The sequence below is a fragment of the Plantactinospora sp. GCM10030261 genome (assembly GCF_042666615.1).
Lineage (GTDB): Bacteria > Actinomycetota > Actinomycetes > Mycobacteriales > Micromonosporaceae > KBS50.
In genome coordinates this window covers 1-57671 of sequence record NZ_JBHTDD010000026.1, presented here as the reverse complement: position 1 = coordinate 57671, position 57671 = coordinate 1, and the positions used below count along the sequence as shown (strand labels likewise).

Sequence of the window (57671 nt, the reverse complement as noted above, 5' to 3'; positions counted from 1 at the left end):
CACGGTGGAGGCGGCGCAATCGGCCGGGTCCGCCCCAACCGCCGCCAGCACCATCCCGTCCGAGTCGAGCACCCACACTCGTCCATCGAGCACCCCACCGATCACCGCGGCCACATCAGCGACTCGCCCACCCTCCAACAACACCTGTGCCAGCCGGTCGTGGGCGCTTGCGGCCAGCTCCAGCGATTGCGAATGCGCCCGCACCTCGGCGTTGGCGTCATTGAGCTCCTGCAACGCCATGCTCGTTTCCTCGAAGAGACGAGCGTTCTCCAGCGCGACCACCGCGTGCGCTCCAAGCGACTCCAACAGCGCCACCTCGTCATGCGAGAATCGGCGAGGAGTCCGCTGCGCCGCCAGCAACGCCCCGATCACCGCACCGTTGAGCACCAGCGGTACCCCCAGCACCGCCCGAATCCCCTCCTCACCCGCCGATCTGTCCACATGATCAAGGTGGATAAGATCTTGGTCGCCCAGGTAGTCGTCGGTGGAGTATGGGGTAGCTGTACGGATCACCATCCCCAGCACTCCCGAACCCAGCGGCAGGCGCAGCGTCGGAAACGTCGGCGTCTGTGAACCCTCCGTGATCTTGATGTAGCAGTCACCGCGCTCAGGATCAACCAGGCTCAGATAGCCAAGATCCGAGGACAAAAGCTGGCGGGCACGCCGCACAATCGCCGACAGCACTGCATCCACATCCCGGATGGCGGTTAGGTCATTCGCGGATTCGAACAGTGCGCGGAGTTCCGACTGGCGCTGCCGCTGCCTGGCCATGTTCGACCGCACCCGCATCGCCACCGCGAGTTCCTCACGCAACCGCTCAAGCTCATCCGCCTGTCCGCCGTCACGCTCCGCGATACGCAGCTGCTCGTAGAATGCATCCGGTGGTGCCTCCGCTTCCAGCAGCTCCAGAAATGATTGCCTGACCATAGGACAGTTATCCACCAGCTCGAATGTCGGCACAAGAACCCGGCCTTGGACTCGTAGCACACAAAACCGCTCGTCCTGTGGATGCAGCCGACATGGCACGCCCTGCCCCCGTACCTCACTCTGCGGGCGTGGGCGTTGCGCCAGTACAGGTAGGCTGCTCGCCACCGGTCGAGCCCGCCTCACGCTGGTTCTCACCACCGACGGCGCACACGCGCTGACAGCAATCGGCTGGACCAGCCCACTCAACGACAACGACATCGCCCGCTTCGCCGCCGTTGTCCGCGACTGGCGCGCCGATTCGGCGCCGCCGTCCTCGGGCTGGGCTTCGACACCCTGCACCTGAGCATCGCCGCGCCACCGACCATCCTCGATCTGGCGCTGCGAGTGGCCGCCGAACACGTCGCGTTCTGTCTGGACATCACCCGGCAGAGCAACACCAACCCCTTCCCCAAGTACGCCCCAATCATGGATCGAACTGCTGGTCTGGTGGGACTGATCTCGGGGACGACTGCCGGCGACGTTCCGACATCCGTCCAGCGGACGGTCGGATGACCGAGTATGGGCAACCGAGACGCCGAGATCACAGCGCTGCGGCTGTCGGGCCGGCCGGCATCTCCTTCCCGCGCAGCACCCCCCTCCAGGCAGATGCCACCGGTCCGGCGATGGCGATGCCGGTCGCTCCAGCGAAGTGGGCCAGGCCCTCGATGGCCTGTCGCAGATCGTGCCGGCACGCGTCGTCGGCCGGAGCGCCGGGCTCGGCATACAAGCCCTCGACAGTGAGCGCCCGGCTGCGGCGGTCGACTCGGGCCGCGATCCGACCGACCAGGCATTCGCCGCGCAGTAGCGGCATCACGTAATAGCCAAACTCGCGCTTCGCTCTGGGCTGGTACATCTCGTTGCGGAAGCGGAAACGCCACAGCCGCTGCGTGCGATCCCTGTCGCAGACCAAGTTGTCGAACGGGGAAAGGACCACCGTACGAGGCTGCCACACGGTGTTACCGAGTTCGTCTGCATGGGCGTACATCGGCTCGGCGATCGTCTCGACCGTGACCCGCACGATCCGCCCGGCGTTCTCCAGTTCGCGCAGCGCGGACTCCAGACCAGGATAGCGATCCCGGGTGAAATGACGTCTGATCTCCGCTTTCGACGCCACACCCAGCGCTCGCAGGGCGTGTTCCGCCGCCCGCACCACGATCACCCGGTCGGGCAGAGACGGGCCGCGCTGCTCCTCGCTCAGGCACTGCTCCGCGAGATGCCACAGCCGGCCTCGGCCGGTCCGGCCCGCGACCATCACGCGGCCCTGCAACAGCAGGTGCTCCAACATGCGCTCGACGTTGCGGCCGCCGGTCCAGCCGGTCGACTCCCACGGCACCTCGGCGAGATCGTCGAAGCCGCCACTGGGCAGCGGCCCCGCCTGCGCCAGGCGTCGCAGGACATGGGCGCGCAGCTTGCTGTTCGCCTCCAGCCACTGCCGCACCCTCGTCCCGTACGCCGAAGGCCCCGGATAGCGGCGCATGGTGCCCGCATGCAACGGATAGTCCTCGGTCAACACGATCGAGGCGGCATGCGCCCAGTACTCGAACAGCCATCGGTCGACCCACAGGAGGCGATCGAGGTGCGCTCGGTCGAAGTTGCCGAGGCGACTCCACAGCACGAGTAGGTGGCTGGGCACCACCGCGTTGATCGGATCGAGTTGCAGGCAGCGCACAGCCCGCAGCACCTGTTTGACGCCGTCGGTCGTAACCGTCGGCGCCGGACCGCTGAGCAGTTGGGCCCGCACTGCGAGCCGCCGTGCGGTGGCCAGATCGAGGTGGGTCGTCCTGGCGCTCATCACAGCGCATCGATCGCGATCGGGCAGCCAGCCGCCCAGAGCCGGCCGCACGCTGTCAGCAACACCACCAGGTCCGGGCGCTTCTCCAGGGGTCCCGGCAGCGTGATGGCCGTGGTCCCGCAGCCGAGGGGACGCGCCGGATGCTGCGCGGCGAGCCGGGTCAGCGCCGCGCCCGGACCCAGCTCCACGAGGATCGGATCGTCCAGCGACCACATCTGCGCCACGTTGTCGGCGAACCGCACCGGGTTGCGCAGGTGTCCCGCCCAATAGCCGGGATCGATGGCCTCGGCACCCATCCATCCTCCGGTGCCATTGCACAGCAGGGGAATCTGCGGCTCCCGCAGCGGGATCGTGGCGATCAGGTTGCGCAGCGGTTCGACGACCGGGTCCATCATCGGCGAGTGAAAGGCATGCGACGTGGACAGCCGCTGGCTGGCGATGCCCCGCGTGGCGAGCGTCGCCGCGACCGCCGCGAGCGCCTCGACCGGCCCGGACAGCACGGTCAGGGCAGGCCCGTTGAGCGCCGCCACTGCCACGCCGTCGCGCAGAGGGGCGGTCGACCCGAAACCGACCTCGAACGCACCACGCCCATCCACCGCCGCCCAATCATCCGCGACCGCCACCAAGCCGGGATCGATCGCGGCCGCGATCGCCCCGGGCGCGGCCGCGACCGCGAGCATGCCGCCTCCGGGCAGGTCGGCGACGAGGCAGGCCCGCCGGGCGACCAGTCGCAGCGCATCGTCAAGCGGCAGCACCCCCGCGATGCAGGCGGCTACGTACTCGCCGATGCTGTAGCCGCACAGCGCGGCTGGGCGCACGCCGAACGCCTGCAGCGTGACGGCCATCGCGTACTGAGTGGCGAACAGCAGCGGCTGGGCTGCGATGGTGCGGTGGATGTCCGCGACCGGGCCGTCGTCATGGGACAGCATCTGGGCGAGGCTGCGTTCCCGGCTGGTCGCCCCGCCGGCCGGATAGAGGACCTCGGCCAGTGCGATACCGGTCTCCTCGGTCATCGCCCGCAGGCAGCGGGTGAGCTCGTGACGGAATCTCGGAACGACGCGGGCCAGCCCGGCGCCGAGCCCGACATAATGGTCGCCGACGCCTGAAAACAGGAACACGACCGGACGTTCCGGGCGGGCGTGTTCGGTCGCCGTGTGTCGTGGGTCGCGGCGCTGGAGATGCTGCGCCGCCCGGGCCGGATTCACCGCGACGACCATACGACGGTACGGCAGCTCAGGCATGGTGCGCAGGTGCGCGGCGACGTCTGCGAGGTCCGCGCCGCCGGTCAGCTTAGCGGCCAGCTCATCGGTGACAGCGTCCAGCTCCCCCGGCGTGTCCGCGGACAGGACGAGCAGGTGCGGCTGACGGTATGAACCATTCACGACACCACCGCCTGGCGCACGTCAGCCGGCCAACGCTTCGGATCGAGCCCGTGCCGGCAGAGGAACGCATACGCGAAGCGCTCTAGCCCAAAACCCGCGCATCCAGTGTGGACTTCGCCGTCTGCGGCGATGCCGAACGATCGTGCGAAGAACTGCTCGTGGTAGTTGAATGAGGCGACCGCGACGTCACGCTCCTCATCGAGCGGCATCCGCAGTTCGTACTTGAGCTCGAGCAGCCGCTGCGACCACTTCCGGTCCGGGGTATCGGAGCTGACGAAAAACGGGTCGTGGGCCACCTCGCATCGTCCCCCCAGACCGAGTTCCCCGACGAGTGCGAACGTGAGCTCCATGAGCCGCCGCCGCTGCCGCAGCACCTGCTCCTGCGAGCCGAGAAAGACGATTTCCCGAATTGTAAAGTCCCAGAGCCGTTCCAGTGTGCGGTGATAGCGGGCCTCGTGCCGGAACGCCTTGCCACGCGCGATGTGGACCGCCGGTCCGGCGAGGCGAGCATCGGCGAGCTGGGCGAACGTATGAAAGCACATGGTCGGTGGGAGGCAGTGGTCCACGTCGGCGGCCCGCTCGCGCAGCAGCGCTGCGAGGTCGGCGTCCCTGGCCGTCAGCTCGGTGACAAAGTCCCGGTAGGCGTCGACGTCGGTGTGCAGCCGGGACACGAACATCATGAGCTGCGGGAAGGACCCGAAGTAGCCGCAGCGGCGCATGACCTCAGTGGCGATAAGCGTCGGGTAACGATACTCGGTCGCGGCGAACTCGCGGACCACAAGGTCACGGATCCGGACGTCGAGGTAGTCGGTGAGCGCCAGCACCGGCTCGCCGAAGGCGACCTGCCCCTTGCCCACCTCGATGGCGATGCCGCGCTCGACCAGTTCGGCGAAGACGTCGGTGGCCGGCGGGTGGTCGGCCTTCCACACCGTCTGGGAGCGCAATGGCGCCTGGGCGAGCACGTCGCGGGTTACCACGGCACCCAGTTTGCGGGCGAGCTCGGCGACGTCAATGTCTGCGGGAACGGTCACGTCGAGCGCGGTGACGTCGTCATGCCCAACGAGGTCGAAGTCGACGATCGCGTCGGAGACGAAGAAGATCCGGCGGCCCAGCTCGTCGGCGTGTGCGCGCGGCACCACTGGGTCGAGAGGGATCCGATGGCGGGCGTGTCCGTGCCACACTGTCGTCATCTCGCTCCGCCGTTCCCGTGGTTGCCGCCCGAGAGGCTCCCGGTGAGCCCGAGCAGTTCGGCGAGGATGCCGCGGTGGACCTCTGACGTGCCCGCGTAGATCGGGCCGCCGAGGGCGTCGCGCAGCTCCCGCTCGACACCGAACTCGGTGAGGTAGCCTCGGGCACCGTGCATCTGCACCACGGTCATCGCATCCTTGACCAGGCTCTCGCTAATGAAGACCTTCGCGATCGTGGACTCCAGCAATGCGCTCTGTCCCTGCGTTTTGAGCCAGGCGGTCTTGTAGAGAATGAGCTGGGCCAGCTCGAGCCGGATGCGCATGTCGGCGACCTGGTGGGCGACGCCCTGGAACGTGCCGATCGGCCGGCCAAACTGCCGCCGCGTCGCGGCCCGTTCGGTCGCGCCCTCGAGCAGCCGGCGCATCGCGCCGACGTGCGCGGCAAACATGAAAGACCGCTCCCAGTCGATCGTCGAGGTGAAGATGGCGTAGCCGTCGCCCTCGCCACCAAGCCGGTTCTCCACTGGCACCTGGGTGCTGTCGAACGCGACAACGCCCATCGGCGCGGTGCGCAGCCCGAGCTTGTCGAAGTCGCGCACCCGACGCACACCGGGCAGGTCTGCGGTGACCAGGAACGCGGACAGCTGCTCCTGTGCGGAGCGGGCTCCGCCGGTACGGGCTAAGACCACGAAGACGTCGGCGACGGGCGCGTTGCTCACGAACCATTTCTCGCCGTCGAGGACGTAGTGGTCGCCGTCGCGTCGCGCGGTGGTGATCATGGCGAGAATGTCGGAGCCGGCGGCCGGCTCGGTAAGCGCATGCGCGCCGATCAGCTCGCCCGCCGCCAGCGGCTTAAGCAACCGCCGGCGCTGCTCCTCGGTGCCGTGCTCCAGTAGGTAGACCACACAACCCCAGAGGTGGTTGTTGATCGCGAAGACCAGCCCGTTGTCGCGGCAGCCGTAGCCCAGCGCCTCCAAGGCGACCACGGTGGTCAGCGGGTCGAACCCGCTGCCGCCGTGCTCCTGCGGCACCGGCCAGCCGAGCACGCCGTACTCGGCGCAGCGCCGCCAGTCCTCGCGGGGAAAGACGGCCGCGCGGTCGAGTTCGGCGGCGTGTTCGCCGAGTTGCTCCCGCGCGAATCGGGTCACGGCTCGGCGCAGCCGCCGCTGGTCGCGGGTCAGACCGAAGTCCATGTCTCTTCCCCGGCCGGGCTGGTCTCGATCACGCCGGCGATCGCGGTGATCGTGCGCAGGTCGTCGAGGACCAACTCGTTGAGCGCCAGGCGCACGTCGTACTCGCGCTCGATCCAGGCGACCAACTGCACCACGAACAGGGAGTTGACGTAGCCGCCGTCGAACAGATCCTCGTCGTCGCCGACCGGGACGCCGTCGTTGTGCCGGAGGACGACCTCACGGACTTTCTCGCGTACGGACTCAGGCATCGGTGCGCTCTCCTCCCATGGATTCGTAGGTGTGGAAGCCGCGGCCGGTCTTCCGGCCGTGCAGGCCGGCGTCGACCATCCGGCGCAGCAGCGGGCACGGCCGGTACTTGGGGTCCTGGAACTCGTCGTACAGCACCTCGAGCGAGTACAGGACCGTGTCCAGGCCGATCAGGTCGGCGGTGGCGAGCGGACCCATAGGGTGCCCGAAGCACTCCTTGAACAGGCGGTCGATCGCCGTCACGTCGGCCACCCTCTCGTGCAGCAGGAAGATCGCCTCGTTGACGGTGAGCATCGCGACCCGGTTGGTGACGAAGCCGGCCGAGTCGTTGACCACGATGTGCTTACGTCCGGCCGCCGCGAGCAGCGCCGCCGTGCGCCGTACGGTGTCGTCGGACGTGTGGAAGCCGCGGATCACCTCGACCGTGGGCTTGAGCGGGGCCGGGTTCATGAAGTGCGTCCCGATCACCCTGTCCGGGCGTCGGGTAACGGCGGCGACCCGGGAGATCGGGATGGCCGAGGTGTTCACACCGAACGGCACATCCGGTGGGCAGACGTCGTCGAGCTCCGCGTACAGGCGCCGTTTGGCCGGCCAGTCCTCGGTGATGTTCTCCACCACGAAGTCCGCGTCGCGCAGCTGCTTCAGGTCCGTGGTGAACCGGATCCGGCCGAGCACCTCGTCGGCCGGGCGCGGCGCGGTGGCCCGCCGCACCAGGTGAGCCATGCGCAGGCCGGTGGCGACCTGGTCGCGAGACCGGTCGAGCGCCTCCTGGGCCGTGTCCACCAGCACCACGTCGGCGCCCGTATCGGCGAAGAGCTGGGACACACCGGTGCCCATGGTTCCGGCGCCCACCACTCCTATCTGGGTCATTTTGTCTCCTCGGTGATCTCAGGATGCCGGCGGCAGCCCGAACGCCTCGAGGAGCAGCCCATGGGTGAGCACCACCATCAGGACGTCATCCTCGAAGAGCACGTTGAGGTCGTGCTCGCGGTCGGCGTAGCGCCGGGTCAACGCCTGCACGGCGTCGGGGTCGAAGTAGCCCTCGCGCCGGATCCGCGCCGGGCTCAAGTAGCTCGCCAGCGGCGACTCCGCCAGCCGGATCAGATCGGCGCTGGTGTTGGCGTGGAACGCGAACTTCTCCCGGTTGATGATCTGCTCCGGGATGTACCGGTCCGCCAGGCGTTTGAGCAGGTACTTCTCCTCGAAGCCACGCAGCGACAGGTCAGGCGGGGTGCGGCGGGCGACGTCGATGACGCCGATGTCGAGGTAGGGGTATCGCGTCTCCACCGAGTTGGCCATCGCGACCCGGTCGCCGTGATCGCCGAGCAGGTGGTCGGCGAGCCGCAGCTTGAAGTCGAGGTAGGAGCGCTGGTGCAGGATGTGCCGACCGGCCAGCATGCGCTGGTCGACCAGTGGCCCGCGCAGACAGTCGAAGGTGTCGAGGCGTGCCGCCACGTCCCGCGAGTAGAGCTGTGCGCGCTGCCCGGCGCGGTGTGCGAGGCCCTGCCCGTACGTGAGCCGGGGGTTGCCCCAGAGCCGGCGGTTGAGCATGCGCTCGTCGGGGGCGACCCGGCGGCGCTTGTCGAACTTGTAGCCGAGGTAGCCGGCGAACAACTCGTCGGCCCCCTCGCCCGTGAGCACCACCTTGGCGCCGTCGGCGCGGACAGCCGCGGACAGCCGCATGGAGGCGACGTTGTAGCTCTCCTTGAGCGGGCACTCGCTGTGCCGCACCGCATCGGACAGGCCGGCGGCCAGATCCTGCGGGGTGACCATGACCTCGGTGTGCCGCGCGTCCAGAGTGCGGGCCACCAGTTGCTGGAAAGGGCGCTCGGTCAGGTCGGCGTCGGGGAAGGTCACCGAGTAGGTGTTCAGCCGATCCGATGCAAGCTTGCCGGCGACCGCGGCGATCAGCGACGAGTCGAGTCCGCCGCTGAGGTAGTAGGCGTGCGGGACGTCCGCGCGCATCCGCAGGTCGACGGCCTGCAGCAGGGCATGCTCCAGGCGCGCGACGTGGTCGGCCACGTCGAGGGTGACCGTCTCGGTGAGCGTTTCGGCGGGTGGATAGACAAGGTCCCAGTACTGCTCGACCCGGACGCGGCCGTCCTCGGCGACTATCAGGTGCCCGGGCGGGAGGCTCCTGATCCCTGCGAACATGGTGCGCGGGCTGACCAGTCCCGGCAGCATCAGCACCTGGTCCAGGCCGCCGAGGTCGACCTCGCGCCGCACCCGGGGATGCGCCAGCAAGGCCTTGATCTCGGAGCCGAAGACCAGCTCGCCGCCGGTGACGCTGTAGTGCAGCGGCGTGATGCCGACCTGGTCGCGGGCGAGCAGCAGGCGGTCCCGCCGCCGGTCGTAGAGGGCGAAGCTGAACTGGCCGTTCAGCCGGTCGACCAACCGGTCGCCGTGCTCCTCGTACAGGTGGACCAGAACCTCGACGTCGCCGGCGGTACGGAAGACGTGTCCGGCCGCGCGCAGCTCGCGGCGCAGCTGCTGGTGGTTGAAGATCTCGCCGTTGCAGCAGACGGTCACCGTGCCGTCCTCGTTGCTGATCGGCTGGTCACCGGTGTGCAGGTCGACGATGCTGAGCCTGCGGGCGGCCATGCCGACGTGCCCGTCGATCAGGTAGCCGTCCGAGTCGGGTCCGCGGTGCAGCAGGGCGCCGGCCATCCGTTCGAGGACCCGCCGCTCCGGCAACTGTCGCCGGTGGAGGTCGGCATAGCCGACGATCCCGCACACTGGTTCAGCCCTCCAGCTCGGCGAGGATCTTCGCGACCTGGTCGCCGCCGACCTGCTGGGCCTGCGCCTCGAGGATCAGCACGGCGAGCAGGGCCACGGTCGGCGCCTCGAACAGCCGCCGCAACGGCAGCTCCACCCGAAACTCCTGCTGCACACGCGAGATCACCTGGTTGGCCAGCAGCGAGTGCCCGCCGATGTCGAAGAAGTCGTCGTTGATCCCAACCCGCTCGACCGGGAGGTACTGCTCCCAGATCGCCACGAGCTTCTCCTCCAGCGGGGTGCGCGGTGGCGCGTACTCGGTCTCCCAGTCCTCCAGGTCGAGGTCGTCGAGGTCGGGCAGGCCGATCTCGGGCTCATCGAGCATGGGCGGCGGTGCCGCGGGAATCGCCGCGGACCGCTCCGGCAGGAAGGCGTCAATCCGCTGGCCGGCATCGGCGACGGCGCCACGCAGAATCGCCACGTAGTCGTCGTGCATGCGCCGGATCGTCGCCACGTCGAACACGTCGGCGTTGTACTCCGTCAGCATGGTGATTTCGGTGTTGAGCTGCGCCTCAGCGTCGCCGGTACGCTGTTCGGCCCGCGGCACCACGACGATGTTCAGGTCGAACTTGGCGGTGCGGTTGTGTGCGTCGACCACCTCGAAGGTGAGGCCCGGAATCTCCAGGGCCGGCATCGGGGTGTCCAGGAAGCTGAACATCACCTGGCAGAGCGGCATCCGGCCGAGGCTGCGCCGCGGATTGAGGTCTTCGACCAGCTTCTCGAACGGCATGTCCTGGTGCGCGTACATGCGTAGGCTCCGCTCGCGGACCTGATCGAGCAGCCGGTCGAAGGTGATCTCCGGATGGAAGCCGACCCGGAGCAGCAGCGTGTTGATAAGCATGCCGAGCAGGTGCTCCGTCTCGGCCCGCTGCCGATTCGCCATGCCGACGCCGATCAGCATGTCGTTCTGGCTGCTGTAGCGGTGCACCAGCGTCGCGAACCCCGCCGCCATCGTCATGAACAACGTGGCACCGTGCTCACGGCCGAACCGGCGCAGCGCCGCGCCCAGTTCCGCGTCGATGATTAGCGTCTCCAGCCGGCCGGCGAAGGTCAGCTGGTCGGGATGGGGACGATCGGTCGGCAGCTTCAGCACCCGTGGCGCACCGTCCACCTCGCTGCGCCAGAAGTCGAGGAGCCGCTCCAACTCGGCGCCGCGGAGGTTCTCGCGCTGCCAGACCGCGTAGTCGGCGTACTGGACGGGCAGCTCGGGCAGCCGTGGCGAACGGCCCACCATCCGCGCCTCGTACAGCTCCAAAAAGTCGCGGAGGAAGACGCCCTGCGCCCAGCCGTCGTGGATGAGGTGGTGCTCGATGACGATCAGCACGTGCTCGTCGGGCCGGATCCGCACCAGCGTCAGCCGGATCAGTGGGCCGTTGACCAGGTCGAACGGCTGCCGGCCGTACTCCAGGATCATCTCTCGAATGCGCTGCTCGCGCTCGTGCTCCGCGAGGTCGCCCACGTCGACCAGGCGCACCGGGAGGCCCTGCGGCGGATGCGTCACCTGCACGGGTGTGCCGTCGACCTCCGGGTAGGTCGTACGCAGGATCTCGTGCCGCACCTCCAGTTCGCCGAGGACCTGTTCGACGATGCCGTGGTCGAAGACGCCACGGATGCGCAGCGCCCGGGGGACGTTGTAGACCGTGGTCTCCGGGTTCATCCGCTGGATGAGCCAGATGCGTTCCTGCACGAAGGTCAACGGCAGCGGACCGGTGCGCGGCACGGGCCGCACCGGGGGCAGTCCGGGCGCGGCGTCGGGTCCGATCGCCGCGTCGATGACCGTGGCCAGACCTGCCGGCGTGGGGTGCTCGAAGACCGCGCGCAACGGCATGTCCACGCCGAAGTGCTCCCGCAGTTGGGCGATCATCTTGGTGGCCAGCAGCGAGTGCCCGCCGTGGTGGAAGAAGTCGTCGTGCACGCCGATGTCGGAGCGGGCCAGCACGTCCGCGAAGCTCCGGCACACCACGTCCTCGACCGGGTTGCGCGGCGCCGCCGGGGCGACCGATATCTTCTCCGGCTGTTCCGCAGGCTCGGGCAGCGCCGCCGTGTCGATCTTGCCGCTGGCGCTGCGGGGCAGGGCTCCGATCTCCACGAACACGGCGGGGACCAGATAGCCGGGAAGTCTTTCGCCGAGCAGGGTGCGCAGCCGCATCGAGTCCACCCGATGGCCGGCGGCGGCCACCAGGTAGCAGGCGAGCCGGCCACTCCGGTAGGGCACCACAAGCGCGTCGGCCACCTCGGACAGCGTGCACAGCACTGCCTCGATCTCACCCGGCTCGACCCGGTAGCCGTTGACCTTGACCTGCCGGTCGGCCCGACCCAGGAAGGCCAGCGTGCCGTCCGGCAGCCACCGGGCCAGGTCGCCCGTGCGGTACATGCGGCCGCCGCCGAAAGGGTCGGGGAGAAACCGCTGCCGGGTCAACTCGTCGTGGTTGAGGTAGCCCCGCGCGACACCGGCCCCGCTCAGGTGTAGCTCGCCGACCGCGCCCGCCGGCACCGGCTGCTGCTCCCGGTCGAGCACATAGGCACGGACGTTCGCCACCGGGGTGCCGATCGGGATCTCGCCGTGCGGATCGACGTGCGTCAGGTCCTGCATGGTCGCGACGATCGTGGTCTCGGTCGGCCCGTAGGTGTTGACCAGGCGGGCCCGGTCGCCCACGTGCCGCTGCCAGGCAGCCAGCCGGTCGGCGCGCACCGCCTCGCCTCCGATGATCACCAGGCGGACGGAGGCGGGCAGCGACGCCTCCCCCGCCGCGATGCCGGCGGCGAGGTCGTGCCAGTACGCCGTCGGGAGGTCGAGCACCGTGATGCCCCAGGTGCCGCACTGCTCCAGGAACGCCCGGGGCGAGCTGAGCATCCAGTCGTTGCGCAGCACCAGGGTGGCCCCGCAGGTAAGCGTTGCGAAGATTTCCTCGGCGCTGGCGTCGAACGCGGGCGAGGCGAACTGCAGCACGCGGTCGGCCGGGCCGAGTCCGAAGTGCCGCACCGCATGGCCCACGTAGTTCGCCAGCGACGCCGGATCGATCTCCACGCCCTTCGGCGTGCCGGTCGAGCCCGAGGTGTAGATGACAAACGGTGCGGCATCGGGCGACGGCTCGCCGACCGGCCCGTCCTCATCGGCCGGCAGGTGGTCGACGAGGAGGGCATCGACGGCGCTGGGCAGCTTGTCGGCGAGCTTGCGCTCGCAGACGGCTACCGTCACCCCGGCGTCAGCGAAGACGTCGGCGACCCGGCCGCGCGGGTGGGCCGAGTCGACCGGCAGGTAGGTCGCGCCGGCCTTGAGCGCGGCGAGCAGTGTGACGATCAGCCGCGGGGACCGGTCGAGGTAGACCCCGACCCGGGCGCCGCCGAGTCCCCGAGCGCGCAGCAATCGGGCGAGGCGGTTTGCCTCCTCGTCGAGCCGGCGATAGCTGTATCGCTCGGCCCCGCTCTCCACCGCGATCGCGTCGGGGGTGGCGGCGGCCTGCGCGGCGAAGCGGCGCGCGGGTCCGTCGGCCACGGAGAACGGCTCGACGGCGCCGTTGCCCAGCTCCAGGACTGCCTGCCGCTCCGTGTCGTCCATCAGCACAACACCGTCGACGGTCTGCCCGGTGTGGTCGGCCAGTTCGGCGAGAGCCCGGCGCCACTGCCGCATCATCGCCGCGCCGGCCCGGTCGTCGAGGACCGAGCCGCGGTAGCGGAGCTCCGCGTAGAGCTCAGGACCGGCGTCGACGACCGTCAACTCGAGGTCACAGGCGAGATCGCGGGTGGGCAGCGGCACCGCCTCGGCCTGCAGCGGGCCGAACGGGCGCCGCAGACCGGGGTGCCCGGTCATCAGCAGAGCCGCGTCGCCGGAGCCGGGCACCGGTGGGCGGTTGAAGACGAACATGGCGCGGAACGGCTCCCGCTCGCCGCGATCGCCGGCCAGCAGGTGCAGCGGGTAGTCCTGGTGCTCGAGGGCACCGACCACCCGGGAGCGGATCGCGGAGAGTAGCTCCCGGACGGTGCTGCCGGGCTCGATCCGGCTGCGGATCACCACCGGGTTCGTGCAGTAACCGACCAGGCGCTCGAACTTGGCCCGGCCACGCCCGGCCACCGGCATGCCGACCAGCAGGTCGTCCTGCCCGGTGTACCGGTGTAGCAGCAAGTGGTAGGCGCCGAGCAGCAGCATTGACAGGGTGACGCCCTCGGCGCGGGCGCGCTCGCGCAGCCGGCCGGCGAGTTCCGGCCCGAGCCGCAGCCGGGTGCTGCCCGCCGGCCGTGCCGGGGCGCTGGCCGCGGGCAGGCGGAGCTGCGGTGTGGCGCCGCGGAGTTGCTCCTGCCAGTAGCCGCGCAGTCGGTTGCCGCCGGCTCCGGCCAGGGCGCCGTGTTGTGCGGCGACGAAGTCCGTGTAGGTGGCCGCGACCGGGCTCAGCGCGGCCGGGGCGCCGGTGACCCGGGCCGCGTAGAGCGTCTCCAGCTCGCCGACGAGCAGGCTCATCGACAAGAAGTCGGTGATGATGTGGTGCGCGGCCACCAGGACCACGGTCTCTTCGTTGTCGCTGTGGAAGACGTGCATACGCAGCAGCGGGCCGGTGGCCAGGTCGAACGGTTCGCGGTGGGCGCGCTCCAGGTGCCCGACGAGATCCGGACCGGCCGGGTGTTCGTGGACCGCCGCGGCCCCGGTGGCAGCGATGCGCCGCACCGGGTCGCCTTCCGGCGCGGGAAAGGTGGTGCGCAGCGCGTCGTGCCGCTCGATCAGCACCTCTACGCTGTGCCGGAACGCGCTGATGTCGAACTCGCCGTGCAGCCGCAGCGCCACGGCGATGCTGTGCGCCGTGCTGTCGGGAGCCATCTGCTGCAGGAACCACAGGGCGGTCTGCCCGTGCGAGACCGGGGCTGTCGCGTCGCCGGTGTCGAACCGGCGGGACAACCGCGCGGCCACGTCGGCCAGATCTGTGGCGTCGGCGAGCTCACTCACGCCGACGTTCACGCCCAGGTCCTTCTCGATGCCCTGTTGCAGGCCGAGCAGAGCCAGCGAGTCGAGGCCGAGGGCGAGCAGCGGGGCATCGGTCCGAGCGGCCACGCCCGCAGCGGCGACCCGCTCCTGCACGTACCGAAGTACAAGCCCTGTGCGCTCCGCGGACGCGGCGTGGCGCAACCGGTCGATATCCACTTCGGTCGGTGCGGCCGAGACCGCCCGGGACAGCGCGCTGCGTGCCACCTCGGGCAGTTCGCCGGCGCGCACCTGGGCGGCGCACAGCGCACGCTGGATCTTGCCGCTGGAGGTCTTGGGCAGGGCGCCGGGCGGCAGCACGACCACCAAGTCGACACTCACCTCGTGGTCGCGAGCGACGGCCGCCCGGATCCGGCCGGCGACGTCCTCGACGTCGAGCGTGGCGGGATCGGCTGCGCGCGTCAGTTCGTAGGCGATGGTGAGCCCGGCGCCGTCGTCGTCGAGGGTGAAGGCGGCACCGCAGCCGGGTCGCAGTAGCGGGCTGCTGCCCTCGGCCGTGAGTTCCAGATCCTGCGGATAGTGGTTGCGCCCGCGAATGATGATGATGTCCTTGCGGCGGCCGCTGACGAAGAGCTCGCCGGCGTGCACGAAACCGAGGTCGCCAGTGCGCAGGAAGGGACCCTCACCGGAGGTGAGCCGGGCCCGGAAGACGTCGTGGGTCTCCGTCGGCCGCCGCCAGTAGCCGGCCGCGACGTCCGGCCCGGACACCCAGATCTCACCGACGCGGCCCGGTGGCAGCGGGGTGCGGAGCTCCGGGTCCACGATCGTCACGGTACGGCCGGGACCGGTCTCGCCGCTGGACACCAGGGGCCGGCCCGACCCTGCCCCGGCCGGCACCGCGGTGCCCTCGGCCAACGCCGACGGGTCGAAGGACGTGCTGCGCGAGCTGGTCCACGGCACCGCTCCGGTCACCATGAGCGTCGCTTCGGCGAGCCCGTAGCAGGGCTGGAACGCCTCCGGCCGGAAGCCGGCGGGTGCGAACGCCTCGGCGAAGCGACGCAGGGTGGCGGGGCGGATCGGCTCGGCGCCGTTGAACGCCACCTCCCACGAGCTGAGGTCCAACGTCGCGCGCTGCTCCGGGGTGGTTCTGCGTACGCACAGGTCGTACGCGAAGTTGGGTCCGCCGCTGACCGTACCGCGGATCTCGGACATCGCGCGCAGCCAGCTCATCGGGTCTTTCAGAAAGGCCGCGGGCGACATGAGGCTCACCGGGAAGCCGCCGTGCAGTGGTTGCAGGATGCCGCCGATCAGTCCCATGTCGTGGTAGGGCGGCAGCCACACCACCGCCCGGCTGAGCGGCGTGGTGCCGAAGGCGCCGTGGATCAGGGCGGAGTTGTGCATGAGGTTGGCGTGCGTAAGCATCACGCCGCGCGGGTCGCGGGTCGAGCCGGACGTGTACTGCAGCACGGCGACCGTCTCCGGGTCGGCCTCGGCGTCCGGATCGAACGCGTCCGGGTCGTCCGGATCGCCGGCGGTCAGGCAGCGGACGTGGGCCAGCTCGGACACCGAGGCGAGCAGTGCCGGCACCGCCTCGGCGATCTCCGTCGTGGTCAGGACCACGAGCGGCCGGCAGTCGCGGGCCTGCGCGACGAGCCGGGGCAGGCTGCGGTCGAGGCGGGCCGGATCGGGCGGATAGGCGGGCACGGCCACCGCCGAGGCATAGAGGCAACCGTAGAAGGCCGTGATGTAGTCGAGCCCGGGCGGATAGAGCAGCATCACGCGCTCGCCGCGAGCGCCGGCGGCGACGAGCTGGGCGGCGACCTGCCGGGCCCGGCGATCGATCTCCGCGTAGGTGGCCGTTCCCGGGGTGCTGCCGCCACCGGCGAGGAAGGTGTACGCGGTCTGCCCGGGCCGCTGCCTGGCACGGGCTCGCAGCAGCGTCACGACGGTCTGGGAACTGGAATCGTTCACGCGAGATCCTGCCAATCCATTCAGCTCAGGAGGCAATTCATCGGGCGCGGACACCCAGGGCGGCGCGCATTTAAACAATACCTAGTTCGAGATTTCGATATACTGATTAATCGGAGCTCGCACGACAGCGTCCGCTGTGGTGATCGACCATTTTTGTCGGTGGCGACACGCTCATGTAGCCACTCTTCGGAACGGACCGGAAAGGACGCCGCGTGGCGCTCCGGGGAACAGCTAAGCACAGTTAGCCGAGGCGCGCCAGAGTCCAATTTGACGCAATCAGGGCGGGTGATAGCTTCGTACATGTGTCCTAAAATCATACTCAGCCGGGTCGAACCGTCACGGTTGGTCAGGCATTTTCTAAGTGATCAGGGCCTCGATGAAGTCCCCGAGCGACCCGCTTGGCCATCATTGCCAAATTTTTGGAAACAAGCGCTCTGGTGTGGCCGCACAAGGTGTGCTTTCCTGTCTCCGAGGCGGATGCGAAACGGGGAGTGTCACGAATGCCGCGCACCGCGACCCGCTGTGCGCATCCGCACCGAGGGTCATTAACGAGACACCTCCGGATCCGGCCGTATACCGAGTCCGACCCTGCACATCCGACTGGTTGCACCTGCCGCGACGACGCTATGTGACAACTCCGATCGAGGTGCCCGTGTATTTTGAGGAAGCCCGGCTCGAAAGCTGGATGCGTGACTTCTACTTCGACACCGACCTCGACATCGGCAGCAGCGGGGTGCACCCGTACTCCTTCGCCGACGTCCGCCGGCTCACCGGGCTGAACGGCACGGACCTCGACGCAGTGACCTTCGGGGACAGCTGGACGCTCGGCGGGCCGGGCATCCGGCACGAGCTCGCGGACCGCTTCACCAGCGGCCGGGCCGAGCGGGTGATGGTGACCCACGGCTCCAGCGAGGCGATCTTCCTGAGCATGACCGCGTTGCTGCGCCCGGGCGACGAGGTGGTGGTGCTCGACCCGGTCTACCAGCAGCTCGCCGGGGTCGCTGCCGCGGTCGGCTGCACGCTGCGCCGATGGCGGCTGAGCTTCGCCGACGAGTTCCGCCCTGACCTGGCCGCGCTGCGCGCACTAGTGACCGTGCGGACGGCGATGATCGTCGTCAACTTCCCGCACAACCCAACCGGCGTCTCGCTCAGCCCCGAGCAGCAACGGGAGCTGGTGACGATCGCCGAGGGCGCAGGCGCGTATCTGGTGTGGGACGCGGCGTTCGCCGAGATTACCTACGGCCGGGAGCCATTGCCCGACCCGGGCGGCTGGTATGCACGGGCCCTGACCTTCGGCACCTTCTCCAAGGTGTACGGCCTCCCCGGCCTGCGGGTGGGTTGGTGCCTGGCCCGGCCGGAGACCCTGGAACGCCTCGCCGGCGTCCGCGACTACGTCTCGTTGCACCTGTCTCCGCTGATCGAACTGATCGCGGAGCGGGTGGTCCGCAACGGCGACCGATTCGTGGCGCCGCGCCGCGACCTTGCCACGCGGAACCGGGCGCTGCTGGCGCAGTGGATGGCCGAGCACGCCGCCGACGTGCAGTGGGTGCCACCGGACGGCGGGGTGACCGCGTTCGTCCGGTTCCCGCACGTCGGCGACGGCGCCGAGTTCTGCCGGCGGCTTGCCACCAAACACCGGGTGCTGCTCGTGCCCGGCGAATGCTTCGGACATCCCGGTTTCGCCCGGCTCGGCTTCGGCGGGCCACGGGCCAATCTCGTGGAAGCGCTCGATCACCTCGCCGGTCACCTGGGCGAAGCACACAGCTGACAATCCGGAGGAATCGAGATGGACGAGCGTCGAGACCTGGACTGCGTTCTCATCGGCCCGCACGAGCTCGACTTCGACGAGTACGAGGCGAGCCTGCGCGAGATGGGCACCGACTCGATCGCCTACCGCGTGCTCAAGGCGAACTCGACGGTGCACCGCGGCCGGCGGATGACCTACTACGACCTGCTCAACCGGATGCTCGCTGAGGACACCGGCGCGAACCCGGGCCTGCACGTCTGCAAACTGCCCGGGCTGGCGGTCGCCCACCTGAAGACCGCCGTGCACCGCACCGGAATGGTGGCCGAGGAGGTCAACTTCTTTACCTGGGAAAAGGACCGCCTGGTCGACCTGCTCGCGCAGCGGCCCCGGGCGGTCGCGATCACCAGCACGTTCTACGTCGACAACACTGCGCTCACCGAGATCGTGGCGTTCGTCCGCAAGCACGACGACGAGGTTCCGATCATCGTCGGCGGACCGCACATCCTCAACGTGCACAACGCCTACGACGTCGATGCGCGCGAGTTCATCTACCGCACCATCGGTGCGGACATCTACATCAACGACTCCCAGGGCGAGCACACGTTCACCCAGGTGCTGCGGGCGCTGCGTACCGGCCGGTCCGGCCTGACCCTCGTACCCAACCTCTCGTACACCACCGACGGGCACAGCTTCACCCACACCCGCCGGTCGATCGAGGAGAACCCGATCGCCGAGGCGGTCGTGGACTGGTCGCTGTTCGACCCCGGCTTCTACTCGCCTACCGTCCAGATGCGCACCGCGCGCAGCTGCGCCTACTCCTGCGCCTTCTGCCAGTATCCCCAGCTGGGCGGGCCGCTGAGCCTGAACGCCATCGAGGACGTCGAGGCGCAGCTGCGCACCTTCGCCGAGGCCGGCGTGCAGAACGTCGTCTTCATCGACGACACGTTCAACGTGCCGTTCCCGCGGTTCAAGAAGCTGCTCCGGATGATGATCAAGAATCGGTTCCCGTTCAACTGGTTCTCGTTCTTCCGCTGCGCAAACTCCGACGACGAGGCCTTCGACCTGATGGCCGAGAGCGGCTGCGCCGGCGTCTTCCTCGGCCTGGAGTCCGGCGACAACCGGATCCTCAAGAACATGAACAAGTCGGCCAGCGCCGAGAAGTACCGGCGCGGCATCGGTCAGCTCAACGACCGCGGCATCCTCAGCTTCGCCTCGCTGATCGTGGGCTTCCCTGGGGAGACCGACGAGTCGGTGCGCACCACCATGGAGTTCATCGCCGAGACGCGGCCCACCTTCTACCGCGCCGAGATGTATTACCACTATCCCGCGGTGCCGATCGCGAAGCAGGCCGACGCCTACGGGATCAGGGGCACCGGCTACCACTGGCGGCACGACACGATGACCGCCGAGGAGGCCTGCGCCGCCGTCGAGACCATGTACCGCACCGTCGACGGCTCGCTGGTCATGCCCGGATACATGTTCGACTTCTGGTCGATCCCCTACCTGATGGGCCAGGGCATGGGTCGCGAGCATCTGACCGCCTTCGTCCGCCGCGCCGGTGAAGGGCTGGTGAAGTCGCTGTGACCACGCTGAACGAGCGCATCCAGGGTTTGCCCCTGGACAAGCGTGCCGAGCTGGAGCGACGGCTGCGGGCCGGCGCCGAGACCACCGTCACGGACCGGATCGCGCGCCGTGACGACCCGGCGGCTCCTGCCGAGCTGTCCTTCGCCCAGCGCCAGATCTGGTTCCTGCATCAGGTACGCCCACCGTTCACCCCGCCCAGCGTCGTGGAACTCACCGGCGACCTCGATGTCGGCGCCTTGCGGTCGGCGTTCAGCGGCGTCGTCGAGCGGCACGAGGCACTGCGCACCGTGATCGAGGTGTACGACGGTACGCCGAAGCAGCGGGTGCTGCCGCCCGCCGAGGTGCCCCTGCCCGTACAGGACCTGCGCCACTCGACCCCGGCCGACCAGGACGTCGCGGTCGCGCTGGCCGTGCGGGAGGAGACCTACCACCCGTTCGACCTGACCCGCGACCTGATGCTGCGGGTCCGGCTGATCCTGCTCGCCGACCGGCGTCACCTGCTGCTGCTCACCACCGACCACATGGCCATGGACGCGTGGTCGTTCGGCGTGCTCGTCCGGGAACTGGGCGCGCTCTACGCCGCCGCAACCACCGGCGCGCCCTCACCGCTCGCCCCGCTGCCGATCCAGTACGCCGACTTCGCCGCGTGGCAGCACAAGCGGCTCCGGGGCGAACGGCTCGCGGAGCAGCTCGCCTACTGGCGCGACCACCTTGGCGAGCAGCCGCCGCGACTGGAGCTGCCGGCCGACCGGATCCGGCCGGAGGGGCAGGCACGGTCCGGCGCCTCCCACGACCGGCCGGTGCCGGCCGACCTGGTGCGCCGGGTCAAGCAGCTGGCCGTCCGGGAGAACGCCACGGTGTTCATGGTGATGGTCGCCGCAGTTGCCGCGGTGCTGCACCGCAGCACCGGCCAATCCGACCTGGTGCTCGGCTCGACCACTGCCAACCGGAACCGGGCCGAGACCGAGGCACTGATCGGCAACTTCGTCAACACACTCGCGCTGCGTGTCGACGCCTCCGGCGACCCGACCTTCCGCGAGCTGCTGGGCCGGGTGCGGCGCGCGGCGCTCGGCGCGTACGAGCACCAGGAGCTCCCGTTCGCCAAGCTCGTCCAGGAGTTGCAGCCGGACCGTGACATCAGCCAGGCACCCCTCGTCCAGATGGTGGTCAACTACGACAACACACCGCACGCCGACATGGAGCACGGCGGCCTCCGGCTGCGGCTGCGGCCGGTGCACATGGACGTCGTCCACTTCGACCTCACGCTGAGCGTGACCGCCGCGCCGGACCGCGCGGGGGCCACCTGGGAGTACAACACCGACGTCTTCGACGCCGAGACTATCCGCCGGCTCGCCGAACGCTGGGAGAACGTCCTGGTCCAGGCGGTCGTCGAGCCCGAGGTCCGGATCGGCGACCTGGAGATGCTCACCGACGCCGACCGCCGCGACCTGGCGGCGTGGAACGACACGGCAACCGAGCTGCCGGCCACCACGATCCACGAGCTGATCGCACAGCAGGCGGCCCGCACGCCGGACGCCCTGGCCGTGGCCCTGGCCGGCGCTACGCTGAGCTACGCCGAGCTGGACGAGCGCGCCAACCGCCTGGCCCACCACCTGCACGGGCTCGGCGTGAGGCCCGGGACGCTGGTCGGCATCTGCGTGGACCGCTCGCTGGAACTGGCGGTCGCCATCCTCGGTGTGCTCAAGGCCGGTGGCGCCTACGTGCCGCTGGACCCCGACTACCCTGTCCAGCGGCTGGCGGGCCTGCTCGCCGACGCAGCCGCGCCGGTGATTCTGACCCGGCGACATCTCGCCGATCGACTGCCTCCGCACGAGGCGCGGGTGGTGGCGCTCGACTCCGGCTGGGCCGAGATCGCCGAGCAACCGGGCACCGCGCCGGCGCCGCTGGCCGGGCCGCGTGACCTCGCCTACGTCATCTACACCTCGGGATCCACCGGGCAGCCCAAGGGGGTGCAGGTCGAGCACCAGTCGCTGGTGGGCTACGCGCTCGCCGCGGTCGAGGCGTTCGACCTGGTGCCGGTGGACCGGTTCCTCCAGTTCGCCTCGCTCGGGTTCGACGTGCTGGTCGAGGAACTCTTCCCGACGTGGCTGGCTGGGGCGGCCGTGGTGATGGTGCCGCAGCGGGTGCTCAGCGGCGGCGAACCGTTTCTGCGCCTGATCCGCGAGGAACGGCTGACCCTGTTCGAGCTGCCGACCTCGTTCTGGCACGAGTGGGTGCAGACGCTCGTCGAGACCGGCACGACGCTCCCCGGGCATCTCCGGCTGGTGATCGTCGGCGGCGAACGGGTGCTGCCCGACCGTCTGGAGCGATGGTTGCGCACCGGCGTGCCGATGACGCACGTGTTCGGGCTCACCGAGACCACGGTCACCACGACCACGTTCCGGGTGCCGGCCGACGCCGGACCCGAGGTACGGCAGAACCTGCCGGTCGGGCGGCCTTGGCGCAACATGCGGATCTATGTGCTCGACGACCGGATGCGGCCGGTGCCGGTCGGCGTGCGCGGCGAGCTCTACATCGGCGGGGTCGGCGTCGCCCGGGGCTATCTCAACCGGCCCCAGCTGACCCGGCAGCGGTTCGTGCCGGACCCGTTCGCCACCGACCCGGCGACCCGCCTCTACCGCACCGGCGACCTGGTGCGCCTGCGGCACGGCGGTGACCTCGAGTTCATCGGACGGATCGACACCCAGGTCAAGATCCGTGGGCACCGGATCGAGCCCGCCGAGGTGGAAGCCGCGCTGGCGGGTCATCCGTACCTGCGCGAGCTGGTCGTCGTGGCCCGCGAGGACACACCGGGTGACCGGCGGTTGGTCGCCTACGTGGTGCCGATTGTCGGGCACGAGCCCGACGCCGGGGAACTGCGCCGCTTCCTCGAGCCGCTGCTGCCCGCTCCGTTGATCCCGTCGATCTTCGTGACGCTCGACGCGCTGCCCGTGACAACCCACGGCAAACTCGACCGGGCGGCGCTGCCCGCCCCGGACGGTAACCGCCCCCGGTTGGCCGAAAGGTTCGTCGCGCCGGAAGGCGAGGCGGAGTCGGTGCTGGCCCGGATCTGGGCCGAGGTGATCGGCGTGGACCGGGTCGGCGTGCACGACAACTTCTTTGAGATCGGCGGCGACTCGATCCTCAGCATCCAGATCGTCAGCCGGGCACAGGCCGCCGGCCTGCAGCTGACCGCGATGGACATCTTCCAGTACCCGACCATCGCCCAGCTGGCCCCGCGCACCGTGGCCGGCTCCGGCGAGGCCGCCGACCGTGGCCCGCGAACGGGCCCGTTCCCGCTGTTGCCGCTGCAGCGATGGTTCTTCGACCAGCGCCGCCCGGCACCGCAGCACTGGACCATGCCGGTCACGCTGCAGGTCCGTGCCAGCTACCCGCCTGAGCTGCTGCAAGAGGCGCTTGACCGGCTGCTGCACCACCACGACGGACTGCGGCAGCGGTTCCTCCAGGAGCCCGACGGCACGGTCGCCGGCCGGGTGGTCGAGTCCGGCGAACGGTTCCCGTTCGAGGTATTCGACCTGTCCGACGTTCCCGCCGGGCAGCGCGCGGCCCGGTTCGCCGAGGTGGCCGCCGCCCTGCAGACCCGCCTGGATCTGCGTGACGGCCCGCTCGCCCGCGCCGTGCTGGTGCGCCTCGGCGGCGCGGAACCCGACCGCCTGCTGGTCACCGCCCACCACCTGGTCGTCGACGCGTTGTCCTGGCGGATCCTGCTGGCCGACTTCGTAGCCATCTGCGCGGCGCTCGAGCGCGGTGAGCCCGCGTCGCTGTCGCCTGGAACGACCTCTTTCATCGGCTGGGCACAGTGGCTGGAGCGGTACGCCGCGTCGCCGGAGCTGGCCGCGCAGGCCGACCACTGGAAAGCGGTACACGAGTCCGCGGCATCCCCGCTGCCGCTCGACCTGCCGCACGGCCGGGCCCGTAACACGGCCGGCACGGCCAAGGTGGTCACCGCCGAGCTGGGCGCCGAACTCACCGACGACCTGCTGCACCGGGCCTCGGCGGCCTACCACACCCGGATCAACGATCTACTGCTCACCGCGCTCGGGCGGGCCCTGGCCCGGTGGACCGGCGACGCCGGGCACCTCGTCGAGCTCGAGAGCCACGGCCGGCAGCACGCAGACGGTGTCGACCTGTCCCGCACCGTCGGCTGGTTCACCGCGGTCCACCCGGTGTTCCTGGACACGCCCGCGGACGAAGACCAGGCCAGCGCCGTCAAGCGCGCCAAGGAGCACCTGCGCTCGGTGCCCGCGGGCGGCATCGGCTACCTGGCACTGCGGCAGTCCGGCGCGCTTCCCCCACCCGCGGTGGAGCCGGACGTCGCGTTCAGCTACTTCGGTCAGATGGACCAGGCGTACGCGCCCGACGCGCCGTTCGCCCCCGCCGACGAGCCGCCCGGCCCTGTCGAGGATCCCCGGGCCCGGCGCACGCACCTGCTCGAGATCTCCGGAGAGGTGCGGGACGGCCAGCTGCGGCTCGGCTGCCGCTACGGCGGCCGCACCCACCGCCGGGAGCGGGTGCAGCGGCTGCTGGACGACTACATCGCCGAACTCACCGCGCTGGTCGAGCACACCCGGGCCGGCACGCCGGCCGCGCTCACCCCCTCGGACTTCCCCCAGGCGCGGCTCAGCCAGTCCGCGCTGGACAGCTTCCTTACCCGGCTGACCGGCGATCAGGGAGACGACCGATGACCGCGAACGCTATCGAGGACATCTACGAGCTGTCGCCGCTCCAGCAGGGCATGCTCTTTCACTGCCTGTCCGCGCCCGACGACCGGGAGATGTACGTCGCGCAGCGCGGCTACGATCTGCACGGCCGGCTGGACGCGGAAGCGCTGGCGAAGGCGTGGCGCGACGTGGTCGCCCGGCAATCCGCGCTGCGCACCACCTATCACTGGCAGGGGTTGGACAAGCCGCTCCAGGTGGTGCACCGCGACGCCACCGTCGACCTCGACGTGCTCGACTGGCGCGACGTGCCGGGGCCGGAGCAGCGCGAGCGGCTGGAACGGGCGATGGCCGACGACCGGGCCGCCGGCTTCGACCTGGCACAGGCGCCGCTCATGCGTCTCACCCTGGTGCGGCTGGCCGAGGAGCGGTTCCACTTCGTCTGGACCCACCACATGATCCTGCTGGACGGATGGTCGGTGCCGCTGGTCGTCCGCGAGATCATGCTTCGCTACGCCGAACTCACCGCCGGGGGCGTCGCGTCCGGGCCGGCGCTGCGACCAGCCCCGCCGTACCGGGACTATATTGCCTGGCTACAGACCCAGGACCAGGCAGCGGCCGAACGCTTCTGGCGCACGGCGCTAGGGGAGGTGCCGACCGCGAACCTCCTTGCCGGCGGGAACGCCGCGGGCGCGGCGGCCACGGGCGCGACGGTCGCGGTCGAGGAGATCACGATATCCACGGCCGACACCGCCGCGCTGAAGGACCTCGCCGCCCGGCACCGGGTCACGCTCAACACTGTCGTGCAGGCGTGCTGGGCGCTCGTACTCGCTCGGCACACCGGCGGCGAGGAGGCCGTGTTCGGGATGACCACCTCGGGCCGCCCTCCGGCCCTGCCGGGCGTGGAGGGCATGATCGGCCTGTTCATCAACACGCTGCCGCTGCGGGTAACGGTGCCCGGCGACGGCGTACGGGTGGGCGCCTGGCTAGCGCAGACGCAGCAGCGTCAGTCCGCAACCCGGCAGTACGAGTACAGTTCGCTGCCGCAGATCCGGTGCTGGAGCGGGGCGCCGCAGGGGCGGCCCCTGTTCGACAGCATCGTGGTGTTCGAAAGCTATCCGGTGCCGGCCGAGGTCCGCCAGGCGGTCGGCGACCTGCGGATCAGCACCAGCATCTCGGTCGAGCGGACCAGTGAGCCGCTGACCGTGGTGGCCTCCGCCGAGCCCGACCTCACGATCCGCCTGCTGTACCACACCGACCGCTTCCACCGTGGGCTAATCCCCGCCATTGCCCGCCAGGTGCACACTGCGCTGCAACATCTCATCCAGCACCCCGACGGCACGGTCGACGACATCGCCCTGGTCACTCCGGATGACTACGCCCGTGACTCCGCGAGATGGAACGACACCCGGCGCGAGTATTCGGGAGCGGCGACCCTGCACGGGCTCATCACCGACCAGGTGGACCGTACCCCCGGCGCGGTCGCGGTGTGGTCCGACGGCGAGGAGGAGACCTACGCGGGCCTGGACGCGCGCGCCGAACGCCGGGCGGCGGCGCTGCGGGCCCACGGCGCCGGGCCCGGGAGCATTGTCGCCGTGAGCGCGGAGCGCTCGCTGGACCTCGTGGTCAGCCTCCTCGCCGTGCTCAAGGCCGGGGCCGCCTACCTGCCGCTGGACCCCCGGCTGCCCGCGGAACGGATGCGGCTGATGCTGGACGACAGCGGCGCCGCCCTGGTGCTCGCTGATCGTGACCTGCCGGTGAGGCACCCTGTCCTGCTGATGCAGGACGCCGATACGCCGATTGCCGGTGCACCGCCGGCGGTGTCCGGCAACGACCTGGCGTACGTTATATACACCTCCGGCTCGACCGGCACGCCCAAGGGCGTACCGATTGCGCACCGGCAGATCCGTAACCGGCTGCTCTGGATGCAGGAGACGTTCGGTCTGGGTGCGAACGACCGCGTGCTGCAGAAGACGCCTTACGACTTCGACGTCTCGCTGTGGGAGTTCTTCTGGCCGCTGATCACGGGTGCCCGGCTGGTGCTCGCGGCACCGGACGGGCACCGCGATCCCGCCTATCTCGTGCGGACGATCGCCGAACAGGCGATCACCACCGTCCATTTCGTGCCGTCGATGTTGCGCCACTTCCTCGACGAGCCGGGCGCCGGCGGGTCCGACACGCTGCGGCGGGTATTCAGCAGCGGCGAGGCGCTCCCCGCCGACCTGCGCGACCGGGTGCGCCGCGACCTGCCCGCCGCCGCTCTGCACAACCTGTACGGCCCGACCGAGGCGACCGTCGACGTCACCTGGTGGGACTGCTCCCGCCCAGCTCCCGACGGGGTGGTGCCGATCGGCTTCCCGGTGGGGAACACCGAGATCCACGTGTTGGACCATAAGTCCCGCCCGGTGCCGGTGGGCGTCCCCGGCGAGCTGTGCATCGGCGGCGTGCAGGTGACCGCCGGCTACCTCCACCGCCCTGAGCTGAACCGGGCCGCGTTCGTCGACGGGCCTCGACGGCTCTACCGCAGCGGCGACCTGGCCCGGCGGCTGCCGGATGGCGCGCTGGATTACCTCGGCCGCCTGGACCATCAGGTGAAGATCCGTGGGCTGCGGATCGAGCCGGGTGAGATCGAGGACGCGCTGCGCCAGCATCCGCAGGTCGAGGCGGCCGCGGTGGTGGCCTACGCTGCGGACGGCGGCGACCCACGGCTGGCCGGCTACGTCGTGCTGGCCGATCCCCGGCCGGGCGCCGGCGACCTGCGCACTCACCTCGCCGCGCGGTTGCCGGCCCACCTCGTGCCGGCGGTGTTCGTGCCGCTCGACGCGCTGCCGCTGACCGCCAACGGCAAGCTGGACCGTGCGGCGCTGCCGGAGCCGGCGGCGACGATCACCGCCCCGGCCCGCGACGGCCGCCCGCTCAGCCCGGCGGAGGCGCGGATCGCCGCGGTCTTCGCCGACGTGCTCGGCAGCGGCCCGGTCGACGCCGAGGACAAGTTCTTCGACCTTGGCGGCGACTCGTTCCAGGCGATCCGTGCGGTGCGCGATATACCGGGCGCCAGCGTGGCGATGCTGTTGCAGCACCCCAGCCCTCGCACCCTTGCTGCGGCGCTCGACGATCCTGCTCGCGGGCCCGAGGACCTGCTCGTGCCGCTCACCCCGCAGCGCGGCGCCGCGCTACGCACGCTGATCTGCGTCCCGTACGGCGGTGGGCACCCGATCGCCTTCCGCGCGCTGGCCGAACGGCTGCCGGAGACGACCGCGGTGCGCGCCGTCCGGCTGCCCGGCCGCGACGCCGGTGACGAGGAACTGCAGCCGCTCGAGACCGTGGCCCGGGGCGTCGTCCGGGAGATCCTCGACGGCGTCGACGGGCCGCTCGCCCTATACGGGCACTGCATCGGCGTGGCGCTGACCACCCGGACAGCCCAGCTGCTGCAGGAGGCCGGCCGCCCGGTGGACCGCGTCTTCCTCGGCGGCTCGTTCCCGTTCCCCACCCGCAAGGTGCTCGGCTTCGAGCTCATCCGGCTGGTGCCGTTTCGCCGCCGGGAAAGTGACGAGCAGCTCATGCGCTACCTGCAGTCCCTCGGCGGCTTCGAGGACGTCGTCGACGCCGGTGAGCTGACCCGGCTGATGGCCGCCTTCCGGCACGACGGGCAGGGCGCCGGCCGCTGGTTCACCGCGCAGTACGACCAGGGCCCTGTCCGCCTGGACGCCCCCATCACCTTCGTCGCCGGGGACGCCGACCCGGAGACCCGGCACTTCCGGCGCCGTTTCCGGGAGTGGGAACGGTTCAGCCGCTCGGTCGATCTCGCGGTCGTCCGCGGTGGCGGCCACTACTTCGTCAAGCACCACGCCGCCGAACTCGCGGCCATCGTCGAGCACGCATGGTGACGCCATCCGCACCGCATGAGGAGTTGAGAATGCACACGAAGGCCCTGACGGAGCAGGAGAACGCCGAGATCGCGGCCGTCATCGACGAGGTGACGGCGCGCTACCACAGCGTCGAGGATCCCGAGCTGGTCCGCGCGGCGAATCTCTACGCGCACGAGCTGCCCCGGACGTTACGCGAGTTCATGGCCACGTTCCGGCTCGACGAACCGTCCGGCATCTGCCTGGTCTCGGGCTTCCCGGTCGACGACGAGCAGATCGGCGACACCCCGTCGCACTGGGAGCACAAGCGCGCCGACGCGCTCTCGCCCACCTTCCGGCAGGAGGCCTTCTTCCTGCTCTGCGCCTCTCTGCTGGGCGACGTGTTCGGCTGGTCCACCCAGCAGAACGGCTTTCTCATGCACGACGTCATGCCGATCAAGGGGCACGAGAAGCAGCAGGTCGGCACCGGCAGCGAACAGGTGCTGTGGTGGCACACCGAGGACGCGTTCCACCCGTTCAAGGGCGACTACGTCTCGCTGATGTGCCTGCGCAACCCGGACGGGGTGGCGACCACGGTGGCCGAGGTGGACGACATCCCGTGGGCGGAGCTCGACCTGGAGGCGCTCTTCGCGGCCCACTACACGATCCGCCCGGACGAGTCGCACCTGCCGAAGAACCGCACCGCGGACGCCGGCGGGGATCCGGCCCGGGCCGCGCTGCTCGACAACGCCTACGCCCGGATCACCCGGCTGGAGGAGAACCCGCCGCGGCGACCGGTGCTCACCGGCGACCGCACGCTGCCGTACATGTGCCTTGACCCTTACTTCATGTCGACAGACCACCTCGACGAGCGCAGCCGCGCGGCGTTCCAGCAGCTGACCGCCGCGATCGACAAGGTGCTCAAGCCCGTGGTCCTGCAGCCGGGCGACTCATGCTTCATCGACAACCTGCGCGCGGTGCACGGCCGGCAGCCGTTCGAGGCCCGTTTCGACGGGCGGGACCGCTGGCTCAAGCGGCTCAACATCACCCGGAACCTGCGCGGCTCCCGGGAGGCGCGAGCCTCCAGCGCGGCACGAGTGATCTTCTGACGTGCGCACCTTCCTGCGGCTGTGGTCCGGCCAGGCGGTATCCCTAGTCGGCTCCGCGCTGACCAGCTTCGCGCTCGGCGTCTGGGTCTACCAGGAGACTGGGTCGGTGACCCGCCTCGGCCTGGTCTACCTGCTGGTGTTCCTGCCGGGCATCCTGGTCGCGCCCTTCACCGGCGCGCTGGTGGACCGGCTCGACCGGCGCGCCGTGCTGCTGACCACGGTGTCCGGCGGCCTGCTCAACGTACTGGCGCTGGCTGCGCTCCATCACGCGGACGCGCTGCGTTCCGGGCACGTCTATCTGACCTCCGCGGTCACCTCGGTGCTGATCGCGGTGCAGACCCCGGCGTTCGCGGCCAGCGTCGGACCGCTGGTCGGCCGCAGCGGGCTGGGACGGGCCAACGGTCTGGTGATGCTGGCCCACTCGGTTGCCCAGATCGCCGGGCCGCTCGCCGGCGGGTTCCTGCTCCAGGCAGTGAACCTGGGCGGAGTACTGATCATCGACGGGGCCAGCTATCTGATCGCGCTGATCAGCCTGCTCACGCTGCGTCTGCCCCGACCCGCCCCGGCCGGCCCCGGCAGCGGCACCGGTACGTCCACCGGTTTCGGCGAAGGTGCCAGCGGTCGCATCGGTCTGCTCGCCGAGACCGCGGTCGCGTGGCGCTACGTCGCCGCCCGCCACGGACTGGTCGCGCTGCTGGTGTTTTATGCCCTGCTGAACTTCGGGGTGGGCTTCGTCGACGTGCTCATCACCCCGCTCGTGCTGGGTTTTGCGTCCACATCGGCGCTGGGCACGGTGCTGGCAGTCGGGGGCCTCGGCATGGTGATCGGCAGCGTGACCATGGGCGTCTGGGGTGGACCGGACCGGCGAATCCACGGTGTCCTACTGTTCTCGCTCATCCTCGGTCTCGCGCTGTGCGCTGGTGCACTAAGGCCGAATCTTGGATTGATCGCCGGTGCCGCGTTCGTCTTCCTGTTCTGCTCGGCGATCATCAACGCCGCAAACCGCAGCTTCTGGCAGCTCAAGGTGGAGCCCGGCATGCAGGGCCGGGTGCTGTCGCTAGAGAACATGGTGGCGACCGCGCCGCTGCCGATCGCGTACCTGCTGGCCGGGCCGGCCATCGAACAAGTCTGCCGACCACTGCTGAGCAGCGACACCGCGTTCGCCCACGTGACGGGCTCCTTGATCGGCGGCAATGGACCGGACCGCGCAATCGCGCTTCTGCTGCTCGGCTCGGGCATTCTGGTAGTTGGCGCGTCGATAGCCGGTTACTTCCACCCCCGCCTGCGGCGGGCCGACGATGAACTGCCGGACGCGTTGCCGGACCGGCCCGTCCTCACTGCTACCGAGGGGACGCGATGACCGCCCCGGACCTCGTCGCACTCGGCGGCACCGGCTGGCGGCTCTGGCCGGACGCCGCGCTGCGCAGCGCTGGCTTCCCGGTGGCTGGGCTCGACGGCTTCTGCGACCCGGCGCTCGCTGGCGCCGCCGATCGACCGCACGACCGCACGGGGTACCACGCCGAGTTCGCCGCGGCCGAGACCCGCCTGAGCGCCGCGGTCCGCCGGGCGGCCGCCGACCCGCTGCTGCGCGAGGCGGTCGCCTGGCAAAATCCCACGCTGGTCGGCACCTGCCTGGACAAGGCGGCCCGGGGCGAGCCGCGCAACGTGCGGGGCCGCAACCACGAGCTCGCGGTCGCCGGCTACGTGCAGCGCTACACGCACAAGAACGACACCGTCGGCTTCTTCGGGCCGGTGGGCTGGGCGTCGCTCGACCCGGACGCCGCCGGGCTGGAGACCGAGCCCGGCCCGGGACTGCTGCGGCGGCGCGCCACCTACTTCGAGACGTGGGCGGTAGACGCGGTCGCGGACCTGCTCACGGCCCGTCCCGAGACGGTGCCGTGGCTGACTCCGGTACTCAGCCCGGCCGCCGCGCTGTCAGGGCGGGTACTGCGGCTGCCGCTGCGCCGGCCGACGCGGCTGGACGTACCGGAGGCACTGCTGCTGCATCTGTGCGACGGCACGCGGAGCGTACGAAAGATCGTCGCGGCCGCGACCACCCCGCACCCGAAGCGACCCACCCCGGCCTTCGCCGATCCGGAAGCCGTTCTGGCGGCCCTGTACCGGCTGCGTGACCTCGGTGCACTGAGGATGGACCTACGCGGTCCGGTACACGCGCGCCCCGAGATGCAGCTCCAACAGCGCTTGGAGCAGATCACCGACCCCGAGGTGCGCCGCTCCGCGCTCGCCCCGCTCGCCATCCTGGTGGCGGCCCGGGACGCGGTGAACGCCGCCGCCGGAGACTCCGAAGAGGTGCTCGCCGCCATCGAGGCGTTGGGCGAGACGTTCCACCGGCTCACCGGCGAGGTGCAGACCCGGCGGCACGGGCGTGCCTACGCCGGCCGCACCCTGCTCTATCACGACACCGTCCGCGACGTGCGGGTCCGGGTGGGCCGCCCGGTCCTCGACGCGTTGGCGGCGCCGCTCGGCCTCGTACTGGACAGCGGACGCTGGCTGACCGGCACGGTCGCGCAGCGCTATCACGAGCTGCTCGCCGGGATCGTCCGTCGGCACGACGGGGTCATGCCGCTGGTACGGCTCGTGATGGTCGCCGCCCCTGACCTTACCGCGACCGTCGCGAAGACCCTGCCGCCGCCGGTCACCGACGTGGTCACCGAGTTCCAGCGGCGCTGGGCCCGGCTGCTCGGCTTACCACCGGACGGCCGCCGCCACCACGTCCGGGTCGCTGACGTCGCGGAGCTCGCCGCCGAACTGTTCCCGCCGCTGCCGCCGCGCTGGGCAAACGCCCGGCAGCACACCCCCGATCTGATGATCGACGCCGCGGATCCGCGGGCGATCCGCCGGGGCGACTTCCAGCTCGTGCTCGGGGAGATCCACCTGGCGATGAACACGCTGGAGAGCCGCCTCTTCGTCGAGCAGCACGACGACCCGGCCCGGCTGCTGGCGCTGGCCGAGCGGGACGCCGCGGGACGCCGGGTCTACGCGGTGCAGCGCCGCAGCTCGCCGTTCGTCACCTCGCGCGTGTCACCGCCCAGCGCATTGCTGTCGCCGTCGTTCACCTACTGGACCGCCGGTGACGAGTCGATCGAGTGTCCGGTGCCGCCGCTGCACTCAGCGGACATGACCGTCCACCTGTCCAGTGAGCAGCTCGTCGTGCGCACCGGCGACGCCGAGTTCGACCTGCTCGAGGTCATCGGCGAGATCCTGACCGCGGCGGTGGCCAACGCCTTCCGTCCGGTCCCGGACGTCCCGCACCGCCCGCGCATCACGCTGGACCGGTTGGTGCTGTGCCGGGAGTCGTGGACCAGCGCCGCGGACGACATGCGTTGGGCGTTCGTCAAAGACGAACGGGACCGGTTCGCCGCCGCCCGGGCCTGGACCTCCGTTCGCGGCATTCCCGACCGGGTCTTCGTCAAGGTGCCGGTCGAGGAGAAGCCGAGCGTCGTCGATTTCACCAGCCTGGTGCTGGTCAACGCGATGGCCAAGGCGGTCCGGCGGACCGCCGGGACGGAGGGCGGGACCGTCACTCTCAGCGAGATGCTACCCGGTCCGCATGCTGCCTGGCTGCACGACGCCGAAGGCAACCGTTACACGTCCGAGCTGCGCATGGTCGCAGTCGATCATGGGGAGACCGGCCGATGAGATGGGTCAACGCAGTCCTGGCGGCCGCGGTTTCCGCGCTGCTGCTCCTAGTCCTCGCCGTGGGCGCCGGGACGGTGCCGGCGCTCGGGCCAGCCCTCAACCCCGGTGCCGGGGTGTGGGGCTCCGCAGCGGACGCGCGGCCGGTGCAGTCGCGCACCGTCCAGATCACCGGGATGACGGCGCCGGTCACCGTCGACTTCGACGCCATCGGTACGCCCGCGGTGCGGGCCGGCTCCGACGACGACCTATTCGCCGCACAGGGCTACCTGCACGCGAGCTTTCGGCTGACCCAGCTGGACCTGGAACGGCGGATGGCGCACGGGCGACTCGCCGAGCTGGTCGGTCCCGCGGGCGTCGAGTCCGACACGTTCGAGCTGCAGAGCGGCCTGTTGCGGACGGCCCGGTCCCAGTGGGCCGCCACCGCCCCCGACAGCCCGGCGGCACGGGCCCTCACCGCGTACAGCCGCGGGGTGAACGCCCGCCTCGCGGAGGTGCGCGAGAGTGGCGAGTGGCCGGCCGTGTTCGCGCTCACCGGCGTCTACCCGGAGGACTGGACGCCGGTCGACAGCCTCGCGGTGCAAGGACTACTCAGCCAGAACCTGTCCTACAGCACCCGGTCACTGGACTACGCCCTGCTTCAGGAAGCCTTCGGCACGGCGCGCACGATGCAGTTCTTTCCGGTGAACCCGCCGAACGAGCAGCGACCGTACGATCCCGGCCCGTACCGCAACCTCGGCGTCGACCCGCTTCCAGCCGGCGGGAACGCGAACGCCGCCACACCCGCTCTGGCGCCGGCCGGACCCCCACCGGCGCCCAACCCGCGGAGCACGGCACTGACCGCGACCGCCGCCGCGGACATCCTCGCTACGGTGGACCGACTACCGCAGCCGCGGGTGCACACCTACCCGATGAGCAACGCGTGGGCGGCGAACGGCCCCGTGGTGGAAGGCGGCGCCGCCATGCTCGCCGGAGACCCGCACCTGCAGCTCACCCTGCCGTCGTTCTGGTATCAGATGGCGCTCGCCGCGCCCGGCACCGACGTCGCCGGCGCAACGCTGATCGGGCTGCCCGGCGTGGTCATCGGGCGCAACCGGAACATCGCCTGGTCGATCACCGACGTGCAGAACCAGTCGACGGTCTTCTACGTCGAGAAGACCAGCCCGGACCGACCGGGCGAGTATTTCTGGAAGGGCGCCTGGCGGCAGATGGAGTCCACCTGGCACAGCATCAACGTACGTGGTGCCGCGCCGGTGCGACTCGAGGTGCAACGCACCGTCCACGGCCCCGTCATGACGCAGAAGGGTATGACCACCTCGGTTGCCTGGATGGGTAACTACCACTCCTCCTCGGTGGACGCGATCCTTGCTGTCAACAAGGCCGCCGACTACGGCCAGTTCCGCGCCGCACTCGCCCAATGGCACTCCCCCACGGTCAACTTCGCGTACGCCGACGACCGCGGCGACATCGCGGTCCTCGCGGCAGGCTACTTCCCGGTCATCCAGGCCGACCAGCCGTGGTTCCCGCTCTCCGGCACCGGGGAGCAGGACATCGTGGGCGTCATCCCCTATGGGGCCACGCCCGAAGTGCACAATCCACCCGGTCACGTGGTCGCGACAGCCAACCAACGGCCGGTCGGCGCGAACTACCCCTACTACCTTGGCACGTCGCTGGCCGCGTACGACTCCGGCTACCGGGCGCGGCGCATCTACCATGCGCTGGAGGGCCGCAGGGGGTTGACTACCGAGGACTTCCGCGCGCTGCAGAATGACCTCACCGACGAACTGGCGAGCCTGATCCGCCCGAAGCTTCGAGACGCTCTCACGGCCAGCGCGAGTCCGGCGGAGCGCGCCGCGCTCGATGTGCTGACCGGCTGGGATGTGCGGATGACCGGTGCTTCCGCCGGGGCCACGATCTGGTGGACGTTCTGGGACACCTATCTGCGCGAGGTGTTCGACCCATGGTGGACCGGCGTGAAGGACGTCAGCTCGCTGAAGGTGACGACCGCCCGGGCCGGGCTCAACCAGAACCTGGAGCACTGGACGCTGCGCGACCCCGGCAACGCGGTCTTCACCCCGCCGGGGGCGGCGCGGCGCGACGCGGCCGGCGCCATGCGCGACGCCTTCCGCAAGACCGTCCAGCAGCTCACCGTAGAACTGGGCGCCGATCCGGCTGCGTGGCGTTGGGACCGCGTGCACACCGTAGAGATCCCCTCGCTGTTGGAAGCAGGGCCGCTGGGATACGGGCCCTCACCCGCAGGCGGGCACCGCTGGACCGTCAACTCAGCAGAGGGCGAACGGTCCTCGTCGTTCGGGCCGAGCTACCGGCTCATCGTGGACTGGACCGGCCCCAGCAGCGCTCAGGCATGGTCAATCTATCCCGGCGGGCAGAGCGAGAACCCTGTCTCGGAGTGGTACCGGAACCTCCTGCCGGACTGGGAGCAGGGCAGGCTCCGCGATTTCCCCCTCGCCGGCAACCGGTCCACCGGCGCGCGCTGGACTCTGCGTCCAGAAGGAGCGTCATGACGACCCCGAGATCCCTTCCGGCCAGCGGCGAGACGGCGACGCCCCCGGTCCCCCGTCGCGTACCGCGCTTCCTGGTCCCGGTCGCGGCGACCGCCCTGACGGCGGTGCTCACCGCCGTCACGGATTTGTGGTTCCTGCCGTTCGTCGCCGGACTGGTGCTCGGCCCGCTGGCCCGCGGCCGGGCCCAGGCCGTCGTGCCGGTGACCGCGATGGCCGCCGTTGGTGGGTGGGCCCTCGTGTTGCTGTGGCGCGCCTGGTCCGGCGAGCCGATCGGCGGGGCCGCCCAGGTGACCGCGGCGCTTGCCGGCCTACCGCCGAGCGCTCTGCTGATCATCGTGGTAACCCTGCTGAGCGCCCTGCTGCAGGGGCTGTGCGGGGTATGGCTCGGGCGCAGCCTCACCAGCCTGATTCGGGCCGTCCCACGTGAGGATCGTCGACCCGACCTGCCGTCTGGGCCCGCAGTGTCCCAACCGGCCAGCAACGCTCCGGTCCATCGCACGCCATCATCGCCGACGGAACAGGGCCTATCGTAATGGCATGACTGACCGCGGCGACCCGCCCGATGACCCCTCTGACCACGCCGACTGACTGGCCCATCAAGTCCGGGTCGACGAGGCCATACCATCTATCGGGAGTTGGCCGCCAGCGATGACCGGGACCACCAGCAGATGCTGGAAGGGGGGATGGATGCTGGCTGGCGGAGCGCCCGGGCGGACCTCGCCGGGGCGCTCGGTAAGCTCGGCGGCGTTGACGAGGTGATCGCCGTGTATCGGGCGGGCGATCGACAGCAGTGATCCTTCGGTGATCACCGACTTCACACGCCGACTCGCCGGGCAGGGCCGCCTCGACGGGGCGATGGCGGAGTTCGGACGGTGTTCGGTCAGCGGTCCGTGTCGTACTGGCCACTCGGCGAGCTCCTAGTGTTCCGCGCCGGGAATTCGTTGAATAATTGTAGGATTGGTGAGTGGCGCGCAGAGGTCGGCCGGTGGCCGCGGTGACGTTGACAGATGAGGAACGTGTGACGTTGGTGCGCTGGTCACGGCGGGCCAAGTCGTCGCAGGCTCTGGCTCAGCGGTGTCGGATCGTGTTGGGCTGCGCGGAAGGCAAGTCCAATCAGGACGTCGCCGCGGAGTTGGGAATCTGGCCGCAGACGGTGGGCAAGTGGCGCAACCGGTTCGTCGCCCGCCGGTTGGAGGGCCTGGTCGATGAGGCCCGGCCGGGCGCACCACGGACGATCAGTGACGAGCAGGTCGAGCAGGTCGTGGTCGCCACCCTGGAACGCACACCGACCGATGCCACGCACTGGTCGCGGGCGTCGATGGCGGCCGAGTCCGGGCTGTCCCGTTCCACGGTGGGCCGGATCTGGAAGGCCTTCGGCCTTCAGCCCCACCGGGTGGAGACGTTCAAGCTGTCGAACGACCCGCAGTTCATCGACAAGGTTCGCGACGTGGTCGGACTGTATCTGGACCCGCCGGAGCGGGCGCTGGTGCTGTGCGTGGACGAGAAGTCCCAGATCCAGGCCCTCGACAGATCGGCGCCGGTGCTGCCGATGATGCCCGGCCTGCCCGAGCGGCGCACCCACGACTACGTCCGGCACGGCATCACCCCGTTGTTCGCCGCACTCGACGTGGCAACCGGCCAGGTGATCACCGCGGTGCACCGCCGACACCGGGCCGTGGAATTCAAGAAGTTCCTCGCCAAGCTGGACACCGAAGTCCCCGCCGACCTCGACATCCACCTGATCTGCGACAACTACAGCACCCACAAACACCCCACCGTCAAGCGATGGCTCGCCACACATCCCCGCTTCCACATGCACTTCACCCCCACCTACTCGTCCTGGCTCAACCAGGTCGAACGGTGGTTCGGACTGCTGACCGACAAACAACTACGCCGCGCCACGCACACCTCCCTACGGGCCCTGGAAAACGATCTACGCACCTGGACCGCCGCATGGAACGACGACCCCAAACCCTTCATCTGGACCAAGACAGCCAACGAGATCCTCGACCGACTCGCCTCATATCTTCAACGAATTCCCGGCGCGGGACACTAGCTGTCCGGTTCGGATTCGTCACTTGAACCGGACAGCCCACCGATACCTGACAGGAACCCCAGGTGACACCCGTCATACCAGGAACAGCGGAGCCCCATGGTTGGCCGACGCCCATTGTTCGGTCGCGCGTTCGAGTTTGTCCGGGTTAGCCTGCCTACGACAGGCAGTGATGCCCTCGGCGGTGACCTCCAGGCACATGATCGCGACGACCCCTGCCCGCCGCGACGGCCACAACGGCGGGTTCGCCATTGGCGGTCCAGGCGTATATCTCGGACGAGCCGCCGACGATGGCGCGCTTGGCCTCGGATGGCTTGAACAGGCCCCACAGAAGCCTCGCGACCGCGACGGACCCCTCGAACGCCTTGGTGCGGGCCGACACCTTCCCTCCGCCATCGCCGATCGAGGTGGCGTCCCTGGCGAACAGGCGTACGAGCGCGACGATGGATGCCGGGTTGAACTGCCGATGTCAGTGCGCCTGCGATCCGGCCGTCAGCATCCTTCGGCAAACCAACGGGCGCTACTTCTCCGCTTCCCCAGCGCCCTGCCCTGGGCGCTGGCGCAGGAACTGCGAGGCGCAGTTCTCGTCACGTTCGGTCGGCGGCGAGTTGTCGCTGATCAGGTCGAGTTGAGCGATAGCGACGTCGTGCCATGCGCCGCCCTTCCACCCAATTCGCCGGTGTACGCCCACCGGCTGGAACCCCAGTGCCGCGTGCAGTCCCATGCTGGCGTCGTTGGGCAGGGTCATCTTCGCCACCGCGATGCGGTAGCCGCGTTCGATAAGCCGAGGCAGGAGGGCCTGGTACAACGCGCGGCCAGCACCGGTCCGGCGACGCCCGGTCTCAAGGTAGACGCTGACTTCACACGACCAGCGATACGCCGGGCGGACGGCGAACGGCCCGGCGTACGCGTACCCGATGATCTGGTCGTTGGTCTCGGCCACCAGCCAGGCGTACGAGCCGACGGCCGCCTCGATACGCCGGGACACCTCGGACACAGTCGGCGGCTCGGTCTCGAAGGTGATGGCGGTGGTCAACACGTACGGCCGGTAGATGGCCGCGCAGGCGGTGGCGTCGCCCGGGTCCGCGTCACGGATCGTCAGCATTGTGCAATTATAGTAGACATCACCTCCACTATAGTGGCTGGATGACGGACAGCCTGACCGCGAACATCGCCGCGATCCTGCGTACCACCCGAATCGACCGGGACCTGTCGGTCACCGCTCTTGCCGAGCGCTCCGGCGTCTCCCGGGCAATGATCGCGAAGATCGAGCGCGGCGACGTGCAACCGACCGCCGTGCTCCTGGGCCGCCTCACTGCGGCGCTCGGCCTCACCCTCTCCGAGTTGTTCGCCCGCACCGAGGGTGAGACCCCGCGGCTGGCACGGATCGCGGATCAGACTGTCTGGGTTGATCCGACGACCGGTTACCGGCGCCGCTCGGTATCGCCCGCCGGAGGCTCGGTCCAGTTGGTCGACGTCGAACTGCCGGCTGGCGCGGAAGTCTCTTATCCGGCCGAATCATTCGCGCTAGCAGATCACCAAATTTGGGTGCTGGAGGGCAGCCTGCGTTTCCGAGAGGGCGATGTCGAGCACGACTTGAATTCGGGCGACTGCCTGGAACTCGGAACACCGACTCCAGGGACGTACTGCAACCCCACCGACCAGCCCTGCCGTTATCTGGTGGTGCTCAGTCGACGTCGCTAGGTCCAGTGACGTCTGCCTGGTTGGTGGTGGTTGGGGACCGTGTCGTACGGGTGGTGCTGACTCTGGTTTACCTCGCCGTCGGGATCCTGCCGCCGCAGCGGTGGTGTGACACACGGCACCTGGTCGGCTCCGCTGGAGGGGCGCGCGGCATCACTTGCCGAACCGGAAAGCCACCCATAGGCTTGCCGCCATGGAAAATGACTTCGACCGTCCAACACGAGAGGCCGCTGTCGAGGCCCTGAACACGCTGCACTCCGACCGGGAGCGACTCGCGAACACCGTCGAGGTGCCTCGACTGCTACTGGTCGCCTTCGGCGCCCTCGGCGCGTGGTGGGTCGCCGCGGCGGCCACCACCGACCCAGGCGCCAACTACGAACCACCGACTTCCGGCTGGCTCGCGCTGGTGGGCGGGCTCGTCATCGTGTATCTGATCCGGCGCGAGAGCGGTATCCGCTTCCGGGTTATGGGCGCACGCGCCGGCTGGGCTGTCGCCGGAATCGTCGTGACCTGCCTGGTGCTGTTCAGCATCTCGCTCGGGCTGGTCTCGTTCGACCTGCGGTGGGCCGTGACCGTGACCAGTACCACCGCGTTCCTGGTGACGACCTGGCTGGCGGGAGTCGCCTACCGCTCGGCAATCGCCGAACTGCGCCGTGGCTGAGGCAAGGTTCGACGACACCATCCACGCCCCGACAAGACTGCGCATCTGCGGGCTGCTGAACAAGGCCGACCGCCTGGACTTCGCTGTACTACGTGACGCACTAAGCATCTCGGACGCGACCCTGTCCAAGCACATCAAGACTCTCGCGGACGCGAGCTACGTGACGATCAGCAAATCCGCGTCTGCCAATCGCACCGATGCTCGGCGCGTGACCTGGCTGTCACTCAGCCCAACCGGACGATCCGCGTTCGCCGCCCACATACGCGCGCTCGAGGACATCGCCGGTAGCGCGTGAACGACCTGGCGTGGGCCGCACCTTCGGTTTCGGGGCGCAGGCCGGGCACGGCCCCGGGGTGGGCCTCCCGGCCGCCAGCACCGTTGTCTGGGTAGATCGTTTTCACACAAACTCTCATCGCGGGTCTGCCTGTCAGGCGTACTGATCTGGCCGCTGTCCGCGCAGCGGGCGATCACGGCTGTCCGCGCAGCGGGCGATCACGGCCGTCACGCTTCGTGGACACGTCGAGGTCCCGCGTCGAGCGACGGTGTAGCTGTGCCGGGTCACGTCATCGCTCGCGGCAACGCCCGCCTCAGCAGTGGAACACCGACCAGCAGATGTCGTTGCGCAACGCCTGGTCATCAAGCACCAGTTCGCGGATCGCCTCGGGGAGCTGGTCACGCTGCCACTGGCACTCGACTCGGCCCGCGGCCTCGCCCAGACCTTCCGGCGCCGCCGCACGCACAGCTTTGATCGCGTAGGCGGCCGCGCCGAGCTCATGTGCGGCCACGTGGGCGACGACGCCGGCCTGGCCTGCGGCGTACGCGGCATGCCGTGCTGCCCCTCGCAGGTCTCTGGCTGCTGCCATCGCGTGGCCGCCCGCCGCGCGAGCCTGCATCATCTTGACCTCGCCCCGGGTCCAGGCGCGGGCATGCTCGATCGCGTGACGTGGTCGTAGGTCCCCGGGCCGGGCCGACTCGAAGAGGCCAAGGACGTGCTCAGCACACGAGGCGGCCCAGAGGGCGAGGAGACGGTGATCGGCGTCCGTGAGCGTCCCTCCACGACGGATGGTCACGAAGCGCGGGTCTCGGACCTTCGGAAGGATCATGACTTGCCCACCCTCCCCGCCGAGTCGGCGTCACCCGACGCACAGTGTCCCGGGGGCAGGTCAGCCAGCTGCCTCAGCAAGCGGTCCAAGGTGCTCATCAGCTGGGCGACGCGACTGCCGCCGCTTGGCGCGATCGGGTAGCGGCGGAGAACGTCGATGAGCACTGGTGTTGCCCGCTGCCGCGACCGTTCCAGCAGGGCGTTCCCGATCGTGTGGTCACCGCCCGCCTCGAGTTCCCCGATGCGGGCGACGCTTGCGGAGGCTCGCAGGATGTGGCCGATCTGGCTGGCCCTGGCAATCGGGTGCAGGTATGCGGCCGATGCGGCGTCACCGGCGGATCGCGCGGCCAGCCGCGCAGCCTCGGAGGGTGCGGAGCGGGCGGCGCGATGAGCGTCCAGGGACATGACGCGCTGCAGTTTGGTCCGGTTGGCGCCGTTGACGAACGTCCAAGCCGCGTCGATCGCCGCACGCGGGCGTGGATCGTCTGGAACGGACCGCTCGAAAACTGGCAGGACATCCTCGGCATGCCAGGCCACATAGCGGGCCACGGCCCGCAGTTCGTCCATCGTCAGGTCGAAGTCGCCGGATACGGTGCGAGTGCTCTGGGCCATGCCCATGAATCGTATCCTTGAACCGCCGGTTGAGACTCTGCGACGTATCGCGTGCTCGTCGTTCGAGCCGAGTCGGTCATGGCGCCGACCCTGTGATCACCACCGCTCCACGAGATGTTCCCGGCCCGGCGGCGGATCGTACGGCTCGGGCCAGTAGTCGACGATCTTGCTGATCAATCCATGCTCGGACATCTGGAGCCAGACGCACGCGTCTTGCTGCCCGATGCCAACCTGAACGTCGAGCCACAGGGCGGCGAAGCGACGATCGGCGATCACCCGCCGCACCTGTAGGTGCCAATCACCGGGATACTCGGCGTTGAACCGCAGGAACCCGTCCTTGCCGCGAATGCGCTCCCGGGTCTGCGGCATCTCGTAAACCACATCATCGGTGAGAAGGGCGGCCAACCCGGTCCAGTCACGGCGCTCCAGGAGATCAACGTAGGCACGGGCGGTACGCCGGGATATCGAGGTGTCATCCACGCCGCGGACCCTAACCTTCGCCACCGACATGACGGACCCGTCGGGCCGTACCGCAGCTATGACCGGTATGCCGCGGCCTGAGTAGTCTGGAACTCGTGTCCGGCAGAAGGACGTCGCCGTCAGTTGCCCTGACGGAAGTATGAAGGCCGCCGGCGCTGGCGATCTGGGGTGCGACGCCGGTGGCCCTCGCGCTTACTGAGGTCATCACGGTCAAGCGCCGCTTGACGGTGGAGCTATTCGGACGGGATCGTCCGGGTGGCTTGGGTGACGCGGCGTAGCCGACCGTCGGCAGCCAACTCCCCGAACATGTAGATCTCCGTGGTGAGGGTGCCGCCCTTACGTAGCTCCGCGATGAGCCGGTAGCGGGCGGCGACCTGGTCGCCGTCCACCAGTGCCTGCTCGACCTCGACACGGAGACCAGCTGCCCGTCTGCGGGCCGGACGGATGTGATCCAGCAGCCGTTTCCGGTCCAGCAGCACGCCGTCGTTGACCAGCTCGTAGTCCGGCGTGTGGTAGCGGTCAAGCACGGTCGCCGGATCCTCGTCGCCCAGTCCTGCCTCCCGCGGGTAGCGGATCAGGTAGCTGGTCAGATCGGTACGGGGCGTCATGTAGATCTCCCTGAATACATTATCTTTGACATTGCGTCTAGGTTAATGCCGGGGCGATAGATTACACAACATGTCAGAGATAACGGGTGGTCGGCGCCGGCGGCGACGATCGGACGCCGAGCGCAGCGCCGCCGCCGTACTCGACGCCGCCGTCGAGGTGCTCGGGCGGCATCCGGACGCCAAGGTGGAACAGGTCGCCGCCGCGGCTGGCGTCACCCGCCAGACCGTGTACGCCCACTACCCGTCCCGACCGCTGCTGGTAGCCGCCGTCGTCGACCACATCACCGCCGAAGCCGTGGCCGCCCTCGACGCCGCCACCGTTGACAGCGGCACCGTCACCGAGGCGCTGCTGGGCTGGCTGGACGTCACCTGGCGGCTGTTTGACCGCTACCCGCTGCTCCTGCACTCCTCGGTGACCGCGGTTGAACAGGCGGACTCCGACCGCCAGCATGCCGCGGTAAACGAGCGCCTGGAGCGGCTGATCAGGCATGGCCAGGCCACCGGCGAGTTCGACAAAGCCCTCAGCCCGGCCTGGTTGGTCTCCGCGACCGTCGCGCTCGGTCATGCGGCCGGCGGCGAGGTCGCCGCCGGCCGCATGACCACCGCGCAGACGGCGCTGGCGCTACGCCAGAGCATCCTGCGCCTCTACGGCGCCGGCGAGCCCTGATCAGCGTGGACCGAACAGGAACCAACCACCACCCGGATGTGAGGCTGCCCAAGGGAGTCGCCCGTACGCACCTGTCTCCGTTATGGCGATGACTCAATGTCCGATGTTCGACCCGTGTCCTAACCCGTCACGGCATGCAGCGTGTCCACCACCGCGGTGGGAGCGCTCACCCGCCGCGCTTGCCCGAGCGCCTGGCGGGTGGCCGTCACCAGTCGCCCGGACCGCAGCTGATCGCACACCGCCACCAGGTCACCGGCCGCAACACCAGCGGCATCCCAGGCTCCAGCCGCCATCGCGGTCCTCAAGTGCCGAACCAGGTAGATGGCCCGGTCGCGCGGCTGTGTCGCGGGCAGCCGATCGACCGCCTGGCGGGTCAACTCGACCGCCGCCGTGCGGTCACCAACGGCACCGGCAGCCTGTCCTCGGTGCAACGCCAACTCGGCGCCGGTCAGCCACCACGTCCAGACCGGCTCGTCCATCCGTGGATGGTCCAGCAGGACCGCCGCCCGATCCAACTCGGTCAAGCCTTCTCGCGATCCGAGCGAGGCAAGTGCGCGACCCAACCGGAGCCGGTGCATCGCCTCCACCCGACCACCCCGTGCGCCCAGCGCCAGGCCGCGCCCGGCCCGGACCCGGGCCGCCTTGAACCGGCCTTCCTGCTGGTCGAGCATGGCGAGCAGAGACAGCTGCAACTGGACCATCCCATTGTCCCCAGCCGACTGGGACACCAGCAGCGCGTCCGACAGGACACGCCGGGCCAGGCCCGGCCTACCAGCGTCGAACAGTAACCATCCGGTGACCTCCCCCAGCTCGCCGACGACGGCGTGCAGGTCCCGCCGGCACCCCGCCGGGTACCGGCCGGCGGTCAGGGCCTGCCGGGCCCGGCGCCACTCCCGACCTGCCGCGTGTGCCAGTCCGTCGGCGCCGACGGCCATGTCCCGACGGACCAGATCAGCGATAAGGCTATGAATCCGAGTGACGTCCGCCTCCGTGAGGCGCGCGAACCCGGGCCTGGATGCGGATGCGTGTGTTGTCAACGCTCCTCCCAACATCAGGGTCGCGCGCAGCACGCCCCGTGCACCATGGTTGCTGCCGATCTCGCTGGCCGCCGGCAGTGGGACCCGGAACGGGCACGCCATCGCCCCCCTCGGCCGCGTACCGCCGCATACGCATCCGTTGTCGCTGTGACGCCACTGCGGACGTTGGTCGGGTCGCCCTGGATGGACAGCCGAGGGTGCGCTCCTCCCCCGGCGTCAATGGCGATACTGACAGGATCCGTTCAGGTCCGGAGGTGACACGTTCCCGATCGTGCTCGTAGGTCCCGTCGGGGATCGCTAGACGGTAGCCTGTGACGACCGGGGCCCCCGCCCGGCTTGAATCGCCATGCCCTGAACCTGTGAGTGTATGAAGACTGCGCAGACCAGCGGTGACACGGTGCGGCACCGGATTCAGACGGTGCTCGTCAGCGTGCTCGAACGCACCCGCCTGATGCGGGGGCAGGCCAGCCGCCAGCTCCTCGTCGAGCAGCTCCAGGATCGGCTCGGTCCGTTCCCGTTGCGTGAGCATCCCGAGTTGCGGTTGCAGACGGCCGAACTGGTGCGTGCTTGCAGCAGGCTCACCGATGGGCTGCAGATCCTGGTGGAGACGGTCGAGCATCTGGAACCGGGCACGGAGGAGGTCGTCCGGTTGCAGCGGCTGCGGGACGAGTGGGAGGCGGTCGAGGTCCTGGCCGAGGAGGACTGGACCCGGCTGCGTCCGCTCCTGGGGAACCTCGTGCCCACCAACCTCACGGTGCTGTACCAGCGCGCCACCGAGCACCGGTCGCCGGGACCGCCGTCGTGGTGCGTCGACGCCTGGCAGGCGTTCGTCCACCTGGCCGGGCAGAACGCCGGCCCCGACGGCCTGCCGCCCAGCATGGCCTTCCTGGTGTTGCTCGAGGACCAGGTCGACGCGCAGGACGCCCGGTGGATCCGGCTGCGGAACAGTCGGCTGGCCAGCGGGCAGGGGTTGACGGGACAGTTGGAGGATCGGCGGGTATATCTGCACCGCGGTGGTGAACAGCCGATGGACACCACGGCGTATCTGGTCGTCCAGGTCGAGCCGCACCTGGATCCCGGCGGCAGCGACGACACCTACGCGTTGTCGCATTTCCGCCAGTGGTACGGGGCGGACTCCTGGCATTCCCGGCGGGGTGAGCCCCGCCTGGTCCGACTCCACGACCTGGAACGTGAGGTGGAGCGGGTAATCGAGCAGATGGAGATCGACTGGTCGGACCGGACCGGCACCGTGGTGGTCGAGTTCGTCCTGCCGTGGGAGCTGCTCAACGTCGGGGTGGACCACTGGCGCAAGGAGATCGACAGCTCCCGGCCGATCGCTTTGGCAATGGACTATCCCGTGGTGGTCCGCAGCCTGGAACGGTTGCGTACCCGGCGCTGGCACCGTCCCTGGCACCAGCGCTGGCGGCAGCTACTCGCGGCTCCGGCCCACAGTGTCGTCTTCTGGAGCCACCCCAGCGGCAAGGACTACTTCACCCGGCTCGAGTCGGAGCTCAAGGCCGACGATCGAGTGGTGTCACTCGTTCTCAGCGAGCCACCGACGCAGCGTGGGGAAACCGGCCAGCAGGAGATCGAGGCGGCCCTCCGGGCCGGTCTGCCGGTGATCATCTGGCATCGAGGTGACTGTACCAGTGCCGAGTTCCGGGAAGCGGTCACCCGTCTGGTATCCGATGGAGGCCTGGGACAGCTGCCGACGCGTGCTCAAGAATTGCGACATCAGGCGTTACGGCTCGAGCCCGCTTCGCGGGACGGCCACATCGGCCACCACCTGACGATCCTCTGGGACGACCCGGAGCGCAGGCCCGACGCGCTGGGCGCTTCCGCTGGTCGAGGAACAGGGGAGAGTTGGTGACCCGGGATGACGCGGAGGGCACCTGGGAGGGCATCTCTCAGGCGCTGCGGCCGCTGTCCGGTGACCCGCCCACCCCGACGACCAGGTGGGGCGTGACGGTGCTTGTCGATGCTGGCCCGTCGATGGCGGTGTGGCGCGACACCGTCGACCGCGTGGTGGCGGTGTTGCGCGATCACGAGGAGCTCACCGACGTCGAGGTGGTCCCGTTCGACTCCTCCGACACGGAACAGCCCGGCCCGGGCGGCCGGGTCGCGGTCGACGGGCGAATCATGCTGGTGCTGTCCGACGGCGCCGGCCCGGCCTGGCACGCCGGGACGATGCTGGCCCTGCTGCGTGGGTGGGGGCTGCGCGCGCCGGTCGCCGTCGTGCACCTGCTGCCGCAACTGCAGTGGTACCGGACCGGAATCCGGCCCCGGCGGTTGCGGATGTGGCAGACCGCGCCCGGCGGTGCCGCCAACGCCGACCTCGCGTGGGAGGTGCTCAACCCGGTTCCGGACGTTCTCGACGATCCCGAACCCGCGGGTGACGACCCCGTCCCGGTGCCGGTAATCGAACTCGACCCCCGCTGGCTCGCCGCCTGGGTCCGGTTGCTCACCGGCGGCGAGTCGCAGCTGCCCGCGGTGCTGGCCGCCACCCGGGTTCCGGACCCGGTCGTGCCGCCGGTGACGGAGGTGGCCCCGTCCGCGCGGATGCGGGTGCGGGAGTTCACCGCGTGGGCCACGCCGACCGCGGTCACGCTCGCCACGCAGCTCGCCGCCGCCCCGTTGAACCTGGCCGTGATGAGGCGGGTACAGCGGGCCCTGATCCCGGATTCGCAGACGTCACACCTGTCCGAGATCCTCAACAGCGAGCTGCTGCACCCGGTCGCGGCCGCGGCGCCGACGGCCGGAGGCGCCGAGGTCACCTACGAGTTCCACCGGGGAGTCCGCGAGGAACTGCTGGCGGCCGGGCGCCGCGCGGACGCGGTACGGGTGCTGCGGGTGGTCGATGAGCAACTGGGGCCGACGGTGCCGGCGGTCCGTGGACTCAGCCGGATGCTCGACGACCCCGACGCCACGCCGGTGCCCCCGGTGACTCCGGAGACCGCGCCGTTCGTACGGGTCGAACAGGCCGTACTCCATGCCCTGTCCGGCCGCTATCTCGCCCGCGCGCGGCACCTGCACGAGGCGCTCGGTATCGACGCGGAAACGCCGTCGGCTACTACTACGCAGAGCATGCCCGCTGTGACAATGGAGACGGCAGCGGACACCGATGATCGGACGTCAGAAGGAGCGCCAGTGGTGTCGAGCAGGGTGGCGGACGTGGTCGCACCGCAGAGAACACCAGCCGGCGCGCCTGTCATCTGGGGCAGTGTCCCACCGCGTAACCCCAACTTCACCGGCCGCGAGTCGCTGTTGGAGCACCTGCACGAGCAGATGCGGGTGGGCACGACGGCGGTGCTGCCGCACGCGTTGCACGGCATGGGCGGCGTCGGGAAGTCACAGTTGGCGGTCGAATACGTCTACCGTCACCAGGACGAGTACGACGTGATCTGGTGGATCCCGTCGGAACGTCCGGCCCAGATCGGCAACGCGTTGGCCGAGCTCGCCCAGCGCTTACATCTGCCGGTGGGGCTGGAGGCCAACGCTGCCGTCCCGGCCGTGCGGGAGGCACTGCGGCTGGGGCAGCCGTACGCGAACTGGCTCTTGATCTTCGATAACGCGGAGAGCCCGGAGGCGGTGCGGCGATACTTCCCCAACGGCGGACCCGGCCGCATCATGGTGACCTCCCGCAACCCGCAGTGGTCGAACATCGCCCGCCAGCTCGAGGTGGACGTGTTCGCCCGGCAGGAGAGCATCGATCTGCTCCGCCGCCGCGGTCCGGAACTCAGCGACGCCGACGCCGGTCGGCTGGCCGAGGCGCTCGGTGATCTTCCGCTGGCGCTGGACCAGGCGGCGGCCTGGCTCGCCGAGACTGGTATGCCGACCGACGAGTACCTGCGGCTGTTCGAGGAGAAGCGCATCGAGCTGCTCGAAGTGTCGGTGCCGCTGGACTATCAGTTGCCGGTCGCCGCCGCCTGGAACGTGTCCCTCGACCGGCTGGCCGACTCCAGCCCCGGAGCGCTGCGACTGTTGCAGGTGTGCTCGTTCTTCGCCCCCGAACCGATCCCCCGCACTCTGTTCAGCCGCGGCCGCGCCGGCAACGTCCACCTGGAGCTCGACGAGGTGCGGCGCGACCCGATGCGGCTCAACCGCGCCATCCGCGAGATCAACCGGTACGCCCTAGCCAAGATCGACCACCGGACCAACTCGATCCAGATGCACCGGCTGGTCCAGGCGGTCCTGATCGACCGGCTCGACGACGCCGAGCAGACCGCGATGCGGCACAGCGCGCACCTCATGCTCGCCGACGGCGACCCGAACGACCCGAACTCACCTGACGGCTGGCGCACCTACGCCGACCTGTACCCGCACGTCATGACCGCCCAGGCGTACCGGTCCACCGACCCGTGGGTGCAACAGCTGATCGACAACGTCTCCCGTTATCTCTACTGGTGGGGCGACCACCAGGCCGCGTTCGACCTGGCCGAGCAGGCATACGAGGCACGGCGCGACCAGCTGGGCGCCACGGACCCGTCCACTCTGCGGATGGGCCATTGGATGGGCTGGCTGCTGTTTGTCCTCGGCCGGTTCGACGAGGCCGCCCGCCTCAACCAGGAGGTGCTCCACGCCTACCAGCAGATCGTGCAGGAGGACAACGAGGACCTGCTGCGCGCGCTCGGCGCCGTCGCCGCCGACCGCCGGGTGGCCGGGGATTTCGCGGGCGCTCTGGAACTCGCCGAGGAGATCTATCAACGGCACGTGCGAGCCCTCGGCCCGGACGACGTGGAGACCATCACGGCTGCCCACAACCTCGCCGTGAGCCTGCGGCTGTCCGGTGACCTCAACCGGGCCTCCGACATCGACAAGCAGAACCAGCGGCTGCGCATCCAGCTCTACGGCACCGACCATCCGATCACCCTGGAGAGCACCCGCAACCTCATCACCAACCGGCGTGAACTCGGTGACTACGTGGGCGCCCGCGCCGAGGCGCAGGCGGTCGCCGACCAACTGCGCCACCAGCTCAGCCCCGGCCATCCGCAGACTCTGCGGGCGTTGCGGACGCTGGCGGTGGCGCTGCGCAAGGCCGGTGACCACCAAGCGGCCCGCCAAATCTCCGAAGAGGTCCGCGACGGCTTCCTCAACCGCTACGGGGAGAACCACCCGGACACCATCGCCTCCTCCCTGAACCTCTCGAGCGACCTGCGGGAGACCGGCGATCTCGACGGCGCCGCCGAGCTGGGCGAGCAGGTTTACGGCAGCTACCAGCGGCTGCTGCGCAACGACCGGCACCCGCACACCATCGCCGCCCGGCTCAACTGGGCGGTCACCGAGCGGATGCGCGGCCGGGTGGCGCAGGCGCGGCAGATGGACGAGGAGGGCTTCGCCCAGCTGCGGGAACAACTCGGCGACGACCACCCGCTCACCCTGGCCGCGGCGCTCAACCTCGCGAGCGACCTCTACGCCGAGGGCCACTACACGCAGGCGTACGAGCGGGACGTGGACGCGACCGAACGGCTACGGCGGGTGCTGGGCGCGGAGCATCCGACCACTCTGGCCGGTTACGGCAACCTGGCGATGGACCTGCGCAAACTGGGCCGCGAGCAGGAGTCCGCGGAGCTGCACACGGCGACGGTGGCACGGTTCGAGCGAGTTCTCGGCGGTGATCACCCGGCCACGGCGGTCGCGGTGGACCTGGACCGGCGGGCCAACTGCGACATGGACCCGCTGCCGCTGTAGGCGACCGGCCCGTCAACCCGGCCCGACCCAGGCGGCCAACTCCACCGGGTCTGCGTCACCGCCGCGACGGCGCACGGCCCGGTGCACGGCCCGTACCAGCTCGGGTCGGGTCCGCAGCGCATCCGCGGCCGGGCCCGGGCGGACCTGCGCCAGGACCAGCCCGAGCCCGGCCCAGGAGCCCGGCCGGTCGGAATCCGCCGCCAGGTCGCGCAGATAGCCCCGACGAGCGGCCTCCCGATCACCGGCCACCAGGTCCAGGTCCGCGGGGTTCGCACCGGTCACCCGCGTGCCGATCGCCGCCGGATCCTGTCGAAGGCGCGCGAATCCGGCGGCGTCGGTCAGGCGCCAGAGTTCCAGGACCGCGCGCGCGTCCAGTCCCCGGGCGCCCGGGTCGGCGTCCAGGACCGGGGCGATGACAGGCAGGTCTGGCCGGTCGGCGCCGGCCGTCCAGTCCTGCGTGAACGCCGCGACCACCTCGGTGGGCGGGCGCAGATGATGCAGCCGCCAGCGGGCCCGATGGTCGGCGACAGCGTCGTGGGCGGCGGCCAGCGGTTGCGCGGGTACGTGGTCGGCATGCCACCGGTCCGCGGTCGCGGTGAGGCCTGCGACGAGTCGCCGACCGACCTCGGTGAGCTGCGGCAACGTCGCGATCCGGGCGAGTGTCGTGCGCACCTGCCGGCGCCACCGGGCGAACTCGAAATGCGCCAGCGTGCTGGCGTCGCCGGTGGCCAGGTGCCGTACCGCCCGCCAGAACTCGGTGATGCCCGCGAACGCGTACACCCCCTGCAGCAGGCCGCCCAGCGGCCGGGGGTCGTCCCGCCACGGCGCGTACAGCCGCTGGGCGGGTTCGCCGGTGTGCAGCGGAGCCAGGTGCAGGAGGGCGCCGAGCTTGATGTGCTGGAACTCGTGCACCAGCGTCACCGCGAGCTCGGTGGCGTCCCGCGGCTCCGACATGATCAGGCTGCCGAACGCGTCGCCGGCCGACGCGCTCATCGTGCGGAACCGCTCCGCCGGCGGCTGCGGCACCACCGAGAAGAGCCCTCGCGTCATGGGCGATGCCAGCGCCGGGCTGGTCTCGACGAGCAACTGCCACGCCTGGGTGAGCAGATCTCGCCAACGATCGAATTCTGGTTCGCTAAGCGTTCGCGGCGGCGTCGGAGCCCGCAGGTTCCGGAACGGGTCGAGGCAGTCCAGTCGCACCGCGAGGGTGTGCCCGCCAGCCTGGGCACGCACCCTGGGAATGGCCTGCCAGCCGTCGCCACCGACCCGCACCTCGCCCGTCGGCGTACCGACGACACCGTGGCCGGCGGACCCACGCACCTCGGTGCTGTCCCATTCGGCGGCTCCCGGCACGGGGACGGCACCAAGGGTCGGCAGCACCGCGAAACCGTCTCGGACCGGCACGGTGATGCCGAAGTCGAGACCGGCACGTAGGGCTGCCGCGGCGGCGAGAGCGTGCAGGTAGCCGAGATCGACCCAGAGCGGCGCCGCAGACCGGGCGGTGCCGCGCAGACGCCGCAACGTGTAACCGGCCCAGACACCCGCCTGGGGGTGCAGCAGCAGGTCGTCGACCTTTGCCGGGTCGTGTCGTTCCGCCTCGGTGAGCAGGTCCCAGGCGGTCCGGACGGACGGCAGCGGGCCGGTGTCGTGGTCGGGGTCGACGACGTCGAGCAGGGCGCGCAACTGCACGAGGCGCCAGCTCCGCTCGACGGTGAGGAGCTGAGTGACCGTGCCCGCGTCACCGCCGCCGGAGGAGAGGGCGCTGACGTGCTGCTCGTCGAGTCGGTGCTGGCGAGGTGGTCTGTCCACGGCACCGTCAGTGCCCATCCGGGAACCCCGAGCAAATCATGTCAGTCGATGCGTTGTGGATTGTAGCCGCTGGTGATGCTTTCGGGCTCGTCGATGCGGCGTAGCAGCCTGCGCATGGTCGGAGCGAGAATCCGCTCGTCGTACGTCGGTAGCTCGGCAAGTGTCACCTCCGTGAGGTCTACCAGGTCCGACTCGATGTCGTCGATCGATCGGCTCACTACCGGCGTCTCCTCACGTCGTCACGGTCCCTGCAGTCATCATGTCGCACCCGACGACGATTCCGGAAGCGTTACGTGACGTCGACAACCCACTGTGGGCACCCGCGGAATTTGCCCTCCCACGGTAGGTTGTCCCTATGTCCGAGCGCCTCGGAGTCGTGTTCGTACATGGGTTTCTGTCGTCGGCGGCCACCTGGTCACCATTTCTGCGACTGATCGAGACCGACGCCGACCTCGCCTCCGTCGACCCGTACACCTTCGAGTACCCAAGCCCACCCGTCTCGCTGAACCCGCTGCGACGGATCCCCGACATCAATGACATCGCCGACAGTCTCCGCACCTATCTGACACACGCCCGTGGCGACCAGTCCCGACTCGTTCTGGTCACGCACAGCCAAGGCGGTCTGGTGGCGCAGCGGATGCTGGCCCGGACCCTCGCCAATGGAGACGGGCCGGAACTGTCCCGCATCCGCCGGATCGTCCTGTTCGCCTGCCCCAACACCGGCTCCGACCTAGCCCTGCTGCTGCGCCGCAGCGGCCCGTGGCGCCACCCCCAGGAACGCGAACTGCGGCCGCTCAACCAAGCCATCTCCGACGCGCACCGGATCGTCGTCAACCAGATCATCCACGCCACCGCGGTCACGGCCGCCAGCTGCCCGATCCCGATCGTCGCGTACGCCGGCGACCGCGACGGAGTCGTCACACCCGTCTCGGCGAGGAGTGTCTTCCCCGAGGTGGGGGTGCTGCCCGGTGACCACTCCTCGATCATCAAGCCGGACTCGCACGGGCATCGTTCCTACGTGGCCCTGAAACGCCACCTGAGGGAGGCCCTCTCGATGGCCGACGTCCCGGCGCCGAGACCGTCCGACGATCGGCTGTCCCCGACGACCCGACCGCCCCGTACGGCGGCCGACCTGTCCCGCGAACTGGTGGATCGATTGCTCGCCGTCCCGCGGATGACCGAACCGGCCTTCCGTGAACAGGTCTACGAGCTGCTGCCCCCGGTGATCGTGCACCAGCACCGACGCGACACCGCCGCCCGGGTGGAGCTGTTCTCCCTGGTGCGCAGTTTCGAGCACTACCGGCACCTCGCGCCGGGAGACTCGCTCGTCGCCGCCCTGGAAACGCTCCTGCCCGACCATCCGGCGGTCGCCGACGTGCTCGACGCGCTGACGGGCGCGGGACTCTACGACCCGTCCAGGCACCGGTGACGGCGAGCAGACCACGGGCCCACTCCCGAAATACGTTGCGGCGTTTGAATCGTGTGGGCAAGCTGGGTTGATCGAGCGGCGGTGAACGCTGCCTGGACTTAAGGAGGGCTGACGAATGGCCACCACTGTGCTGCGGCATGTCCGCGTCAGTTCCGCCTCACTGTTCAGGAGCACATCCGTTGTCTTCCGAGTACGAACTCTCTGAAACCTCCCCCAACCTCGATTCCCGCGGATCCGGCCTCAGCCGCGAGGAGCCCCGGTCAGATCCGGCCGACATCTTCGACTTCCATCCGGTTGACGAAAGATTGGGCCCGGATCAGCGGTGGTCCACCTGGCTGGACGTCGAGCGCGGCTCTCGCGGCCCGGAACCGCGCCCCTCGTGGGTCGTCACGGAGCAGGCTGCGATCGACACCGAGTTCGGCGTCCTCAAGACCGGTAAGGAAGCCGATGTCTTCCTGCTCGAACGAGCCGTCGAAGCCATCGGCGACAACCCGGCGAAATCCTCGCTGCTGGCCGCGAAACGCTACCGCACCGAGGAACACCGATCCTTCCACCGCAGTACGTCGTACGTCGAAGGCCGCCGTACCCGCAACAGCCGCGACGCCCGGGCGATGGCGAAGAAGACCTCGCACGGCCGCGGTGTCGCGGCCGGTCAGTGGGCGTACGCCGAATGGAACGCCCTCACCCTGTTGTGGAAAGCCGGCGTCCCGGTGCCGTATCCCGTCCAGGTCGACGGCACCGAGCTGCTGATGGAGTTCATCGACGACGGAGAGGGCGGTGCGGCGCCCCGGCTTGCCCAGGTCCGGCCCTCGAAGGAGGTGCTCGGTCGGTACTTCGAGCAACTCCGCGACGGCATGCGTGAACTGGCCCGCGCCGGGCTGGCGCACGGCGACCTGTCGCCGTACAACGTCCTCGCCCAGGCCGACCGGATCGTGATGATCGACCTACCTCAGGTCATCGACATCGTCGGCAACCCGAAGGGCATGGACTTCCTGATGCGCGACTGCCACAACATGGCCACCTGGTTCACCAACCGCGGGCTCGAGATCGACGAACAGGAGCTGTTCACCGACCTGCTCACGATGGTGTTCTGATCGCTGGGCAGCCGGCGGACCGCGCCGCCCGACGCGGGTCGGGGCCGGCTGGGCCGGGCGCGACCCTCGGCCGGGGTGGCAGTACGGTGCCGCCGGACTGCCCGGCGGCACCGTCTCCATGCTGTCGGTCAGGCCGGGAGCTTGGGATTCGCGGCGATGTCGAACCGCTGCTCCACGAACCCCTGGGTCCCACCTCGCGGCGCCAGCAGGATCAGATTGTCCGACACGATCGCGGCCTGGCCGTACGCGTCCCATGGCATCAGGATGTCGTAGTAGACGTCCGGCGGGCAGAACGGCCAGCTCGGGCACTCGGGGCGGTAGCCGAACACGTGGTCCACCGCCCACCACTGGCTGTTGTCCCACCAGTCGCATGTCTCGATGAACAGCATGCCCTGGGTCGGGGAGTTCACCGGTTGGTGGGACAGGCACTGGTTGCTGCCGCTGAGGCGGAAGGTGCGGTAGACGTGGCCGCCCGGACCCGTGTACGCCTCGTCGCTGTGGATCCAGCGATTGGCCTGCGACCAGTTCGCGTAGCTCGGGTCCATGAAGACGATGCCGGCGAACCAGCCGTCGACGCTCGCGTTCGCAGCGCCGCCCTTGCCCTGGATGGCCTTCGCCGTGCCGGACTGGAAGGCCGTCGCCGACGCCGGACCGGCGCCGCGGGACGGCTCCGGCTTCCCCGCGGCCCCGGGGCCGGCCGCGGCCGGGCCGGCCAGGATGCCGGTCAGCAGCGCGGTGGCAAGCACCGCCACCGCCGCCCTGGTGAGCGTCCGTCGCGGTGGGCGACGACGCCTGATGAAGTTGAACATCTCGGTTACTCCGTTCTTGGCGCCGACCCCGTTGGCGCCTGCCCGTCCGGCGTCCGGCCGGTGGGCCTCTCTGGCGTCATGGGGTAGCCGTCGACAAGGTTCGCCGCCGAGCGGGCGACTAGGAGTCCTCAGCGCGCGAAACTGCCGGAAACTGCCGGTGTTCACGGCCCGGGCAACGTCGAGTGTCGGGTCCGGACTCGGCACCTCGTGGTCGAGCCCTTGAACCCCGTTTCCTGCTCGGTAACAGGCCCGAAACTACCGGTTGAAAAACCTGGAACTTTCTGCCAGCCTGAAAGCCATCGATCAATGTGAACGTTAACGAGATCCTTCCACCTCAGGAGGTGCCTCACCGACCGTCAACCCCCCACCCATCCCGCGAGGCCCGCACCCGCAACCACTTCCCGGACCCACCCGTCGTGGCCACCGCCATTCGACGCAGTTCCCCCCACCCCGACAGCGACAGAGATCTCCTGTCCCCCACTGGAGGATCAGCATGATTTCCCGGACCCGTCCCCCCGGACGTAACCGAGAACGAGCAGTCTTGATTTCCGGAAGTTTCGCGATAGTTGCGGCGCTCATTGTGGCGCTGCTACCCAACCTCGCCCAGGCGGCCGAGACGACCCTCGGAGCTGCCGCGGCCCAGTCTGGCCGGTACTTCGGTGCCGCCGTCGCCGCGAACAAGCTCAGCGACAGCGCCTACACCACGATCCTGAACCGGGAGTTCAACAGCGTCACTCCCGAGAACGAGATGAAGATCGACGCGACCGAGCCGCAGCAGAACAACTTCACCTTCGGAAACGCGGACCGGATCGTCAACCACGCCATCTCGCGGGGATGGAAGGTCCGCGGCCACACCTTGGCCTGGCACTCACAGCAGCCGGGCTGGATGCAGGGCATGGAGGGCACCGCCCTGCGCAACGCGATGCTGAACCACGTCACCCGGGTGGCCACCTACTACCGCGGCAAGATCGACTCGTGGGACGTGGTGAACGAGGCGTTCGAGGACGGCAACAGCGGTGCCCGCCGCAACTCCAACCTGCAACGCACCGGCAACGACTGGATCGAGGCGGCGTTCCGTGCCGCCGACACGGCGGACCCGAACGCGAAGCTCTGCTACAACGACTACAACACCGACAACTGGACCTGGGCCAAGACCCAGGCCGTGTACAACATGGTGCGCGACTTCAAGCAGCGCGGCGTGCCGATCGACTGCGTCGGGTTCCAGTCGCACTTCAACGCCAACTCGCCGTACAACAGCAACTACCGCACCACCCTGAGCAGCTTTGCCGCCCTCGGCGTGGACGTGCAGATCACCGAGCTGGACATCGAGGGCTCGGGCACGACGCAGGCGAACACCTACCGCAACGTGGTCAACGACTGCCTCGCCGTGGCTCGCTGCAACGGGATCACCGTCTGGGGAGTACGGGACTGCGACTCGTGGCGCTCCGGCGGCACCCCACTGCTCTTCGAGTGCAACGGCAACAAGAAGCCGGCCTACACGGCCACCCTGGAGGCGCTGAACAGCGCCGGCCCCGGGCCCACACCCACGTCCACCACGCCGGGACCCACCCCCACCGATCCGCCCGGCTCCGCCAGCGAGATCGTCGGCACCCAATCCGGCCGCTGCATCGACGTACCCAACGCCTCCCGCGACAACGGCACCCGGGTACAGCTCTACGACTGCAACAAGCAAACCAACCAGGCCTGGACCTACACCGCCACCAAACAACTACAGGTCTACGGCAACATGTGCCTCGACGCCGCAGGCACCGGCAACGGCACCGCAGTCCAGATCTACAGCTGCCACAGCCAAACCAACCAACAATGGAACATCAACTCCAACGGCACCATCAGCGGCGTCCAATCCGGCCGCTGCCTCGACGTCTGGAGCACCAACAACGGAGCGCAGGTGCAGCTCTACGACTGCCACGGACAACCCAACCAACAATTCCGGCTCGCCCCCCTCGGCGGTCCCACCCAGACGCCGACGTCGACGCCGACAACGACGCCGCCAGGCGGTACGTGCGACCTTCCGTCGTCGTACCGGTGGTCGTCGACGGGCGCGCTGGCGCAGCCGAGGTCGGGCTGGGTGTCGTTGAAAGACTTCACCCACGCGCCGTACAACGGCCAGCAGCTGGTCTACGCGACCACGCACGACACGGGCACGACCTGGGGCTCGATGAACTTCGGTGTCTTCTCGAACTGGAACCAGATGGGGTCGGCGTCGCAGAACCAGATGCCGTTCGCGGCGGTGGCACCGTCGCTGTTCTACTTCGCCCCGCGCAACATCTGGGTGCTCGCCTACCAGTGGGGCGGACCGGCCTTCTCCTACCGGACCTCAACCGACCCGA

The 57671-nt window shown here is 69.7% G+C and carries 39 protein-coding genes (1 of these 39 running past the window's edge); 21 read left to right on the top strand and 18 right to left on the bottom strand.

All coding sequences use genetic code 11. From position 1 onward, the window contains the following. On the bottom strand, positions 1-1326 hold the 5' portion of the coding sequence (locus ACFQUZ_RS25365; protein ID WP_377446473.1) for a helix-turn-helix domain-containing protein. The gene continues 972 nt to the left of window position 1, outside the view; only the first 1326 of its 2298 coding nucleotides appear in the window; the start codon lies at positions 1324-1326; the stop codon falls past the left edge of the window. Here ACFQUZ_RS25365 and ACFQUZ_RS25360 point away from each other — a divergent pair. Continuing rightward, positions 1213-1479 (top strand): DUF4253 domain-containing protein, encoded by a 267-nt coding sequence (locus ACFQUZ_RS25360; RefSeq protein WP_377446552.1) that lies wholly within the window; start codon positions 1213-1215, stop codon positions 1477-1479. The two genes, ACFQUZ_RS25365 and ACFQUZ_RS25360, sit on opposite strands and share 114 nt — an antisense overlap. Positions 1480-1507: 28 nt before the next feature. On the opposite strand, the gene ACFQUZ_RS25355 is transcribed toward ACFQUZ_RS25360, so the two are convergent. Genes ACFQUZ_RS25355 through ACFQUZ_RS25320 form a run of 8 tightly spaced genes read right to left on the bottom strand, consistent with a single transcriptional unit; the run spans position 1508 to position 16424 of the window. After that, complete coding sequence (locus tag ACFQUZ_RS25355; RefSeq protein ID WP_377446471.1) at positions 1508-2809, bottom strand: winged helix-turn-helix domain-containing protein; 1302 nt, start codon at positions 2807-2809, stop codon at positions 1508-1510. Further along, a complete protein-coding gene (locus ACFQUZ_RS25350; protein WP_377446469.1) occupies positions 2758-4140 on the bottom strand; it encodes an acyltransferase domain-containing protein in 1383 nt (460 codons plus the stop codon). The genes ACFQUZ_RS25355 and ACFQUZ_RS25350 overlap by 52 nt, the downstream gene beginning before the upstream one ends. Next, positions 4137-5330 (bottom strand): hypothetical protein, encoded by a 1194-nt coding sequence (locus ACFQUZ_RS25345; RefSeq protein ID WP_377446468.1) that lies wholly within the window; start codon positions 5328-5330, stop codon positions 4137-4139. The genes ACFQUZ_RS25350 and ACFQUZ_RS25345 overlap by 4 nt, the downstream gene beginning before the upstream one ends. Beyond that, entirely contained in the window at positions 5327-6520 is a 1194-nt protein-coding gene (locus tag ACFQUZ_RS25340) for an acyl-CoA dehydrogenase family protein (RefSeq protein ID WP_377446466.1), read from the bottom strand. The genes ACFQUZ_RS25345 and ACFQUZ_RS25340 overlap by 4 nt, the downstream gene beginning before the upstream one ends. After that, positions 6505-6768: an acyl carrier protein gene (locus ACFQUZ_RS25335; protein WP_377446464.1), complete on the bottom strand. Its 264-nt coding sequence runs from the start codon at positions 6766-6768 to the stop codon at positions 6505-6507. Before ACFQUZ_RS25335 ends, ACFQUZ_RS25340 begins: the two co-directional genes overlap by 16 nt. Then, positions 6761-7636, bottom strand: a complete 876-nt coding sequence (locus ACFQUZ_RS25330; RefSeq protein ID WP_377446462.1) for a 3-hydroxyacyl-CoA dehydrogenase family protein — start codon at positions 7634-7636, stop codon at positions 6761-6763. Before ACFQUZ_RS25330 ends, ACFQUZ_RS25335 begins: the two co-directional genes overlap by 8 nt. 18 nt (positions 7637-7654) lie before the next feature. Continuing rightward, on the bottom strand, positions 7655-9502 hold the full coding sequence (gene asnB, locus ACFQUZ_RS25325) for an asparagine synthase (glutamine-hydrolyzing) (RefSeq protein ID WP_377446461.1): 1848 nt from the start codon (positions 9500-9502) through the stop codon (positions 7655-7657). 4 nt (positions 9503-9506) lie between these two features. Beyond that, the gene (locus tag ACFQUZ_RS25320) at positions 9507-16424 is read right to left on the bottom strand and encodes an amino acid adenylation domain-containing protein (RefSeq protein ID WP_377446459.1); all 6918 of its coding nucleotides are present in this window, start codon (positions 16422-16424) and stop codon (positions 9507-9509) included. A gap of 652 nt (positions 16425-17076) precedes the next feature. Here ACFQUZ_RS25320 and vioD point away from each other — a divergent pair. The 11 genes from vioD to ACFQUZ_RS25265 all read left to right on the top strand — a co-directional run bounded on the left by vioD (position 17077) and on the right by ACFQUZ_RS25265 (position 37626). Then, positions 17077-18192 (top strand): capreomycidine synthase, encoded by a 1116-nt coding sequence (gene vioD / locus ACFQUZ_RS25315; protein WP_377446458.1) that lies wholly within the window; start codon positions 17077-17079, stop codon positions 18190-18192. 18 nt (positions 18193-18210) lie between these two features. After that, positions 18211-19755, top strand: coding sequence for a PhpK family radical SAM P-methyltransferase (locus tag ACFQUZ_RS25310; protein ID WP_377446456.1), 1545 nt, complete (start codon positions 18211-18213; stop codon positions 19753-19755). Then, on the top strand, positions 19752-24461 hold the full coding sequence (locus ACFQUZ_RS25305; RefSeq protein WP_377446453.1) for an amino acid adenylation domain-containing protein: 4710 nt from the start codon (positions 19752-19754) through the stop codon (positions 24459-24461). Before ACFQUZ_RS25310 ends, ACFQUZ_RS25305 begins: the two co-directional genes overlap by 4 nt. Beyond that, positions 24458-28321: an amino acid adenylation domain-containing protein gene (locus ACFQUZ_RS25300; RefSeq protein ID WP_377446451.1), complete on the top strand. Its 3864-nt coding sequence runs from the start codon at positions 24458-24460 to the stop codon at positions 28319-28321. The genes ACFQUZ_RS25305 and ACFQUZ_RS25300 overlap by 4 nt, the downstream gene beginning before the upstream one ends. A gap of 29 nt (positions 28322-28350) precedes the next feature. Next, positions 28351-29388, top strand: coding sequence for a guanitoxin biosynthesis L-enduracididine beta-hydroxylase GntD (gene gntD / locus ACFQUZ_RS25295; RefSeq protein ID WP_377446449.1), 1038 nt, complete (start codon positions 28351-28353; stop codon positions 29386-29388). A 1-nt stretch (position 29389) separates the two neighbouring features. Continuing rightward, positions 29390-30748, top strand: coding sequence for an MFS transporter (locus tag ACFQUZ_RS25290; RefSeq protein ID WP_377446447.1), 1359 nt, complete (start codon positions 29390-29392; stop codon positions 30746-30748). After that, the gene (locus tag ACFQUZ_RS25285; RefSeq protein ID WP_377446445.1) at positions 30745-33048 is read left to right on the top strand and encodes a lantibiotic dehydratase; all 2304 of its coding nucleotides are present in this window, start codon (positions 30745-30747) and stop codon (positions 33046-33048) included. Before ACFQUZ_RS25290 ends, ACFQUZ_RS25285 begins: the two co-directional genes overlap by 4 nt. Continuing rightward, positions 33045-35570: a penicillin acylase family protein gene (locus tag ACFQUZ_RS25280; protein ID WP_377446443.1), complete on the top strand. Its 2526-nt coding sequence runs from the start codon at positions 33045-33047 to the stop codon at positions 35568-35570. Before ACFQUZ_RS25285 ends, ACFQUZ_RS25280 begins: the two co-directional genes overlap by 4 nt. Next, positions 35567-36103: a hypothetical protein gene (locus tag ACFQUZ_RS25275; protein WP_377446441.1), complete on the top strand. Its 537-nt coding sequence runs from the start codon at positions 35567-35569 to the stop codon at positions 36101-36103. The genes ACFQUZ_RS25280 and ACFQUZ_RS25275 overlap by 4 nt, the downstream gene beginning before the upstream one ends. A 102-nt stretch (positions 36104-36205) precedes the next feature. Continuing rightward, on the top strand, positions 36206-36364 hold the full coding sequence (locus ACFQUZ_RS25270; protein ID WP_377446439.1) for a hypothetical protein: 159 nt from the start codon (positions 36206-36208) through the stop codon (positions 36362-36364). 170 nt (positions 36365-36534) lie between these two features. After that, positions 36535-37626 (top strand): IS630 family transposase, encoded by a 1092-nt coding sequence (locus ACFQUZ_RS25265; protein ID WP_377446437.1) that lies wholly within the window; start codon positions 36535-36537, stop codon positions 37624-37626. A 517-nt stretch (positions 37627-38143) separates the two neighbouring features. Here ACFQUZ_RS25265 and ACFQUZ_RS25260 read toward each other — a convergent pair. Next, the gene (locus tag ACFQUZ_RS25260; protein ID WP_377446435.1) at positions 38144-38728 is read right to left on the bottom strand and encodes a GNAT family N-acetyltransferase; all 585 of its coding nucleotides are present in this window, start codon (positions 38726-38728) and stop codon (positions 38144-38146) included. Positions 38729-38769: 41 nt separating this feature from the next. On the opposite strand from ACFQUZ_RS25260, the gene ACFQUZ_RS25255 reads away from it, so the two are divergent. The 3 genes from ACFQUZ_RS25255 to ACFQUZ_RS25245 all read left to right on the top strand — a co-directional run bounded on the left by ACFQUZ_RS25255 (position 38770) and on the right by ACFQUZ_RS25245 (position 40280). Then, positions 38770-39327: a helix-turn-helix domain-containing protein gene (locus ACFQUZ_RS25255; protein WP_377446433.1), complete on the top strand. Its 558-nt coding sequence runs from the start codon at positions 38770-38772 to the stop codon at positions 39325-39327. Between the two features lie 190 nt (positions 39328-39517). After that, entirely contained in the window at positions 39518-39985 is a 468-nt protein-coding gene (locus tag ACFQUZ_RS25250; RefSeq protein ID WP_377446431.1) for a hypothetical protein, read from the top strand. Next, complete coding sequence (locus ACFQUZ_RS25245; RefSeq protein WP_377446429.1) at positions 39978-40280, top strand: transcriptional regulator; 303 nt, start codon at positions 39978-39980, stop codon at positions 40278-40280. Before ACFQUZ_RS25250 ends, ACFQUZ_RS25245 begins: the two co-directional genes overlap by 8 nt. Positions 40281-40572: 292 nt before the next feature. Here ACFQUZ_RS25245 and ACFQUZ_RS25240 read toward each other — a convergent pair whose 3' ends face one another. The 4 genes from ACFQUZ_RS25240 to ACFQUZ_RS25225 all read right to left on the bottom strand — a co-directional run bounded on the left by ACFQUZ_RS25240 (position 40573) and on the right by ACFQUZ_RS25225 (position 42787). Further along, complete coding sequence (locus tag ACFQUZ_RS25240; RefSeq protein ID WP_377446427.1) at positions 40573-41088, bottom strand: putative immunity protein; 516 nt, start codon at positions 41086-41088, stop codon at positions 40573-40575. After that, complete coding sequence (locus tag ACFQUZ_RS25235; protein ID WP_377446425.1) at positions 41085-41705, bottom strand: putative immunity protein; 621 nt, start codon at positions 41703-41705, stop codon at positions 41085-41087. The genes ACFQUZ_RS25240 and ACFQUZ_RS25235 overlap by 4 nt, the downstream gene beginning before the upstream one ends. 90 nt (positions 41706-41795) lie before the next feature. Further along, positions 41796-42209 carry a nuclear transport factor 2 family protein gene (locus ACFQUZ_RS25230; RefSeq protein WP_377446423.1) on the bottom strand — a complete coding sequence of 138 codons (414 nt, stop codon included), beginning with the start codon at positions 42207-42209 and terminating at the stop codon, positions 41796-41798. Positions 42210-42412: 203 nt separating this feature from the next. Further along, on the bottom strand, positions 42413-42787 hold the full coding sequence (locus tag ACFQUZ_RS25225) for a nuclear transport factor 2 family protein (protein WP_377446421.1): 375 nt from the start codon (positions 42785-42787) through the stop codon (positions 42413-42415). 70 nt (positions 42788-42857) lie between these two features. Here ACFQUZ_RS25225 and ACFQUZ_RS25220 point away from each other — a divergent pair, with 70 nt between their 5' ends. Further along, positions 42858-43454: a TetR/AcrR family transcriptional regulator gene (locus ACFQUZ_RS25220; protein WP_377446419.1), complete on the top strand. Its 597-nt coding sequence runs from the start codon at positions 42858-42860 to the stop codon at positions 43452-43454. Positions 43455-43573: 119 nt separating this feature from the next. Here ACFQUZ_RS25220 and ACFQUZ_RS25215 read toward each other — a convergent pair whose 3' ends face one another. Next, on the bottom strand, positions 43574-44389 hold the full coding sequence (locus ACFQUZ_RS25215; RefSeq protein WP_377446417.1) for a hypothetical protein: 816 nt from the start codon (positions 44387-44389) through the stop codon (positions 43574-43576). A gap of 469 nt (positions 44390-44858) precedes the next feature. Here ACFQUZ_RS25215 and ACFQUZ_RS25210 point away from each other — a divergent pair, with 469 nt between their 5' ends. After that, a complete protein-coding gene (locus ACFQUZ_RS25210; RefSeq protein ID WP_377446416.1) occupies positions 44859-46361 on the top strand; it encodes a hypothetical protein in 1503 nt (500 codons plus the stop codon). Then, positions 46358-50179: an FxSxx-COOH system tetratricopeptide repeat protein gene (gene fxsT / locus ACFQUZ_RS25205; protein WP_377446415.1), complete on the top strand. Its 3822-nt coding sequence runs from the start codon at positions 46358-46360 to the stop codon at positions 50177-50179. Before ACFQUZ_RS25210 ends, fxsT begins: the two co-directional genes overlap by 4 nt. Before the next feature lie 12 nt (positions 50180-50191). Here the strand turns inward: fxsT and ACFQUZ_RS25200 are convergent, their stop codons facing one another. After that, the gene (locus ACFQUZ_RS25200) at positions 50192-52006 is read right to left on the bottom strand and encodes an HEXXH motif domain-containing protein (protein ID WP_377446413.1); all 1815 of its coding nucleotides are present in this window, start codon (positions 52004-52006) and stop codon (positions 50192-50194) included. Between the two features lie 23 nt (positions 52007-52029). Further along, complete coding sequence (locus ACFQUZ_RS25195; RefSeq protein ID WP_377446411.1) at positions 52030-52206, bottom strand: hypothetical protein; 177 nt, start codon at positions 52204-52206, stop codon at positions 52030-52032. A 137-nt stretch (positions 52207-52343) separates the two neighbouring features. Between ACFQUZ_RS25195 and ACFQUZ_RS25190 the strand changes: the two genes are divergently transcribed. Then, positions 52344-53417, top strand: coding sequence for an alpha/beta fold hydrolase (locus ACFQUZ_RS25190; RefSeq protein WP_377446410.1), 1074 nt, complete (start codon positions 52344-52346; stop codon positions 53415-53417). A gap of 179 nt (positions 53418-53596) precedes the next feature. Beyond that, the gene (locus ACFQUZ_RS25185; protein WP_377446408.1) at positions 53597-54511 is read left to right on the top strand and encodes a serine protein kinase RIO; all 915 of its coding nucleotides are present in this window, start codon (positions 53597-53599) and stop codon (positions 54509-54511) included. 128 nt (positions 54512-54639) lie between these two features. Here the strand turns inward: ACFQUZ_RS25185 and ACFQUZ_RS25180 are convergent, their stop codons facing one another. Then, a complete protein-coding gene (locus tag ACFQUZ_RS25180; RefSeq protein ID WP_377446406.1) occupies positions 54640-55320 on the bottom strand; it encodes a hypothetical protein in 681 nt (226 codons plus the stop codon). A gap of 493 nt (positions 55321-55813) precedes the next feature. Here ACFQUZ_RS25180 and ACFQUZ_RS25175 point away from each other — a divergent pair. Then, positions 55814-57671 (top strand): non-reducing end alpha-L-arabinofuranosidase family hydrolase (locus tag ACFQUZ_RS25175; RefSeq protein ID WP_377446404.1); only part of this gene is annotated, 1858 nt, incomplete at its 3' end.

Excerpts from the sequence above, each read along its gene's own strand:
- ACFQUZ_RS25345 (WP_377446468.1), bottom strand. The coding sequence starts at position 5,330 with ATGACGACAGTGTGGCACGGACACGCCCGCCATCGGATCCCTCTCGAC.
- ACFQUZ_RS25340 (WP_377446466.1), bottom strand. The coding sequence starts at position 6,520 with ATGGACTTCGGTCTGACCCGCGACCAGCGGCGGCTGCGCCGAGCCGTG.
- ACFQUZ_RS25335 (WP_377446464.1), bottom strand. The coding sequence starts at position 6,768 with ATGCCTGAGTCCGTACGCGAGAAAGTCCGTGAGGTCGTCCTCCGGCAC.
- ACFQUZ_RS25330 (WP_377446462.1), bottom strand. The coding sequence starts at position 7,636 with ATGACCCAGATAGGAGTGGTGGGCGCCGGAACCATGGGCACCGGTGTG.
- ACFQUZ_RS25310 (WP_377446456.1), top strand. The coding sequence starts at position 18,211 with ATGGACGAGCGTCGAGACCTGGACTGCGTTCTCATCGGCCCGCACGAG.
- ACFQUZ_RS25300 (WP_377446451.1), top strand. The coding sequence starts at position 24,458 with ATGACCGCGAACGCTATCGAGGACATCTACGAGCTGTCGCCGCTCCAG.
- gntD (WP_377446449.1), top strand. The coding sequence starts at position 28,351 with ATGCACACGAAGGCCCTGACGGAGCAGGAGAACGCCGAGATCGCGGCC.
- ACFQUZ_RS25285 (WP_377446445.1), top strand. The coding sequence starts at position 30,745 with ATGACCGCCCCGGACCTCGTCGCACTCGGCGGCACCGGCTGGCGGCTC.
- ACFQUZ_RS25280 (WP_377446443.1), top strand. The coding sequence starts at position 33,045 with ATGAGATGGGTCAACGCAGTCCTGGCGGCCGCGGTTTCCGCGCTGCTG.
- ACFQUZ_RS25275 (WP_377446441.1), top strand. The coding sequence starts at position 35,567 with ATGACGACCCCGAGATCCCTTCCGGCCAGCGGCGAGACGGCGACGCCC.
- ACFQUZ_RS25260 (WP_377446435.1), bottom strand. The coding sequence starts at position 38,728 with ATGCTGACGATCCGTGACGCGGACCCGGGCGACGCCACCGCCTGCGCG.
- ACFQUZ_RS25255 (WP_377446433.1), top strand. The coding sequence starts at position 38,770 with ATGACGGACAGCCTGACCGCGAACATCGCCGCGATCCTGCGTACCACC.
- ACFQUZ_RS25250 (WP_377446431.1), top strand. The coding sequence starts at position 39,518 with ATGGAAAATGACTTCGACCGTCCAACACGAGAGGCCGCTGTCGAGGCC.
- ACFQUZ_RS25240 (WP_377446427.1), bottom strand. The coding sequence starts at position 41,088 with ATGATCCTTCCGAAGGTCCGAGACCCGCGCTTCGTGACCATCCGTCGT.
- ACFQUZ_RS25235 (WP_377446425.1), bottom strand. The coding sequence starts at position 41,705 with ATGGGCATGGCCCAGAGCACTCGCACCGTATCCGGCGACTTCGACCTG.
- ACFQUZ_RS25230 (WP_377446423.1), bottom strand. The coding sequence starts at position 42,209 with ATGTCGGTGGCGAAGGTTAGGGTCCGCGGCGTGGATGACACCTCGATA.
- ACFQUZ_RS25225 (WP_377446421.1), bottom strand. The coding sequence starts at position 42,787 with ATGACGCCCCGTACCGATCTGACCAGCTACCTGATCCGCTACCCGCGG.
- ACFQUZ_RS25220 (WP_377446419.1), top strand. The coding sequence starts at position 42,858 with ATGTCAGAGATAACGGGTGGTCGGCGCCGGCGGCGACGATCGGACGCC.
- ACFQUZ_RS25215 (WP_377446417.1), bottom strand. The coding sequence starts at position 44,389 with ATGGCCGTCGGCGCCGACGGACTGGCACACGCGGCAGGTCGGGAGTGG.
- ACFQUZ_RS25210 (WP_377446416.1), top strand. The coding sequence starts at position 44,859 with ATGAAGACTGCGCAGACCAGCGGTGACACGGTGCGGCACCGGATTCAG.
- ACFQUZ_RS25200 (WP_377446413.1), bottom strand. The coding sequence starts at position 52,006 with ATGGGCACTGACGGTGCCGTGGACAGACCACCTCGCCAGCACCGACTC.
- ACFQUZ_RS25190 (WP_377446410.1), top strand. The coding sequence starts at position 52,344 with ATGTCCGAGCGCCTCGGAGTCGTGTTCGTACATGGGTTTCTGTCGTCG.
- ACFQUZ_RS25180 (WP_377446406.1), bottom strand. The coding sequence starts at position 55,320 with ATGTTCAACTTCATCAGGCGTCGTCGCCCACCGCGACGGACGCTCACC.